Raw genomic sequence first — 55,859 nt, 5'->3', positions numbered from 1 at the left:
CAAGGCGCTGGTCGTGCACTCGCACGGCGGTCCCGACCTCGGCGACCCCACGCCCGAGCGCACCCGTGACGACCTGAACCGCTGGGCCGTCATGGTCGAGGAGGGCTATGCCTGGGCCGGCACGTCCTACCGGCGTGGCGGCTACGGCACGCGGATGGCGGCGGAGGACACGGACAACCTGCGCCGCATGGTCAGCGGGATGCTCAAGCCGCACAAGGTGTTCCTGCACGGGCAGTCGTGGGGCGGCAACGTCGCGGCCAAGACCGTCGAGCTCTACCGGGGCTACGACGCGGCGCTGCTCACCAACGGCGTGATGGCGGGCGGCTCGCGCGGCTACGACTACCGCGTCGACCTGCGCGTGGTCTACCAGTACTACTGCGGCAACCACCCGCGCCCGTCCGAGGCGCAGTACCCGCTGTGGCAGGGCCTGCGGCCCGGCTCGACGATGACGTCCGCCGGCCTGCGCGGCCGCATCGAGGAATGCCTCGGCGTGGCGGGCAGCCGCACCCCCGAGCAGCAGCAGAAGCTCACCGACGTCCTCGCCGTCACCAAGATCCCCGAGGAAACCCTGAACTCGCACCTGAACTTCGCGACGTTCACGTTCCGCGACATCGTCCACAACCGACTGGGCGACCGGAACCCGTGGAGCAACGCCGGCGTGGTCTACAAGGGTTCGCACGACGACCAAGCCCTGAACGCGGGCGTCGAACGCTTCGCCGCCGACCCCGCGGCCCGCGCCGAACTGGCGTACGACAGCGACCTCACGGGCAAGATCGACATCCCGGTCCTGTCCCTGCACGCGATCGGCGACCCGACGGCGTTCGTCGAGCACGAGTCGGCCTACCGCGACACCGTGCGGAAGGCAGGCCGCTGGTACAACCTCGTGCAGACCTTCACGACCGAGGCGACGCACAGCTCGTTGAGCGACTCCGAGTACGCCGCGGCCATGCAGTCCCTCTCCACCTGGGAGAAGCGCGGCCTGCGCTCCAACCCGTTCCTGATCGCCGCCTCCTGCGCCGGCCACGACCGGGAGTACGGCACGGGCTGCTTCTTCGACCCCCGGTACAAGCCCGCGCCGTACGAGTCGCGGGTCGCGCCCCGCTGACTCCCTCCGGCCCGGCCGCGGTGTCCGCGGCCGGGCTTGACCTCCAGCCAGGTCGAGACACCACCATCTCGACCATGACCGACATCTCCGGCATCGAGAAGCTCGTCGCCACCGTCGAGCACTCCCAGCGGAACGAGCTCGCGGAGGAGTTCATCGACCTCTTCCGCCCCGACGCGATCTGGACCACCGCCCACGGCAAGCGACTCACCGGCCGTGACGAGATCGCCTCCTTCACCCGCCGGGTCCTGCCCGGCGCGACGAAGGAGGCGACCGCCACCTACGAGGTGGCGCACGTGCTGTTCATCCGCCCGGACGTGGCGGCCGTGAAGATCCGCCAACGCCCGATCCGCCCCGACGGCACACCACTGCCCGACCAGAACGAGGGCTCGCCGCTCTACGTCCTGTCCAAAGAGGACGGGGAGTGGCGGATCGCCGCGGGCCAGAACACCATCGTGCTCTGAGAACCTGCTCGCGAACCGGAGTGGCGGACGCGCGGCTGACGGCCTCCCGGTACGTGCCGCGAGGGCAGCCGCCCGATGGCTCCTTCCGCGTTCCTACCGGCCCTGCAGCGACTTCACGTTGTCACCGAACGTCCAGCCCTTCGAACCGTCCCAGTTGATCGACCAGGTCATCAACCCCTTGAGCCGGCCACCGAAGCTGTTCCACGCCTGCCCCACCAGCGAAGGGCTCATGTACCCGCCACCGGCTCCCGGCTGCGCGGGCAACCCGGGAACCTGCTTGTCGTAGGGCACCTTGATCGTGGTGCCCTGCACGACCAGCCCCTTGTCGAGGCACTGCGTCTGCGCCACGAACCCCTGCACCGTGCCGGCCTGGTAGCTGTCACCGGAACACCCGTACATGGACCCGTTGTAGTACTGCATGTTCAGCCACCACAGACGCCCGTTGTCCGCGTACTTCTTGATGATCGGCAGGTAGGCGCCCCAGATCGAGCCGTACACGACGCTGCCGCCCGTCACGTACGCGGTCTCCGGTGCCATGGTGAGCCCGAACCCCGGCGGCATCGCCGCCAGCACCCCGTCGATGATGCGGACGAGGTTCGCCTGCGACGCCGACAGCTGGCTGATGTTGCCGCTGCCCACCAGCCCGGTCTCGATGTCGATGTCGATCCCGTCGAAGTTGTACTTCTTGAGGATCGGCACCACGGTCGCGATGAACCGGTTCGCCACGGCCGCCGAGCTCAGGTCGATGCCCGCGGTGGCGCCGCCGATCGACAGCAGGATCGTGGCCCCGGCGGCCTTCGCCGCGCACATCTCGGCCGGCGTGGCGACCTTGACGCCCGTGTCCATGCCGTCCTCCCACAGCACGGTGCCGTCGGAGCGGATGACCGGGAAGGCAGCGTTGATCACGTTGTAGCCGTGCTGCTTGATGCGGGCGTCGGTGATCGGGGTCCAGCCGAACGGCGGGTGCACGCCATTCGCCGCGCCGTCCCAGTTCTCCCAGTAGCCGTGGAGAACTTTGCCCGCGGGGCGCGGTTTGAGGGCGCAGGTGTCGGCAGCCCGAGGTTGCGGTTCAGTTTGGGCCTGTGCCTGGGTGGGGATGAGGGTGCTCAGGAGCAGCAGCAGGGCTGTCAGCGCCCTGGGGAACGTGCGGGCAGACATTCACTCACCTTTCGCTTACAGGCGGCGACCCTCTGTCATTGAAGCACGAAATGGTCCAGACCTCTAGCGCGTGGGCTGGGGAGGCTGGTGGTCGCTGAACGCCGACGGCGGGCCGTGACGGCATGGGGGCGATAGTGATGCTGCCTTGCCACCCGCGCGGAACTCCTCCGAGCCGTGGGACGGAACCGGCCGACGCGGCACAGGACCGCAAGGCCGCCACCCTTCAACCCCACCAGCCAGCTGCGGCACCGCTCCCGGCACAGAGTCGGATAGCGCACCTCCACGCCGGAGAGCGAAGCTGCGCTCCCGCACGGCCGGTCAGCGGTCGCCCCTTCCCGCGTCTTGGCGCGGCATCCGGCGACTACGCGGACCTCAGGCCGCCTTCAACGACCAGAGAGCTTCCTCGGACACCTCCCACAGCCGGGCAGCCGACTCCAGGTCCTGCGCGTAAGGAGCGACGCCTCGGAGGTGCGAGTCGCCCGCGACAGGCACCGCCTCTCCCCAGGCGCAGGCGCGGCGTCCGATGGCGTCGCGCCCCGCGGACCTCAGGCCGCCTTCAGCGACCACAGGGTTTCCTCGGACACCTCCCACAGCCGAGCAGCCCACTCCGGATCCCGCGCGTAGAGAGCCACACCGCAGAGGTCTGAGTCGCCCGCGACAGGCACCGCCCCTCCCCAGGCGCGGGCGCTGCGCCCGATGGCGTCGCTCCCCGCGGACCTCGGGCCGCCATCAACGACCACAGGGTTCCCTCGGACACCTCCCACAGCCGGGCAGCCGACTCCGCATCCTGCGCGTAGAGAGCCACACCGCAGAGGTATGTGAGTCGCCCGCGACAGCCACCGCCTCGCCCCCAAGCCTGGCGCGGCATCCGGCGGCTACGCGGACCTCAGGCCGCCTTCAGCGACCACAGGGTTTCCTCGGACACCTCCCACAACCGGGCAGCCGACTCCGGATCCTGCGCGTAAGGAGCCACACCGCGAAGATGCGAGCCACCCGCGACGGGCGCCGCATCGGCGCAGTCCTCGAAGTACCGGCCGGAGATGCCGTCCAGCAGGGGCGAGGTGGCGACGACGAGGGTGGTGGCGGCGCCCTGTTCCGGCGTCTTCACGCGGCGGGTGGCCGTGGCGCCGCTGCGGCGGATGCGGTCTTGGAGTTCCTCCGTGGTCAGGTGGCGCTGGAGGTTCGTGGCGATGCTGCCGGGCATCAGGGCGTTCATCGTGACGCCCTCGCCGGCCCAGCGGCGGCCTGCCTCCACGCCGAAGAGGATGTTCGCGGTCTTCGACTGGCCGTAGGCCTGCCAGCGGTCGTACTCGCGGCGGGTGTAGTGGAGGTCGTCGAAGACGACGTCGCTCATGAGGTGGGCCGAGGAGCTGACGTTCACGACCCGGGCGCCTTCGGCTCGCAGGGAGTTGAAGAGGCCGTGGGTGAGGGTGAAGTGGCCGAGGTGGTTCGTGGCGAACTGGAGCTCCCAGCCCTCCGGCGTGCGGGTCAGCGGCGTGGCCATCACACCCGCGTTGTTGATCAGCAGGTGCAGCGGGCCGTCCCAGTTGCGGGCGAAGGCCTTCACCGACGCCTGGGACGCCAGGTCGAGCTTGGCGACCGAGATGGCGCTGTTGCCGGTGGACCTCGCCAGGGACGCGGCCACCCGGTGGCCCGCGTCGGCGTCGCGGGCCGCGATCGTCACCTCGGCGCCGGCGGCGGCGAGGGCGCGGACGGTCTCCACGCCGATGCCCGACGCCCCGCCGGTGACGACGGCGCGGCGGCCGGAGAGGTCGACGCCCTCCACGACCTCTTCCGCCGTGGTCTCGAAACCGAATCCTGTGGTGATCATGCGTGCACCTTCAGCGTTTCCTCGGAGACCTCCCACAGCTGGGCGGCGGCCTCGGGATCGGCCGCGTGGGCGGCCAGGCCGTCCGTCATGCCCTCGGCGTGCGGGAGCGCCTCGTCGCAGTCTTCGAAGTAGAGGCCCGAGCGGCCCTCCACGAGGGGCGAGACGGCCAGCACCAGCGTGGTGGCCGCGCCCTGTTCCGGCGTCTTGAACCGCACCGGCTTGCCACCGCCGCGCAGCCTGCGCCTCTCCTCCAGCTCCTCCGGCGTGATGTGGCGCTGCAGGGCCGTCAGGATGCCGCCGGGCATCAGCGCGTTCATCGTGACGCCCTCGCCGGCCCAGCGGCGGCCCGCTTCGACGCCGAAGAGGACGTTCGCCGTCTTCGACTGGCCGTACGCCTGCCAGCGGTCGTACTCGCGGCGCTCGAAGTGGATGTCGTCGAACACCACCGGGCTCGCCAGGTGGCCGGTCGAGCTGACGTTCACGACGCGGGCGCCCTCGGCGCGCAAAGCGGCGAACAGGCCCAGCGTCAGGGTGAAGTGGCCGAAGTGGTTCGTGGCGAACTGGAGCTCCCAGCCCTCCGGCGTGCGGGTCAGCGGCGTCGCCATCACACCCGCGTTGTTGATCAGCAGGTGCAGCGGGCCGTCCCAGTTGCGCGCGAAGGCCTTCACCGACTCCTGCGAGGTCAGCTCCAGCGGGGCGACCAGAACCGCGCTGTTGCCCGTCGAGGCGGACACCTCGGCGGCCACCCCGCGCCCCGCCTCGACGTCGCGCGCTGCGATGGTGACCTCAGCGCCCGCGGCGGCCAGCGCCCGCACGGTCTCGACGCCGATGCCCGACGCCCCACCCGTGACCACGGCGCGACGGCCGGAGAGGTCGACCCCCTCGACGACCTCGAGAGCGGTGCTCTCGAAGCCGAACGGGGTGGTGATGCGCTCACTCATCCGATTCCCCTGCCTGTGTCGTACACTGAAACGGAGGTTCCTCCGGTTCGGGTTCCACCGTAAACGGAGGGCCCTCCGTTTGGCAAGTGACCCACAGGAGTGATGAAGTGCGCGCTGACGCCGTCCGCAACCGGGGACTGCTGCTCGAGGTGGCACTGGACGCCTTCACCCACGGCGGGGACACGACGCTGGGCGCCATCGCCAAGGAAGCCGGCGTCGGCATCGGCACGCTCTACCGGCACTTCCCCACCCGAGAAGCGCTGATCGAGGCCGTCTACCGCACGGAGCTGGAGAAGCTCTGCGACGCGGCCCCCGAACTGCTGGAGAGCAACGACCCCGAGTCGGCGCTGCGGGAGTGGATGAACCGCTTCATCGCCTACATCGCGACCAAGCGTGACCTCAAGGACGCGCTGCAGGCCGTGATCGCCCTGGGCGGCAACCCGTTCGAGCACAGCCGCGCCAAGCTGACCGAGGCGATCACGCGGCTGCTGGCCCCGCTGGGCGCCACCGCGCAGCCGCTGGACGTGATGACGCTGCTGGTCGCGGTCGCCCAGAACCAGGACGCCGATCAGGCGAAGCGGCTGCTCGACCTCGTCATGGCCGGGATCCTCCACGGCGCTGCTCGAACCGCTCGATGATCGAAGGCACCTCGCCGAGCAGGAACTCGTAGAAGTCCCGCATGTACTCCAGCCGTTCGCGGGCGGGCCCCGGCCCGACGGACCGCACCCCGGCCGAGACGGCGGCCAGGATGTCGTCGATCGGGGCGTGCTGCCTGCCGTACAACGTCGTCCACGCCCGGTCGCGCATGCGGTAGTGCTCACGCCGGCTGCCGGGCGCGGGCGCCCGCTCGACCAGCCCCATCTGCAGCACCATCTTGATCGCGCCGGACACCGATCCCGCGCTCGCCCCGAGCTCCTCGGCCAGGTCCCCCGCGGTCAGCGACGGCTCGTCGGTGAACAGGAACGCCGCCAGCACCCGCGCCGCCATCCGCTGCATCCCCGCACCGCTCAGCGTCAACGCCAGGTGCTCCGCCGCGTGCCTGCGCCCTGTCTCGCCCGTCACAGCCACCCTGTCTTCAGAAATTTCTGAACGTTCGCTAGCCTCGATCCTAGGGGGAAGGGGCGGGCATGGCCACAGATCTCACAGCTTTCGCGCGCACCGCGCTCGTCGTCGGCACCGGGATCGCCGGCCTCGCCGCCGCGCTCCGGCTCACGCACAACGCGTGGCAGGTGGTCGTGCTGGACCACGGCACCCACCACGACCCCGTGCCGATCACCGGCCCGGACCGCCACGCCGCGCGACGACTCGCCGCGCTTCCCCACGACCTGCGCTTCGAGACGCGGCACAGCACCGTCACCGCCCTGCGCCCCGACCGCTTCGGCGTCACGGTCGCGTTCAACGACCACGACGACGAGTGGTTCGACGTCGTGGTGTGCGCCCAGCCGTGCTGCCGGGCGGAACGATTACCCGGCCTGGGCGTCGACGCCTGGTCCCGCGACCACGTGGCCCTGCTGCACCGCGCCGTCCGCGACACGGGTCTCCCGCTGAGCGCGGCCGAGCTGCTCGCCGACGCGTTCGACGTGCACACCGACGAGCACGCGGCTTTCGCCTGGTGGGAAACCACCCTGCAGCCACACGCAATTAGGCGGGCCTTTACCCGCGTTCGGTAACTGTGCGGGTCATGACCACGTTACGGAGACGTACCTTCATCGTGGGCGGGCTCGCGGGAGCGAGCGCCGGAGTTCTACTTCCCGCACTGGCCAACGCGATCGGCTACCCGTTCACCCTGGGCGTCGCGTCCGGCGAACCGGCGGCCGACGGGTTCGTGATCTGGACCCGCCTCGCCCCGAACCCCCTGAACGCCGACGGTCTCGGCGGTATGCCCGGCACCAACACCGCCGTCGAGTGGCAGGTCGCCACCGACGAGCGCTTCACCGCCATCGCCCGCACCGGCACCTTCACCACCACCCAGGCGGGCGGGCACGCCGTCCACGTCACCCTCACCGGCCTGGAACCGGGCCGCGAGTACTGGTACCGCTTCCGCACCGGCGGCCACATCTCGCCCGTCGGCCGCACCCTCACCGCACCGGCCGTGGGGACCCAGCCCGAGCTGACGATGCTCTTCGCGTCGTGCTCGCACTACGAGGAGGGCTACTTCACGGCCTACCGCCGCATGGCCGAGGAGCACCCCGACCTGGTCCTGCACCTCGGCGACTACATCTACGAAGGCGGCGCCACCACCACGAAGGTCCGCCAGTTCGCGCCCTCCGCGGAGATCAGCACGCTGGCGAACTACCGCGTCCGCCACGCCCAGTACAAGACCGACCCGGACCTGCAGGCCGCGCACGCCGCAGCGCCCTGGCTGGTCGTCTGGGACGACCACGAGGTCGAGAACAACTACGCGAACCTGATCCGCAACGACACCAACCCCGCCGGTGACTTCAAGGCCCGCCGCGCGGCCGCCTACAAGGCGTACTACGAACACATGCCGCTGCGCAGCGCCCAAGCGCCCACGGCCGAGAACATGCTGCTGCACCGCAGGGTCCGCTGGGGCAGCCTCGCCACGTTCCACATGCTCGACACCCGCCAGTACCGCAACGACCAGGCCTGCGGTGACGGTACGAAGGTCTGCCCGGCCGCCGACGACCCCGCGCGCACGCTCACCGGCACGTCGCAGGAGACGTGGCTGATCGACGGCCTGCGGCAGAAGCTCGGCACGTGGGACTTCCTCGGCCAGCAGGTGTTCTTCGCGCAACGGCTCGCCGCGGCGGACGGCTCGAAGAGCATGGACGCCTGGGACGGCTACACCGCGAACCGCACCCGCATCCAGAACGCGTGGGACACCAACGGCAACAAGGGCACCGTCGTGCTCACGGGCGATGTGCACCGCAGCTGGGCCGCGAACCTCATGCAGAACTACGGCACCCAGAACCGGATCATCGGCACCGAGCTCGTCACCACGTCGGTCACATCCGGCGGTGACGGCAACGCGGCCGACAACAGCCTCAACCCGACGCTGAACCCGCACGTCAAGTACTTCAAGAACCTGCGCGGGTACGTGAAGACCCGCACGACCTCAGCGGAGATGCGGGTCGACTTCCGCGCCGTCGACAAGGTCACCGTCCGCGACTACCCGGTCAAGACCGTCGGCAGCTACGTCGTCGAGTCGAACAACCCCGGATTGCAGGCGCCGTGAAGACACTGCTGATCGCGAGCCTGCTGCTCGCCCCTGCCCCGATGACGTGGTCGACGGTCAACAGCGACTCGACCGGCGACCAGGACAACGCGTCCGTCTCCTCCTCCCGCAACGGCTACACGGCCGTCGTCTGGGAGGACGACCGCGACACCACCGCCCCCGAGGACCCCGTCCACTCCGACGTCTGGATCCGCCTCTACAAGGAGGGCGCGTCGGTCTACGAGAAGAAGCTCTCCACCGGCGGCACCGGCACGTGGCGGCACTGGCAGCCGGACGTGTCGGTGCGCGAGGACGGCAGCGCCGTCGTCGTCTGGTCCGAGGACCCGGACGGCAACGGCTACTACAACATCGCCGTCCGCTCCGTCAGCGCGAGCGGCACCGTGTCCGGTTCCGGCACGGCCAACGCGAGCGCCGACGGCCAGCAGTACTTCCCGAGCGTCGCGGCGGACCCGGACAGCACGGGTTTCGCGGTCACGTGGGAGGACAAGCAGGGCACGAACGCATCCACCACCCGCGTGAGCATGTTCGCGTCGATCAGCTCCAAGTCCTACGAGGCGCAGGTCAACAACGCCGGTGGCACCCACGCCAAGCCGCAGGTCGCGATGGGCGCGGCGGGCAACGCGGTGATCGTGTGGGAGGCGGACGCGAACGTCGCCCGCAAGATCGTCACCCCGGCCGGTGGCGTCAAGCAGGCGCAGACCACGACGGGGCAGGGCAAACGCCCCGCCGTGGCGGCCGGCTTCAACGGCGACTTCGCCGTCGCCTGGGAGCAGTCCGGCGTCCGCGTCCAGTCGTTCACGGCGGCCGGGACCTCACGCGGTGCCGTCGCCCAGACCACCGGCGCCGACCCGCAGATCGGCATCGACGACCAGCTCGGCGTCGCGGTGACCACGGCGGAGGCGCAGGACGTGCACATGAGCGTCTACAACCCCGACGGCACCACGACCGGACGGCCGGAGCGGCAGCTCACGGTCTCCAACGCCACCGGCAGGCAGGACGAGCCGGCCGTGGGCGTCGACCCGTGGGGCCGCATCACCGTCGTCTACACCGACGACAACGACGGCAACTCCTACGACCAGATCTACCTGGGCACCGGTCTGAGCACCCAGCGGTGGTGAGTCAGCGCTGATCGAGCGGCCTGCGTCGCTGGTGGGGATCCAGCAGCGACGCGGGCTTCCAGCCCCCGCTCACGTCGTAGGTGTCGACGCCGGGCGGCACGATCTCGTCGATGCGGTCCAGCACGTCGTCGGTCAGCACCAGCGAGGCGCCCTCCAGCAACGACTCCAGGTGCTCCATCGTGCGCGGACCGGTGATCGCCGAGGTCACGGCCGGGTGCGTCGTCACGAACGCGACGGCCAGCGCCGGCAGCGACACCCCCATCTCGTCGGCGAGCCCCGCGAACTGCTCCACCGCGTCGAACTTCGCCGTGTTGCCCGGCAAAGACTCGTCGAACCGCTCTGGGGTGAGCGTCGCCCGGAACGCCTCGGCAGCCCCGCCGCGCCGGTGCTTCCCGGACAGGAACCCGCTGGCCAGCGGGCTCCACACCAGCACACCCATTCCGAGCCGCCGCGCCGTCGGCAGCACGGACCGCTCCACCCCGCGCGCCAGCAGCGAGTAGGGCGGCTGCTCGGTCCGGAACCGCATCAGCCCGCGGTCGCGCGCCACCCGGTCGGCCTCGACGAGCTCCTCCGCCCCGAACGTGGACGAGCCGAACGCACGGATCTTGCCCTGCCGCACCAGGTCCGTGAGCGCGGACAGGGTTTCCTCGATGTCCGTCTTCGGATCGGGCCGGTGCACCTGGTAGACGTCGATCCAGTCGGTGCCGAGGCGGCGGAGGCTGTCCTCGACGGCGCGCACGACGTACCTGCGCGAGTTGCCGCCGCGGTTGCGGCCCTCCCCCAGCGGGAAGTGGAACTTGGTGGCGAGCACGACGTCGTCGCGCCGGCCTTGCAACGCCTTGCCGACGATCACCTCCGAGTCGCCCGCCGAGTACATGTCGGCGGTGTCGACGAAGTTGATGCCCGCGTCGAGGGCGCGGTGGATGATCCGCACGCCCTCCTCGTGGTCGTTGTTGGCGACCGAGCCGAACATCATGGCGCCGAGGCAGTGGTGGCTGACCTCGATGCCGGTTCCCCCGAGCACGCGATAACGCATAGTCATGCGGGGAAACCTAGGAACTAGAGTCGTCTCTAGGTCAAGAACCTATGCTCGGACGCATGGGCTTGAGCATCGGACAGGTCGCCGAACGCACCGGACTGAGCGTGCACGCGCTGCGGTTCTACGAGAAGGAAGGCATCCTCGCGCACCAGGTCCACAGAGGACCGGGTGGTCGCAGGGTCTACACGCAGCAGGACGTGGACTGGCTGCGCATGTGCATCATGCTGCGCATGTCCGGGATGCCGGTGCCGGAGATCCGCCGCTACACCGAGCTGGTCCGCCAGGGCGACGGCAACGAGCCGCAGCGGCTCGACATCCTCAAGGAGCACCAGGAGCGCGTGCGGCAGCAGATGGTGCAGCTGCAGGAGTGCATGGACCTGATCACCTACAAGGTCGGGAAGTACGAGGACTACGTCAATTCGATCGCCGCCCGCGCGGTCGGCCAATAGGGTGCGGACCATGCCTGTCGTGCTCTCGCTGAACATCGCCCGCAAGACGGTGCCCGTCGACTACGCCCGCACGGGCGCGACCGGGATCGGCAAGCACCCGGTCGACGGCCCGCTGGAGGTCACCGCACCCGGTCCCAAGGGGACGGCCGGCAGCGGTGTCGCGGGCGACTCGATCGGCGACCGGTCGGTGCACGGCGGCGACTACCAGGCCGTGTACGGCTACGCGCGCGAGGACCTCGACTGGTGGGCGTCCGAGCTCGGCGTCGAGCTCGGCAACGGCCAGTTCGGCGAGAACATCACCACGCAGGGCATCGACCACACGACGGCGCTGGTCGGCGAGCACTGGCGGATCGGCACGGCGCTGCTGGAGGTCACCGGGCCGCGCATCCCGTGCCGCACGTTCGCCGAGTTCCTCGGGCAGCGCGGCTGGGTGAAGCGGTTCACGCAGGTCGCGCGGCCCGGCGCCTACTTCCGCGTGCTGGAGCCGGGCCTCGTCGGACCGGGTGACGAGATCACCGTGGTGCACCGGCCCGGCCACGACGTGACGGTCGAGCTGTTCTTCCGCGCCGTGACGACCGAGGCCGACCTGCTGCCCCGGCTCCTGGAAGCCGGCGACTCGGTGCCGCCCGAGGTGGTCGAGCTGGTGCACAAGCGTTCGGTCGTCGAGCTCGACTCCTAGTGGTGCTTTGTCAGGTGCTGCTGACCTGGGCTTTTATATGTGTAGGTGTCAGGTCTGGACGGTCGTCGACAGGTCTGGCAGACGCCTGTCCAGACCGCGAGTAAAGATTTGAGTTCGCGCAGAACTACGTAGAGGGTCAGGCCTCGCAGAGCTTCTGGGTGCGGCAGAGCTGGGTGCAGATGTGACGAACGCTTGCATCCCTAATCGCTTGAGATCCTGTGACGTGAGTTCGACTATCTGTCTTCCTGCACGACAGAAACCCGCACTACGTCGTTCGTGAAAGCAATCCGTACAAACAGGTCACATCGACGAACATGGCATGTGTTGTCGCGTCATCACCGCGACGGGTGAAGCATCGGAGCAAAAGGCTATTCGTGAGCGCCGCAGCTAACTCGTACGCATCGAGGGCGCTGCTGAATAGGCCTTGCTTCTGGCCAGCGGCTACAGCTGGCGCGATGACACCGGGAAGGTCGAGTTCACGCTTGACCTCGACTGCGGTCTCAGGCGAGGTGGCTGTGTCGCGTCACCACCACATGAGGATTGATCCGGATGGCAATGTCGTCGTCCACCTGTGATTTCAGTTCGTCGAACTGGGCTCGAAGTCCTTTGACGACGATCATTGCCTTGCTGGGAACAGCTGTTTCAACGCGGCGAGTGGTACGCCGGATCGAATCGAAATATTCATCAGCGTCGTGGCGAAGTAGCCTCGAGCTGCGAACTCCGCTCGGGCCGCATCGATGACCGCGCTGCGGGGATCTGCTGGAAGGTTGTCGATCATGCTGACTTCATAAGTCAGCATAGCCCTGGACCAGTGGGGTAATCGGCGTGGCTGTGCCCTCCCGAGCGCACCGCAAACGGAACACGGCTCGTTCTCGGCTCCGGCCTGGCCCGGTCAGGTAGGTCGTGGAGCGCGCGATCAGCCTGGTACCACAGCATGAAACGGCTGCGCATCCGCCGGGAACGCCGCGACGACATCCACGAAGTCCTCTCGGCCTCGCCACCTGCATCATTTGCCACCGACACGTCCGACGATCGTGTTGGAGCCAGTTAGTTTCGACCGTCCCGATCGGTCTCGTTCAGTTCGTCGAGTTGCCGTTGGACGCGTTGGGCGTCGGTGTCGCGGTTTTGTTCCCGGTACAGCTCCAGCGCCTCTCGCCAGATCGCGCGGACCTGCTCGTGCCCCAGGGCGGCGTGGGGGTGGCCGAGGTTGTCGAGGGTGTTTGCGATCAAGTAGGTGTTGCCGAGAGTGCGGAACAGGGTGAGGGCGTGCTGGTAATGATCAAGGGCTTGGTGGTGGTCGCCGGTGCGGTGAGCGATGAAACCCAAGCTGTCCAGGACGGACGCCTCGACCTCGAGGTCATGCTGGTGTCGTAGCAGCGCAAGGGCGGCGCCGCAGTGGTCGCGTGCGGTGCCGAAGTCGCCCAGGCGCGCGGCGTACCAGCCCACCGCGTTGAGCGCGATGGCTTCCCGCACCGGATGGCCGAGGGTGCGATGGAGAGCGAGGGCATGTCGGGCGTGGTCGAGAGCCTGCCCGTCGTCCCCTCGTCGTTCCCAGGCGAGTGCGACCATCTGGTGGGTGTGTGCCTGTTCGGTGAGATCGCGGTGGCGCACGGCTTGGTCGAGGGCGCGGTTGAGGTGTTCGGATGCCTCCTCGTGCAGTCCCAACAGCGAGCAGACATTGCCGAGGAACCGGTGAGTGCGACTGCGGATGGCGGGATCGGACAGGTGTTCGGCGGCGTCCAGCGCCATCCGCCACGAGGCGAGCGCATCGCGCAGGTGCCCCCGCCGGCGGAAGAAAGTCTCCAGCGTCCAGGCGAGGTGCCAGACGATGTGGTGGCGTCCCAAGGCGATTGCGGTGTTTTGGGCGGCGAGGAGGGTGGCGTGTTCGGCCTCCAGCCAGGCCGTCGCGGCTGCGGCGTCGGGCAGCGGGTGCGGGTGGACGCCGGGCGCGGGTGGGTCGGGCCGTACGGGCTGCCGGTGGGGAGCGAGGAGGCGGTCGGCGGTGCGGGCAGTGTGCAGATAGAAGTCCACCACCCGCACCAGGGCTGTCTCTCGTACGTTGTCGGGCAGGTCGTGTGCAGTGGTGGCGGCGTAGTCACGGATCAGGTCGTGCATCGCGTACCGGCCGTGCAACTGTCGTTCAGTGAGAGATGCTTCTTCCAAAGCGGAGAGGGCCTTCCGTGCACGGGCCGGAGACAGGCCGGTGAGGGAGACCACGGCTGGCAGGGTGGTGTCGGTGCCGGGAGCGATGCCCAGCAGCCCGAACACGGCGCGCTGCGTGTCAGTGAGTTGGCGTAGGGACCAGGACAGCACCTTGGGCAGGCTCGCTGCGGGGTCGGTGTCGTGGTCGAGTGTCTCAAGTCCCAGTTGGCGCAGTTCGGCGGCGATCTCAGCAAGGGAAATGGCGGGGCGGGTAGCGGCGTTGCGGGCAGTGATCGACAGTGCCAGCGGGTAGCCGCCGCACAATTCGATCAGATCCTCGACGGCGTCGGCTTCGGCGACGATGCGGTCACTGCCGACGCGCGTGGCCAGCAAGGCGTGTGCCTCGTCCGGGGTGAGGACGCCCAGGGTGAGGTGGCGGGCGCCGTACCGGTCGATCAGGGAGGCGAGCCGGTGGCGGCCAGTGACCAGCACGGTGCAGGTGGGGCTGCCAGGCAGCAGCGGAACGACCTGATCGGCGGTCGCCGCGTTGTCCAGCACTATCAGCATTCGCCTGCCCGCGACCAGGGTCCGGAACAACGCCGCCTGCGTGTCCAGATCCGGTGGGATGCGTCCGGGATCTACACCGAGGGCGTCGAGAAACCCGCGCACCGCCGCCGCCGGGCCCACCGGGTCGCTAGCCGCGCTGAACCCCCGCAGGTCCACGAACAACTGCCCGTCGGGGAAGCGGTGCAGGTTGCGGTGCGCCCAGGCCAACGCCAACCAGGTCTTGCCGATTCCCCCCGCACCGCCGATCGCCGAGACCATCACCGTCGCACCTGCGACGGGTAGTTCGGTGCGGATCGGTCCAGGCAAGGCGGTGCCCGCTCCACTCGGGGCGGCGGTGATCAAAGCATGATCCAGCTCGATCAGGTCTGCTGCCCGCCCAGCGAACAGCCCGGGCGCGGCGGGCAGTTGCCGCGGTATCACCTGCGCCAGCGGAGAAGGTGCCGCGTGCAGGTGCACATCGCCGTGAATTGCGCCGGCTTGCACTACGCCGCCCGCATGACCTGATGTCGTGTTATGCACCTCAGGTCCGTGTCGAGCGCGGGACGCGTCAGACTCTTGGGACTGCTGCGGCTCGGGTGCCATCACCTCGAACACCTCCTCGGCCTGGTCGGCAAGTCGCAGCGTCGCACCGCGGTCACCGGATGCCGGCCAGCGCTGGCGAAGTTCACCCGACCGCTCGAACCTGCTCCACAGAGACGGACATCATCGGCGAGTCGTCACCGCGACGTGCTCTTCGTGGAGCGGAGTGCACTGTCTGGTTGCCTGTTACCGGTCGGGCTGGGGTTCGATCTCACGGCCGGGTTGTGGTTGTTCGGGGTCGTCGAGGTGAGGTTGATGATCGGCGGATGGTTCCAGTGCGCGGCCAGTGCGATCGTGTGCGGTGATCAATTCCGTGTGACGTTCTTGTCGTTCCCGATCGCGGGTGCCCTCGGGTTCATCCGCGCAGCTCGAACTCGTTGCGCAGGCCGTCGATCCGCCTGGTGAGGTGGTGGCGTTCGGCGCGGACCTGCGCGATGGGCGAGGGCGGGATGGCGCACCGAGCCCGCTTGCGTGCGATCTCCACCGTATGTTCCTCGGCGGCTTTGCGGTCGTCCCAGGACTCGAGCAGGAGCAACCGCCAGTCCACCGCGGCCGAGACCCAGTCGGTGACGGCGTGCACGCTGCCCCGGATCTGGCAGTTGCCGCGCTTGCCCAACGCTCCGCAACACATCCGCGCCACATCCGACACCGCACCTGACAAAGCCCTACTAGTGGTGCGACGCTCCACTAGACCGGGAAACGCCTGACCCAGCGCTTCTGCCACGGCGTCTCGACGGCGCGGCGGTGGTAGTTCGCGCGCGTCCACGCCACGGCCTCGTCGGCGGGCACCCCGGCGAGCACGGCGAGGCACGAGATCACCGTCCCGGTGCGTCCCACGCCCCCGCTGCACGCCACCTCGACCTCCTCGCCCGCCAGGGCACGGGCGTGCAGCGAGCGGATCAGCCTGATCGCGGACTCGTGGTCGCGCGGCAGCCGGAAGTCCGGCCAGTCGATCCAGTCGTGCTCCCACGGCACGTCGACGGGCTTGGGCTGCAGGTACACCCCGTACCGCGGGTGCGGTTCCACGATCTTGCCGTCGCGCAGGCCGCGGCCCGTGATCACCGCGCCGTCCGGCAGTCGGACCTTCTTCACGCCACTCCCCAGAGATCTCTCAAGCGAAGACCAGCACCACCAGCGGCGGAACCCCTTCCGCCGCAACGCCTCCCCACGCCTGGTTGCGGGGACGGCTCAGCTCCAGCCGGTCGGCCACGGCCAGCACCACGCTGCCCAGCAGCATGAACCACGACACGTAGAGGATCAGCGTACGACCGACGAGCTCCTGCCCGCCGTGCAACGCGAAAAGCCCCACGACCAGACCGCCGGCCAGGAACAGGTTGTAGAACCCCACCCCGAACGCCCACAGCCGGATAGCCGGCACGTCCGAGGCGGGCTGGCCGAACATCGACCGGTGCACCCGTCCGATCAGGAACGCCTCGCAGACCCACACGACCACGTGGACGAGGGCGGCGATCCCGGCGGCGACCTGGGCGACGACGCTCACCGCGACACCCCGTGCCGGGACAGCGCCTCCAGGCCGTTCGACGACAGGTCGCGGAAGAACGCGCCCATCCGCTCCCCCACGGCGAACGCCAGGAACTGCACGGACGGCGTGTGCACGGTGAAGGTGTGCAGGGCGTCGGGCGGGATGGCGATGGCGTCACCCGGTGACAGGTCGTGCAGCTCTCCCTCGAGGAACACGGCCATGCGCCCGTGCAGCACGTAGTACACCTTCGGCCACGGAGTCCGGTGCGGTGGCGCGGCCTCGTCGCGCGGTGCGTCCACCTCGAACAGTTCGCAGGCACCACCGGTGTCCTTGCCGGAGAGGCGGACGGTGATCTTCGCGTCGGGCACGGACAGCTCTTCGCCCTCGCCGGTTGTTGTCATCATGCCCGGAAGAGTCCACTCGCGGCGGGAGCGGCTGTATCCCGGAAAACTGGGATCCCCGCCGGGCCGGCCCCAGCGCATACTGCGAAGCATGTGGGAGGGTCGGGCGCAGGGCGTGCGACGCGACGTCACGGCACTGGCGAGCGCGGGGCTCGACGTCGCGGAACTGCACGCGGCGGCCATCGCGCTGGTGGACCGCGTCGTCCCGTGCGAGCTCACGTGCTGGGCGTCGATGGACCCGGACTCCGGAGCGTTCAGCACCATGACGAGCGGCGTCAACCGCATCCCGCAGCAGTACGAACCCGTGCTCGCGACGTGCGAGTACACGCCCGGCGAACCGCACACGTTCGCGGCGCTGGCCCAGCGCGGCGACACGGTGGCGAGGCTCGAGGACCAGCGGTCTACCCGGCTCAACGAGGTCTGGCGGCCGCTGGGCCTGCGGCACGAGCTGCGGGCGTTGTTCCGCGCCGACGAGACGTGCTGGGGCGGCGCGGGAATGGTGCGCACCGGCGACTTCAGCGAGCGCGAGCTGGAGTTCATGGCCTCCGTGGCTCCCGCTCTCGGCGCCGCCACCCGGGTCGCGGCACGGACGGCTGCCCGGCGGACGGGGACGCCCGCCATCGTCGTCGTCGCCGGCGACGGGACGATCCGCGCGTCGACCGCCTCCACGGCGCAGTGGCGCGACGAACTGGAGGAGGTCGCGCCGGGCCGGTTCGCGGTGATGCTGCGGGCGGCGGCCGCGGGAGCGCGCTCGGGCACGTTCAAGGCGCGGGTCCGCGACGCCCACGGCGGCTGGGTCCTGCTGGAGGCGAGCAGGCTCGTGGGCGGCGACGACTTCGACGCGGCCGTGACGGTCAGCCGGGCGTCCGGCGCGGACCTGCTGGGGCTGCTGCTCAAGGCGCACGGCGTGACCTGCCGCGAGCAGGACGTCTGCCACGAGGTGCTGGCCGGGCAGCCGACGTCGGAGATCGCGGCACGCCTCGCCATCTCGCCGTACACCGTGCAGGACCACCTCAAGTCCGTGTTCGCGAAGTTCGGCGTCCGCAGCCGCGCGGAGCTCGTCGCCAAGCTGTCCTGACCGGCCACCCCGCCGAGGGTGCTGCCGGGCCGCGGGTTCAGCGAACGGCGCCCTGCGGCCACAGAACCGTGACCGGCACACCGCGCGACCGCGCGTAGGCCACCACGTCGGCTGTGCCGCCGGGTCCGCGTCCCGGCCGGCCGTCCCACACCGCGAGCAGCGAGTCGGACTCGTCGACCATCCGCCGGCCCGCCTCCCGGTAGGCCTCCGGGTCCGGTGTGACGTGCGGGAGCTGGACGACGCGGCCCGCACGGGCGAGCAGGCCGTCGTAGACGGGCCGGTACCCCTCCGGCAGTGCCTCGCGGTAGCGCGTGGCCGGCAGCACGGCGACGAGCTCACCACCGGCGTCCAGCACGGCCTGCGCGAACACCGCGTCCGCGCCGTCGGCCAGGCACGACACGCCCACCACCGCGGTGTCCGGGCCGTCGCGTGCGACGACGGCGCGGATCATCCGGCCGACCTGCTCCTCCAGTTCGGAGGAGAGGCCGCGGTGTCCGGTGATGGCGAGCCGAGTCGTCACCCGTGAAGGATAGGCAAAGCGGTGTCAGCGGCGGTTCCGTTCCGCGATGGCCAGGTAGTGGACGTTGGTCATGACGCCGAGGACGTTGCCGAACGGGTCGACCACCGACGCCGTCACGAACCCCTCGCCCCGCACGCGCGGTTCGTCGTGCGGCTTCGCCCCGAGCTCGCGGAGCCGCTGCAGCGTCGCCTCCAGGTCGTCGACCGCCCAGTAGAGGACCTGCCCGCCGGGGGTGTCCGAGGGCGTCACCGCGAACTTCCGGTTCACGATGCCGAGCTCGGCCTGGTAGTCGCCGATCCGGAACTCGACGTAGCCCAGCACGCCGTCGGGGGTGCTCCGCTCGAAGTACGCGTCGACCCCGAGGAACTCCGCGTACCAGTCGCGGGCCGCGGCCAGGTCGTCGGCGAAGTAGGACACGGTCGACATTCCTCGCAACACAACTGCCTCCAGGGAGTTCGGTCTGTCAGGTGAGCTTCGGCCGTAAAGTGCTCATCCACTGAGCACTTTCCGCGGGAATCTGGAGACATGCGCGCAGACCGTCTCGTCGCCGCCCTTCTGCTGATGCAGGCCCGCGGCCGGGTGACCGCCGCCGAACTCGCCGAGGAGCTGGAGGTCTCCCGCGCCACCGCGCGCCGCGACCTGGAAGCGCTGTCCGCGGCGGGGGTACCCGTGTACCCCCAACCCGGCCGGGGCGGCGGCTGGTCGCTGGTCGGAGGTGCCCGCACGGACCTCAGCGGGCTCACCTCGGCGGAGGCGCGGGCGCTGTTCCTGGTCGCCGGGCCCGCGACGTCCGTCGCGCCGGAGATCAGGTCGGCTCTGCGCAAGCTCGTGCGGGCGTTGCCGCGGACCTTCCGCGCCGACGCCCAGGCCGCCGCCGGGGCGACGGTCGTGGACACGGCGGCGTGGGGCGAAGACGCGAAGGACCGGCCGGACCTGGTGGCGGTGCTGCAGGAGGCCGTGGTGCGGCAGGTGCGGGTCCGGCTGACCTACCGCAAGCGGGGTGAGGCACCGCGGGGTCGCGTGGTCGACCCGTGGGGGCTCGTCGACAAGGACGGCACCTGGTACTTCGTCGCCGGCACGGACGACGGGCAGCGCACGTTCCGGCTCGACCGGGTTCTCGGCGCCTCCCTCACCGGCACCCCCGCGTCCCGGCCCGCCGGCTTCGACCTGGCGGGCGCCTGGGACGAGGTGGTCACGACCGTGGAGCGCAAGCGGTCGGAGACGACGGCGGTCGTGCTGGTGCCCACGCGGTTCCTGGAGGTCTTCCGGCACCAGCACGGCCGCCACTGCACCGTCGTCGAAGAACGGGGCGAGCACACGAAGGTCGAGCTGACGGCGCCACGCCCGCTGGACATCGCGCGCAACGTCGCGGGCTGGGGCGGCCTGGTCGCGGTCGAGTCGCCCGAGGTCGAGGAGCACCTGGCGCGCATCGGCGCCGAGCTGGTCAGCCGATACCCGCGTGCCGCTCCAGGCGGGCCAGCCGAGTCATGATCATCTCCAGGACCTGAGCGGGGTCCGGTGCCGCCTTGCGCTGCTTTTGCAGGTGCGCGATGCCCGCGAGCGCCGTCTGCACCGCCCGGCGCGCGCTCTTGATGTCCACGCCCAGCCGTCGCAGCTCCTCGCCGCCCCCGCCGTCCGGTTCGGCGACGATGCCGAGCAGCAGGTGCTCGCAGCCCACGTAGTTGTGGCCCAGCGCGATCGACTCGACGACCGCGAGCTCCAGCGCGGACGCCCCGTCGTCGGCGAACCCCGGCCCGTCACCGGTGCCCGCGGGAACGGACGACAGCGAGCCGGGGTCGATGTCGAGCGCCCTGAGCACTTCCAGGGCGAGGTTCGCGCCTTCGGCAACCATGCCGGCCAGCAGGTGCGCCGTGCCGATCTTCGAGCCCCGCGCGCTCCCGGCGGCGTTCTCGAGCGCCTTCCACGCCCGCTCGGTGAACTGCTGGGGTCTGTCGCTTGCGAGGTCCTCGAACGTGAGTGCGCGGATCGCGGTGATCCGCTTGACCGAACCTTCGAGTGCCCGTTGGCAGATCGCCGACACGGGAATGTTCATGTCCTTCACCGATTCGGCCAGGTCATCGGGGAGGTACACGTTGATTTTTGGCATAACCCCATTAGTACCCCCATATGGGGTTATGGTCAACGGCGAACGCGGCAACCGTCACACTTGTGAGTGATCAGAGGGGACGGGAGCACCCGCGTGGAGGAGAGCAGCAGGCTCATCGGTAGCCGCTACCAGCTGAAGAAGAAGATCGGCCAGGGCGCGATGGGAGTCGTCTGGCAGGCCTATGACGAGCAACTCCAGCGCGTGGTCGCGGCGAAGGAACTGCTCGCGCTGGACGGCGTCGACGACGCCAGGGTCGAGCGCTCGAAGGTCAGGGCGATGCGCGAGGCCCGGCTGGCGGCACGACTGGAGCACCCGAACGCCATCCGCGTCTACGACGTCGTGGAGGACGACGGACGCCCCTGGCTGATCATGGAGTACCTGCCGTCGCGCAGCCTCGCCGCCGTCATCGCCGAGCAGGGCACCCTGCCGCCGCGCGAGGTGGCCCGCATCGGCTGCTACACCGCCGCCGCGCTGGCCGCCGCGCACCGCCACGGCATCCAGCACCGCGACGTGAAGCCCGGCAACGTCCTGATCGGCGACCAGGAGGTCAAGATCACGGACTTCGGCATCTCGCGCGCCACCGGCGAGGACGCCACGGCCACCGCGACCGGCACCGTCGGCACGCCCGCGTTCTTCTCCCCCGAGGTCGCCCGCGGCGAGGACGCCGGTCTGGCCTCCGACGTCTTCTCACTCGGCGCGACGCTCTACAACGCCGTCGAGGGCAACCCGCCCTTCGGCACCGCGGACAACCACCTCGCGATGCTGCACCGCGTCGCCGGCGGCGCGATCATGCCGCCCGCCAACGCCGGTCCGCTGCTCGCGCCCGTGTTGTTCCGGCTGATGGCCAACGAACCCGAGCGCCGGCCGACCATGCAGGAGGCCGTCCACCTGCTGGCCGCGGTCGTCAACGAGACGCCGCAGGCCTCCGAGGCGACGGTGGTCATCCCGTCGACCGTGCAGCTGCCGGTCGAGGCCCAGCCCCAGGAGAAGGCGAAGCAGGAGGCCGGTGCCGCGGCGGCCGGGCTGGTCGCGGGTGCGGCGGCGAGCGAGGCGGCCGGACTGACGGCCCCCAAGCCCGAGCCCGCCGAGGCGGCTCCCGAGGCGATTCCGGAGGCGATCCCCGAGCCGGAGCCCGAAGCGGTACCGGAACCCGAGCCCCGGCCGGCACCGGAGCCCGCGCCGCAGGCCGCACCGCAGCCCGCGCCCGAACCCGAGCCGAAGCCCACCGTCGTCCAGGCAGCAGTGCCGAGCGCCACGGCTGCCGAGACGCCTCCGCCCGCGCCTCCCGCCGAGGACGAGAACCGCCGCAGGTTCCCGCTCGTCCCCATCGCGATCGTCCTGCTCGTGATCGCGGTCGGCGTCGGCTCGTTCCTGTTGTGGCCCAAGGGCGACGGCGGCCAGAACGCCCAGGCGCCGACGAGCGGCCCGCAGTCGACGGGAACGCAGGCCCAGCCGACGACCGGCGAGACCCAGCCGCAGTCGCAGTCGCCCACGGAGTCCAGCCAGACGCCACCGGCCGGCTCGCAGACGCCCCCGCCGCAGAACACCCCGAGCCAGCCCCCGCAGCCGCCCGCCGGACCGGCCAACGCCCAGGAGGCGCTCACCTCCTACTACGCGTTGCTGCCCGGCGACCTGACGACGGGCTGGACGTTGCTCACCGACTCGTTCAAGGCGGGACGCGGGCTGACCTGGGAGGGCTACCAGTCGTTCTGGCGCAATTACACCTCGGTGCAGCTCTCGAACTTCGTGCCGCAGGGTCCCAACGCCGTCACGGCGACGCTGCAGTACCTGCAGGGCCAGAACGTCGTCCTGACCGAGACGCACACGTTCACGTTCGTGCAGCAGAACGGCAAGTGGCTGATCAACAGTCAGGCATGATCTCCCCATGACCCGACGCGCACTCGTCACCGGAGCCTCTCGCGGCATCGGCGCCGCCATCGCCACCGCCCTCGCGAGCGGTGGCCACCGCGTCGCCGTCCACTACCGCTCCGGCGCGGACGAGGCGCGGGCGGTGGCGGAAGCGCTGGACGGAGACGGCCACGTCACCGTCCAAGGCGACCTGGGCGCCGACCAGGCGGGGCAGGTCGTGGCCGAGACCGTCGAGAAGCTCGGCGGTCTCGACGTCCTGGTCAACAACGCGGGCATCTACTTCCACCACCCCATCGGCACCACGAGCTTCGAGGAGTGGCAGCAGGCCTGGCGCCGCACGGTCGAGCTCAACCTGTACGGACCGGCCGACCTCGCCTGGCACGCCGTGCGGCACATGCAGCCCGGTGGCCGCATCATCAACGTCGGCTCCCGGGGCGCCTTCCGCGGCGAACCGGACGCCCCGGCGTACGGCGCGGCGAAGGCCGGTCTGCACGCGATGACCCAGTCGCTGGCCCAGTCCCTCGCCCCGAAGGGCATCGCGGTGGCGGGCGTCGCGCCGGGGTTCGTGCGCACCGAGATGGTCACCGACCTGCTCGACAGCCCGGCGGGCGACGAGATCCGCGCGCAGAGCCCGTTCGGGCGGGTCGCCGAGCCCGAGGAGGTCGCCGCGGCAGTCGCGTGGCTCGCCACCGAGCACGCGGTCTGGGCCAGCGGCACGATCATGGATGTGAACGGGGCCTCCTACCTGCGGTGACGTCTCGCAGGTCCGACCGGAACGAGTTCCGGTCCCGAGTCGATCTTCCGGCAACCGGTCTAGACCACTAACGTCCGCGGTGGGCGCTCGACGAAGTGGAAGGCCACCCCTGCAATGCGTTCACTCCGCTCCCGCCTCGGTGCCGCCGGCCTCGCGCTGGCCGCCGCCGCGGCGACCCTGACCGTCATGGCGCCTGCCGCGCAGGCCGCCTACCCCGCCGGGTTCAAAAGCGTCGGCTACATGCCGTCGTGGTCCGGCAACGTCAGCACGCTCCCCTACAACAAGCTGACGCACATCAACTACTCGTTCGTGCTGCCGAACGCCAACGGCACGCTCCAGGGCGTGCCGGACCCCGCCAAGCTGCAGCAGCTGGTGAGCCTCGGCCACCAGAACGGCGTCAAGGTCTCGATCGCCGTCGGCGGCTGGAACGACGGCAACGACGACAACTTCGAGATCCTCGCCGCCAGCGCCAACGGCCGCACGACGTTCGTCAACGCGTTGATCAACCTCGTCAACCAGTACGACCTCGACGGTGTCGACATGGACTGGGAGTACCCGGATCCGGGCGTCGAGGGCGACAACTACACGCTGCTGATGCGCCAGCTCGGCGACCAGCTGCACAGCCGGGGCAAGCTGCTGACCGCGGCCGTCATCTCCGAGGGCGGCACGGCGAACGGCGTGCAGCCCGCGGTGTTCGGCATCGTCGACTGGCTGAACATCATGGCCTACGACGGCGGTAGCCCGCACGCGAACTACGACTGGTCGATCGCGTCGGTCAACTTCTGGAAGAACCGGGGGCTGCCCGCGAGCAAGGCCGTCCTCGGCGTGCCGTTCTACAGCCGGCCGACCTACATCTCCTACCGCGACCTCGTCGCGCAGGACCCGGCCAACGCCCACCGCGACTCCTACAACGGCAACTCCTACAACGGCCTGCCGACGATCCGGCGCAAGACCCAGTGGGCGCTGGCCAACGCGGGCGGCATCATGAACTGGGAGCTCTCCCAGGACACCACCGGCAGCACCAGCCTGCTCAACGCCATCTGGGAGACCGCCGGCGGCGGCACCCAGCAGCCCACCGGCGGCACCATCACCGGTTTCGGCGGCAAGTGCGTGGACGTGGCCGCGGCGAACTCCGCCAACGGCAGCGCGGTGCAGCTCTACACCTGCAACGGCACCAACGCGCAGCAGTGGACGCGCAACGGCAACACTCTGCGCGCCCTGGGCAAGTGCCTCGACGCGTCCGGTACCGCCAACGGCTCCGTGACGCAGCTGTGGGACTGCACGGGTGCGGGCAACCAGCAATGGACCCTCGAGTCGAACGGCCAGCTGCGCAACGCGGCGTCAGGAAGGTGTCTCGACGCCACCGGGAACAGCTCCGCCGACGGCACCAGGCTCCAGCTCTGGGACTGCGCCGGCACCGCCAACCAGCGGTGGACGATCAACGCCTGACCCCAGGAACTTCAGGCCGATGACGCAGGCGATGATCCCGGCGAGGAACACGATCTTCCACGCGGAGACCGGTTCCCCACCGGTGATCATCGCCCACGTCACCGTCAGGGCCGCACCGACGCCGACCCACACGGCGTACGCGGTGCCGACCGGAATTCGTCTCATGCCAACGGAAAGCCCGACCATGCTCAGCGTGGCGGCCACCACGAAGAGCACGTAGGCCCCCTGGGACAGCGCCGTCGCCCACACGGCTTCGAGCACGGCGCTCGCCAGCAACACGGCCCAGTGCATCAGCTCACCACCTTCAGGCCCGCGACGCAGCCGATCAACGCGACCAGCAGCAGCGCCCGCGCCACCCCGAGCTTCTCCTCACCGCGCAGCACCGCGACGAGCACCGTGAGCACGGCCCCCACGCCGACCCACACCGCGTACGCCGTGCCGACCGGGATCCCCCGCATCGCCCACGCGAGACCGACGACGCTCAGCGTCATCGACACGGCGAACACCACCACCGGCCAAGGCCTGCGGAATCCGCGCGACGCCGCGAGCGCCGTCGCCCACACCGCCTCCAGCACGCCGGAGGCCACCAGCACCACCCAGTACATTGGTACGACCGTACCAGAAACGCCCTGGCGTGGCCGCCACGATCCCGTGATGTGGCTCCCAGCCTGGGGAACCTGCTGGTCGTAGGCATCGCGTCGAGCGCCCTGTCCGACCTGTCCTGCTCCGACGCCGTCTTCCACGCCGAGGGCGCGAGCAGGCCTACCGCGCCTACCAGGAGGCGCACCTGGACGACCCGTTCGCGCCGGGCGTCGCGTTCCCGTTCCTGCGCAGACTGCTGCGGCTCAACGCGGTGGGACCGCTCGTCGAGGTCATCGTGCTGTCGCGCAACTCCCCCGGCACGGGCCTGCGCATCCCGAGGTCGGCGGCCCACCACGGCCTCACGATCACCCACGCGATCTTCACCGAGGGCCGCGCCCCGCACGAGTTCATGCCGACGCCGAACATGTCGCTGTTCCTGTCCGCCAACGAGAACGACGTCCGGAAAGCGACGCCGGCCGACATGCCCGCGGCCAGGTCCTCAAGTCCTCGTTCCAGGACGACGACGATCCCGCGCTGCGCATCGCGTTCGACTTCGACGGCGTCCTGGCCGACGACGCCTCCGAGCGCATCCACCACAGCGGCGGCCCCGACCACTTCCCCCGGCGAAAGAGCCCGGTCGTCCACAGCGGACGACCGGGCTCGATCCTGAAGGGGACTACTTCGCGAGACCGGCCTCGACCGCCTTGATGATCGCCGGCCGCAGCTCCGCGGCCGTGATGATCGCGTCGACCGCGCCGACCTCCACCGCGCGCTGCACGCTGTGCACGCGGTCGAACTCGGCGGCCATCTCGTTGAGCTTCTCCGTCCGCACCGACTGCCGCGTGGACGACAGCTCGGCGGTCAGCGCGGCGCGCTCGGCACCGGAGGCCTCGGCCACGGCGGACTCCAGCTTCTTCACGCGCGGGTCGTTGGCCGTGCGGCCGTCGACCTCGCGGGCGAACACCACGGCCGCGGCGGGCGCGCCGCCGATGACCGAGGCGAAGGAGCCCTCGACCGCGAGCACGGTCATGGACGGGTTCAGGGCCTTCGAGAAGACCACGAACGCGCCGCCGTGGTAGCGCGAGATCACGGTGAAGACGATCGGGCCGCGGAAGTTGACGATCGCGCGGCCGATCTCGGCGCCGTACTCGAGCTGCAGCTCCCGCATCGACTCCGGTGAGCCGTCGAAGCCGGACAGGTTCGCCAGCACCACCAGCGGACGGTTGCCCGAGGCCGCGTTGATCGCGCGGGCCGCCTTCTTCGACGACTTCGGGAACAACGTGCCGGCGGTGTAGGTGTCCGGGCCGTCGGTGGGCGGGAAGCCGGTGCGGGCCACGCCGCGCGACTCGATGCCCAGCAGCGTCACCGGGATGCCGCCGAGGTGCACGTCCTGCACGACGGCGGTGTCGGCGTCGGCCATGCCCGCCCAGCGCTCCAGCACCTCGTGGTCCTGGTCGGACAGGGCGCGCATCACGGTGCGGATGTCGAACGGCTTCTTGCGGTCCGGGTTCGCCTCGGTCGAGAAGATCTCACCGACCGTGGTGAACGGGCTGTCGCCGACGACGTGCGGGTACGACGAGACGTCCCGGGACGCGGGGTCCGACGTGGCGACGCGGCGCGGGCCGGCCTCACCGGGGGCGATGTAGCTGTGCTCGTAGTGCGCCAGCAGCACGTCGAACGCCGACCGCAGGTCCGGGGCCCAGTACTGCGCCTGGCCGTTCGGGCCCATGACGCGGTCGTAGCCGCCGATGCCGTAGTTGTCCTCGGCCGAGACGCCGCCGGAGAAGTCGAGCGCCTGCTTGCCGGTCAGCACCATCGCCGAGTCCGGCGTCATGACCAGGATGCCCTTGGTGTGCATGAGCATCGTGGCCTCGGCGTTCCAGTACGGCTGGGCGCCGACGTTGATGCCGTTGACGACGACGTTGATCTCGCCGCCGTCCTGCGTGAACTCGACGATCCGCTTGAGCGCCGCGGCCACCCAGTCCATGTTCTCGACACCGGAGCTCATCGAGATCTTCGCGCCGGACGACAGCGAGAACCACTCCAGCGGAACGGAGAGCTCCGACGCCAGGTCCAGGGCGTGGATCACCCGCGAGCACTCGGGCTCGGCCAGCGCGCCCAGCGACTTGGTCGGGTCGCCCAGCAGCACCACGCGCTTCATGCCCTCGGGGTACGCGGGCGTCGGCGTGGTCACCACACCGACGACGATGCCTGCCTTGTTGCCACCGCGCGGGCGGTCGACCGGCACCAGCGCGCCGTCGACGAGGTCGTGCTCGACGAACGAGCCGCCGTCGCCGACGAGCATGTCGACCAGCTCGTACGGGTAGATCGTGCCGCGCGACTGGGCGCGCAGGACGTTCTGCCGGTAGTCGTCGAGCGGCTGGATCGGGGCGGTCGGCGGCTGCACGAACGAGAACCGCACGCCCGAGCCGGCGTCCTGGGCGATCCGCACGCCGACGTCGCTGAGCTCGCCGGACACGGGGTCCTTGCGGCGCGCCAGGAACAGCACCTCCTCGAGGTCGAGGCCCGTGGTCGTCGGCAGCACGCGCTGGCCGATCGCGTCCAGGTCCTTCGACGACAGGTCGGTGGGCGGCCACGCGTAGAGCACCACGCGGTTCGTCGCGAGACGGGTGCGGCCACCGGACTGCGCACGGGCACGGCGGATGCCGTCGAGGCACGTGGCCAGCACGTCCTCCGCGGCGGGCAGGGCGACGATCCGGCCCTCGTCGTCGCGCAGCGGCGTCAGGTCGCGGACCTGGCCGAGCGCGACGAGGCGCTCGTCGGACTTGTTCGCCTTGGCCACCGCGCGGAACAGGTACACGTCCTCGTCCACCGAGGACAGGCGGGTGAGGTCGAACTCGCGCAGGCGCTCGAGCTGCATGCGTTCGGCGATGCGCGGGTGCAACCCGCGCACCAGCCTCTCCTCCGCGAACCCGCCGGACGACGGGCGGAACGTGAAGTGGTGGTGCATCGACTCGCCGCGGCGGCCCGCGACCGTGGTGGTGATGCGGGTGATCGTCGGCGGCAGCTGGTGCGCGGCCAGGGCCGCACCGAGCCCGGCGGCCATCTCGTCCTGGTCGGACGGACCGCCGGCCCAGTTCACGTAGAGGTCGGCGACGACGGCGCTGCCCTCACCGTGCTTGACGACGTCACCGATGGCGTCGGTCAGCGAAGGGAACTCGACCGCGGTCGAGATGAGCCGGGTCTGCTCCGGCTCGTTCTCCGCGATGAAGAACGACCCGCTGACGCGCGGGTTCTCCAGCGCCTTCTTGGTGTAGTAGCGGCGGGCCAGCACCTCCAGCAGCGGGGTGTTGTCGGCGCCGGGCTTGCCGATGCGCTGGCCGAGCAGGCGCACCAGCGGTTCGGCCGACGCGACCATGGCGACGATCCGGTCCTCGCGGTCGGCGGCCCGCGGGTGCGCGTCGAGGTGGATCAGGTGCTTGCGGACCTCGCTGTGCACGCGGGCGCGGTTGCGGCGCACCAGCGGCTGCGCGAACCACGTGAACACCACGCTGCGCGCGAGGTCGGCGACCGCCGGGTAGCGGACCTGCATCGCGGCGACGATGCGCTCCAGCACCAGGCCGACGCGGACCCGCTCGGACTCGACCGGCGGCGCCTCCTCGACCCACAGGCGCAGCAGCGCCGTCGCGACGGCCGCGTCGAACACACCGCGGCGCTGCGCCACGAAGATGCGGAAGACCGCCTGCTCCAGCTGCGGCGTGCGGTCCAGCTCGGTGATGCCGTAGTGGCCCATCACGTTCACCAGCTTGGCGCGGAAGCTCTCCGGCAGCGCCGCGCGGTCCGCGTCGAGCGTCTTCAGGTAGGTGTGGAAGTGCTCGCGCGGGGAGTGGATGTGGTTCTCGGGCTTGCTCTCCTCCCCCGCGGGGCGGTTGCGCGAGAGGTCGCACAGATCGGCGAAGATGCCGAGCAGCTGCGCCTCCGCGACGAGCGGCCGCTCCTTCAGGTCCTGCCGCGCGCGCAGGTAGTCGGTCAGCACGCGGTCGGTGTCCGCGGCCGTGGTGTCGAAGCCCAGCAGCAACGCCCGCAGGTCGTCCTGACCGCGTGCGGCGAGCTCCTCGGGGCGGACGTCCGTGCGCGGGGCCGGCAGCTCCAGCTCGACCGACGACTCGGACTTCGCCACGTCGGCGGCGCCGGAGGAGTCCTCGACCTCCTCGAGCTTCAGCAACGCGCCACCGGCGGGCACCTGCGTGCCGACGACGACGTTGAGCTCCTTCAGGCGGGCGCGGAACGGCGCGCGCAGCACCGTCTCCATCTTCATCGCCTCGAGCACCAGGACCGGGGCACCGGCCTCGACCTCGGCACCGACCGCGAGCGGCGTGGCGACGACCAGCGCGGGCATGGGCGAGCGCAGGACGCCGCCCTCGTCGCGGGTGACGCGGTGCGTGACGCCGTCGACCTCGACCTGGTGGACCGGGCCGTGGGTACCGGTGACGACGCGGAACCGCGTGCCGTTGACGGTGATCTGGCCGACGTGGTGGTCGAAGCGCTCGACGTCGACGTCACCGGTCAGCACGGCGTCGGAGTCCGCCGCGCACACGCCGACGCGGTACTTCGCGGGACCGACGCGGGCGACGTTCACGACGTAGGGCTGGCCGCGCAGCACGAACTCCAGTTTGCGCGCGCCCTCGTGGTTCGTGCGCGGCTGGCCACCGCGGGCGGACGCCAGCAGCTCGGAGCGGTTGATCTGCTCCTCGTCCTCGTAGACCTCGATGCCGGCCGCGGCCAGCGCGATCGCGGAGTGGCGGTGCGAGACCAGGCCGCCGTCGGCGCGGACGCGGTCGATCCACGAGGTGTCGGCGGAGCCGTCGATCACGGCGGGCTCGTCGAGCAGGTCGAGCACGAAGCTCTTGTTGGTCGTGCCGCCCTCGATGATGACCGTGGTCTCGGCCATCGCGCGGCGCAGCTTGCCGAGCGCCTCGTCGCGGTCGCGGCCGTACGCGATGATCTTGGCGATCATCGAGTCGAAGTCGGCGGGGATCTGCGAGCCCTCGGCGACACCGGTGTCGACGCGGATGCCGGGGCCCGCGGGCAGCTCCAGACGAACGATCGTGCCGGGGCACGGCGCGAAGTCGCGGTCCGGGTCCTCGGCGTTCAGACGTGCCTCGACGGCGTGGCCCTGCTCGACGGGCTTGGCGCCTTCGAGCTTGCCGCCACCGGCGACGTGCAGCTGCGCCTTGACGAGGTCGAAGCCCGTGGTGATCTCGGTGATCGGGTGCTCGACCTGCAGGCGGGTGTTGACCTCGAGGAACGCGAAGAGCTTCTCACCGGGGTGGTAGAGGAACTCGACGGTGCACGCGCCGCGGTAGCCCACCGCGTTCGCGAGCCGCTCGGCCGAGGCCTTCAGCTCGTCGACCTGGTGCTGCTCCAGCACGCAGGAGGCCGACTCCTCGATGATCTTCTGGTTGCGCCGCTGCACCGAGCAGTCGCGGACGCCGAGCGCCCACGCCGTGCCCTGGCCGTCGGCGATGACCTGCACCTCGACGTGCCGGGCGCCGGTGACGAGGCGCTCCAGGAACATCACGCCGGAGCCGAACGCGCGTTCGGCCTCCAGGCTGGTGCGCTCGAAGTTCTCCTCCATCTCCTCGGGGGAGGTGATCTTGCGGATGCCGCGGCCACCACCGCCGGCGGTCGCCTTCAGCATCAGCGGGTAGGTGACCTCCTCGGCAACCTTGAGCGCGTGCTCGAGGTTCTCGACGGCGCCACGGCTCCACGGCGCGACGGGAACGCCGACCTCCTCGGCGATCAGCTTCGAGCCGATCTTGTCACCGAGCTTGCGCATGGCCTCGGCGGACGGCCCGACGAAGGTGACCCCGACCTTCTCGCACAGCTCGGCGAACTCGGGGATCTCGGCGACGAAGCCCCAGCCGACCCACGCGGCGTCGGCCTTCGTCTCGACGAGGGCCTTCTCCAGCACCTGGAGGTTCAGGTACGGGCGGTCGGCCGCCAAGCCGAGGTTGTAGGCGAGGTCGGCTTCCCTCACGAAGGGCGCCGACTTGTCGACATCGGTGTACAGGGCGACGGTCTCGATCCGTTCCCCTGACTCGGCGGCGAGTTCACGGACGGCGTGGATCAGCCGCATTGCGGCTTCCCCGCGGTTGACGATCGCTACACGACTGAACAACGACTTCTCTCCTCGCGGACAGACAACCTCAGCGGCAGTCGCCGCCCAATCGATGTACACACTCTCGTCTACTACCCGGTAACAAAACCGCTGGAGCGGAACGAGTTGAGCAGCGTGCTTTGTATGAAATCAACAAGGCGCCAGGTCCTCGGCACAGCTTCACTTGAGCCCGTGTCCCAACTCACCGCCGCTTCGGGGCGTCCCCGGCCGCGGGCCGCCCCGCCACGGTGTCAGGACCGCGGGACGCGGATCACACTCCCCGGGGTGATGGTGTCGGGATCCGTGATGACGTGCGGGTTGGCCCGCACCAGCCGCGTGTGGAGGTTGCCGGCACCGTAGAAGCGGGTGGCGATCCCCCACAGCGTGTCGCCCGGTTTCACCTCGTACTCCTGGTAGACGCGGTAGCCGGGCACGATCCGCGGCCCGTACACGACCGGCACGATGACCTTGTCGAGCTCCGCGCCGTCCTTCGGCGACTGCCAGAACACCTCGACGAAGAGCCGGTCGAGCGCGAACGACGCACCCGAGACGTCGACCTCGATCTGGAACTGGCCGTGGCCGCCGCCCCCGTCGCCTGCCGTGAAGCCGCCCACGACCTCGTCGTGGCCTTCGTGGATGCGGTAGCCGAACTGCGCCTCGAACGCCCCGCCCGCGGTACCCGCGACCTGGATGCTGCTCCCGACCAGGCCGAGCGGCCGGGGCTGCTGGATGTCGATGGACATGGTTCCCCTTCCTCCTGCCGATGAGGTCGCGGGGAGCGAGGGGGTCGTTGCCGGGGTTCACCCCGGTGGCGCAACGGCTGGTGGTGGAGGTCGGAGTCGAACCGACTCTGCGCGAGGGCTCCCGTTTTACAGACGGGCGGGGCTCCACAGCCCCTTCTCCACCTTTGTTCGTTCATTCTTCGAGCGCACGAAAAAGCCGCCCGACCCGCTGTGCGCGGGTGGGCGGCTCTCCACGTCGGCGAGGCCTTACGGCGTCACGACGGAGAGCCTGAGCTGGGCGGACAGCTGCGATAACGGCGCATGCGGATCACCTTGCCCGATCACTCGCAGTGGCGCCAGCCATTTCTCGCGGACGTCCACGGAAACGCCATCCGGGCCTCGTGCGGTGTCCCCGGAGGCAATTCGCGGCGTGGACGAGCGCCTCACCGGCTCCGCGGGGCCGTTCGGCGCGTCCGCGATCACCGGGACGGAGGTGGTGCGGGAGTTCATTCCGGCCGCCGCCGGGTAGCCACCTCGCATGCGACCAGTTCAAAAGGCCTCCGCAGCGGTCGGCGCGGCGTTCCTGCTCGTCGGGGTGCTCGGGTTCATCCCCGGGATCACCTCGCGTTACGACGAGCTGGCGTTCGCCGGCCACTCCGGTGCCCTCCTGCTCGGCATCTTCGCCGTGTCCGTGCTGCACAACCTCGTGCACCTGCTGTTCGGCGTGCTCGGCCTGCTCGCCGCGAAGAGGGCCCAGGCCGCCCGCGCGTTCCTGATGGTCGGTGGCGGCCTCTACGTGTTCCTGTGGGTCTACGGCTCGGCCATCGGCGAGCACACCGACTCGAACTTCCTGCCGGTCAACACCGCCGACAACTGGCTGCACCTGGGCCTCGGCGCCGGGATGCTCCTGCTGGGCGTGGTGACCACCGCGGTCGAACGCGCCCGCAGCAAGTCCCCCGTCAACTGAACGGGGTCAGTTGAGCAGGGCGATCGCCAGGTTCAGCGCCGCCGCGAAGCTCACCCAGCCCAGGTAGGGCACGAGGAGCAGAGCGGCGGCCCTGTTCCGCCGCCGGAACGCCACGACCAGCGCGGCGATCGCGAGCCACAGGACGACGATCTCGGCGAACGCCACCCAGAACCAGCCGAGACCGAAGAACAACGGCGTCCACGCCGCGTTGAGCACGAGCTGCCCGCCGAACAACGCCAGCTCGCCGCGGGTGGCACCGGACCGCCAGGCGAGCCAGCCCGAGATGGCGATCATCACGTAGAGCGTCGTCCACACCGGTCCGAACAGCCACGCGGGCGGCGCCCAGGACGGCTGTTCCAGCGCCGTGTAGGTCGAGCCGGCGGAGACGGAGAACAGCGAGCCCACCACGGCGGTGACCAGCACCGCCCCTGCGACCAGGGCGAATGCGCGGACCGGGTGCCGTTCGGATACGAGCGTCATGCGAGGCAGGTACCCGTTCACCGGCGCGGCGAAGCTCGCACGATCCCCGGCCCGGCCTGGCGCGCCCGGCGGCGGCCTCCCGCCGCCGGACGCCCGCGCCGCGCTACTTCCTCTTGCCGGTGAACAGGTCCTTGACCTGGTTGCCGCGCCGCCGCAGACCCCACTTCGTCACGCGGATCAGCGCCTCGCGCACGATGTTGCCGCTCATCTTCGACTCGCCGAACTCGCGCTCCTGGAACGTGATCGGCACCTCGCGGACCCGGAAGCCCAGCTCGAGCGTCCGCCACAGCAGGTCGATCTGGAAGCAGTAGCCCGCGGAGGCGACCGAGGCGAGGTTGAGCTTGCGCAGGGTGTCCGCGCGGAACGCCCGGTAGCCGCCCGTCATGTCGCGGACGTTCGCGCCCAGGGCGAGCCGCGAGTACAGCGAGCCGCCCAGCGAGAGCAGCTTGCGCTGCGCCGGCCAGTTCACGACCTCGCCGCCCGGCACCCAGCGCGAGCCGAGCACCAGGTCGGCCTGGGGCAGGGCGTCGAGCAGCCGGTGCAGCTGTTCGGGGGCGTGCGACCCGTCGGCGTCCATCTCGCACACGACGCCGTAGTCCCGCTCCAGCGCCCACTGGAAGCCCGCGACGTACGCGGCGCCCAGACCGGCCTTCTCGGTGCGGTGCATCACGTGGACCCGGTCGTCCGCGGCCGCCATCTCGTCGGCGAGCTGCCCGGTGCCATCGGGGCTGCCGTCGTCGACCACCAGCACGTGCACGTCGGGCAGTGCCGTGTGCAGCCTCTTGACGATCTTTCCGATGTTGTCCCGCTCGTTGTAGGTCGGGATCACCACCAGCACCTGCCCGAGTTCCTGGTCAGGCTGCTGCGCCATTCGAGTCCTTCCGTCGTCGTGTGAAGCCCAGCGCCAACGCCACAAGGCCCGCAGCGGTGATCACCCACTCGGGCCAGGCTCCTAGCCGAGTCGCCAGCGTAGTCTGTGACCTCAGCGGCAGTGTCGCGACCAAGGCGTCCGGCTCGAACAGCCCCGTCTTCCGAGTGACGGAACCGTCGGGTTCGACGATCGCGCTGACGCCCGAGGTGGCGGCCACCACGACCGCCCTGCCGTGCTCGACGGCGCGGACCCTGGACATGGAAAGCTGCTGGTAGGTCATCTCCGTGTACCCGAACGTGGCGTTGTTCGTCGGGATCGCGATGATCGTCGCTCCGGCCGTCACGGAGTCGCGGACCACTGAGTCGAACGCCACTTCGTAACACGTGTCGATCGCGACCTTCGCGGGTCCCATGACGAAACCCTCCGGGTCCGTGCCGGGCTGGAAGACGCCCGCCCGGTCGACCTCGGACGCGAACAGCCGGAAGAACGACCGCATGGGCATCGTCTCGCCGAAGGGCTGCAGCTTGCGCTTGGTGTAGGTGTCCGTCGGCCCCTTCTCGGGGTCCCAGAGCACGACCTGGTTGCGCGGCAGCCCGTCGGTGCGGTCGAGCACCACGGCACCGACCGCGACCGGCGCCTTGATCGCCTTCGCGGCCGCGTCGATCACCGCGGCGGCGTCGGCGTTGCGGAACGGGTCGATGTCGGAGGAGTTCTCCGGCCAGATCACGACGTCGGGCTGCTCGGCCCTGCCCGCGGCGACGTCGGCCGCGAGCTGCGTCGTCCGCTTGGCGTGGTTGTCGAGCACCGCGCGGCGCTGGGCGTTGAAGTCGAGCCCGGCGCGCGGCACGTTGCCCTGGATCGCGGCGACCGTGACGGTTCCGGCGGACGGGTCCACGCCGACGGGCACCACCAGCCCCGCCACCACCGGCACCGCGACCAGCGGCAGGCCGAGCTCCCAGTTCCTCACGAGCCAGAACAGCCCGAACCCGGACAGCACCACCGCGAACGTCACGAGCGGCGCCCCGCCCAGCGACGCGAGGGGCAGGAACCAGCCCTCGGGCTGCCCGAACGCGATCTTGCCCCAGGTGAAGCCGCCGAACGGGAACACCCCGCGCAACGCCTCGTCCGCCACCCACAGGCACGCCGCCCACAGCGGCCAGCCGGGCACCCGTGAGACGAGTGCCATCGCCGTCGTGCCGAGCGAGATCATCAGCGCGCACGCCAGCGACAGCGGCAGCGAGGCGACCAGCCCGACGAACTCGCCGGTCCACTGCAGCAACGGCACCATGAACCCGAGCCCGAACAGCAGCCCGTATCCGAAGCCGGCGCGCGCACGCTTGCCGTAGATCACGTGCGCGAGCACCGCGAAACCGACCGGCGCCAGGAACCACAGGGGGCGCGGCGGGAAGCTGAGGTAGACGAGCACTCCGCCCGCGACGGCGAGAGCCATGCGTGTGAGCAGCGGAAAGCTCACCTTCCGCCGGCGGGCGGGCGAGTGCGGCGAGTCCGGCGCGACGGGGGGTGCGACCACCCGGCCAGCCTACGAGGCCGGAAGTGGCCGGGACGTGTGGCCTCCGTCGATCCCGAGCCGGAACGACCGTCCACGGAGCGCGGTCGGCACGCCAGCCCGTTGGTCGAGGTGGAGATCCGGGAGGGCGACATTCGGGTGCGTCGCCCATTGACCGTGGACGACTATTGGGGTGAACCGCCGTTGAGCGAAATGGCGGATGGCCGGTTCCACACCGGCCGTGCGGACTATTTCGACAACGATGGCCACCAGCACTTGAACGATCGCGGCAAACACGTCATCGTGACCGGCAGGACTTCTGACAACGTTTGCTCGCGACTTCCCGACGGCTTCGTCGTCGCGCTTCCCGGCGTCCGGCCCACGCCGGCCTTCGGGGGCCTGACGTGGCACTCGGCGAGGTCGTGCACCTGTTCCGGACCACCGGCGGACCGGATGTCGACGCCGACGGCATTGAGGACGGCGGCCGCCGAATTGCGGCGAGTTCCACCGGCCCGCGGGCGCCGCGGTCGTCCCGGAACTGCCGCCGGCGAAAGCCGGAAAGGCGGACAAGCGCAAACTCCGCCGGAAGTTTCGGTAAGGTTCCGCGTAAATCAGGAGGTGACGGATGCCCCGTCCAAGCGTGGAAGCCGAACGCAAGGCGCAGATCCTCGCGTCCACCTGCAAGGTGATCGCGGCCGAGGGCTTCCGCCACCTCCGGGTGTCCGACGTCGCCAGGGACGCGGGCGTCTCCGGCGGCACGGTCCACTACTACTTCGAGACCAAGCGCGAGCTCACCGACGCCGCGTTCGAGCACTGCTTCGAGCTCTCGGTCAAGCGCCGCCGCTGGATCCTCGAGTCCGACGAGCCCCCGCTGTCCCGCCTGCGCATGGTGGTCGAGTCGTACCTCCCCGAGGGCGCCGAGACCGTCGAGGCGTGGAAGGTCTGGGCCGAACTGTGGGTCGAGGCCATCCGCAGCCCCGAGCTGCAGGAGCTCAACGAGCGCTTCTACGGCGAGTGGCGCGACATCGTGGCGGGCATCTTCCGCGACGGCCAGGCCTCCGGCGAGATCGCGGCGCCCGGTGACCCGGTCGAGCTGGCGAACATGATGGTGAGCATGCTCGACGGCCTCGCCCTGCAGGTGCTGGCCGGGTCGAAGGCCATGACGGTCGACACCATGCGCACCACGTGCCTGAGGTTCGTCGACCAGCTCACCACCGTGTCCGTCGGCTGACGCTTCGCGGGCCCCTGCTGTTGCGGTCCGGAGCCCCGGTATCGGGTGACGTGGCTCATCCGGGTCAAATCAGGGTTGGTCCCGATGCAACGAACCGCTGATCCTGGGCATCCTGGGTACATGACCACGACAGTTGCTTTGAGCAGGCCCAGGACCAACCGGATGATCGCGGGTGTCTGCGCGGGGCTCGCCCAGCGCTGGGGGATGAAGGCGGGCACCGTGCGCCTTCTGTTCCTGCTGTCCTGCCTTCTGCCCGGACCGCAGTTCGTCGTCTACATCGTGCTCTGGGTGATCATGCCCAGCCGCAACTACTGACCAGCCGCCGCCCCGTGCCGTTCACCGGCACGGGGGCCGGCATCGTCTTCACGGCTACCGGCTCTGCTCGGAAGGTATGCCCGCCAGCTCCTCCATCAGGCTCGTGAACGCCTCCGGTTGCACCCGGAACCATCCGTCGAACGGCTGTGTCATCCCCACGCACAACACGCACACGGTCGCCAGCACGGCCGAGGCGAGGCTCATCTGCAGGAAGTGCCGCTTGCGCGCGGTGAAGCCGATCAAAATCGGGTAGATGACCATCGCGACGGCTCCGACGATCGTCCCGACCAGCATGATGTTGCCGGTGTTGTCGAGGCCGCTCGCCGAGTCGAGCCGGTCGCGGCGCAGGTCGGTGATCTCCCGCATCCGTTCGAGGGAGCGTTCCCGCGCGCTCTTCACCTCCTCCGGGGTGGAGGGCAGGCCGAGGATCTCGGCGTGCAGCGCGTGGAGCGTCTCGGTGGTCTTGCCGTCCGACTCGCCCATCTGGAGCTTCGGCCACTCCCGGTAGGCCACCAGCCTCGGGTACTCGGTCAGCAGCGAGCGGATGTGGTCGCGCTGGGGTTGCGGCATGGCGGCCGTCTGCCAGTAGACGTCGGCGACGGCGGCGGCCTCCCTGGACGCGTTGCCCTCGGCGGTACCGCCCGCCTCCCAGACGATCACCATGTAGAAGGCCAGCGCGACGATGAACAGGCCGCTGATCACCGCGCCGAGGAAGCCGCGCGAGTCCGCGTCCCGGTCGTCGGCCTGCTCGTGGGCCCGTGACCGCCCGAAGAGCAGGAGGGCTGCCGCCGTGACGGCCACCGACGCGAGAACGACTACCAGCCCGGTCCACATGGCATCAATCACCCCACAGCGGACGCCGTTTGACCACCAACACCACGCTTCCCGGCACTGTTCTGCGCCCGACGGGAGCAACGGGCGTTGATCATGAGCACCGTCCGTCCACATCGGAACCTCAACGCCGAAGCCGTTGACACGAACAGGAGAACCGAGTCCGTCCGTCCTCGACGGAGAGTGAGGACATCATGATCAACGCTCGGTGACAACCGGGGCGGAGCGTGCCAACCTGTGGCCGATCCCGACCCGGAAGGCGTGGCATGCGTGCACCGATCCTCATCGCCGTCGTGCTGCTGGTCCCCCTGCTGGCCCCCGGCCCGCCGGTGGCCGCGGACGAGGTGTGGCGCACGCAGTTCGACGGGGCGGTGTACGGGGACGTCACGGTCATCGGCAACTCCGTCCTGAGCTGTCCGACGCCCGAGCAGGCCGGGCCCAACCCGAAGTACCCGCCGAAGTCCTGTGCGGACGCGCTGGACCGCAAGGGCCGCGGCCCGTCGGCGCTGAACAACGGCCACCGCATGTCCTGGACCGACGTCGACGACGACCCGGCGACGTTCACCTCCTCCCGGGCCCAGCTGGCGATCCCGGCCGGCGCCACCGTCGCCCACGCGAAGCTCGGCTGGGCGGGCAGCGCCACCTGCCGCGACGCGGTCGCACCTCCCGGCTCGCCGCGCGACCCGGTCGTCCTCAACGGCACGCCGGTCAGCCCCGGCCGGTTCGTCCAGGACGCCCCCGAGGACCTCTCGCACACCGACAACGTCTTCTACAGCGCCGAAGCCGACGTCACCCGCGCGCTGACCAGCGGCACCGTGACCGTGGGCAACGTCTGGGCGCCGCAGGGGTTCGACTGCTTCGGCGGCTGGTCGCTGACGGTCGTGTGGAAGTTCGAAGGCCCCACCGCGGCGGCACCGGCCCGGCGCCACGTCGCGGTGCACGGCGGCCACGTCCGGCTCCCCACGAAGAAGCCGGTGCTGACCACCCCGATCGCACCCACGCACCCCGCCGGAGGGGCGGTCCGGGTGGGGGTGACCGCCTACGAGGGCGACTGGGCCACGGACGGCGACCAGCTGCTGGTCAACGGCACCTCCATCGGCGGGAGCAACGCGTTCATGTCGTCCGCGCAGGGCGCACCGCACCTCAACAACATGAGCGTCGACGCGCGCACGTTCACCCTTGGCGAGAACGTCCTCAAACCCGGCGGCAAGAGCGCCGAACTGGAGTTCAGGAGAGCCGACGACGCGTTCCTGGTGCAGAACGTCGCCTGGTCGTTCCCGCTGCCCGAGCTCACGCTGGAGGTGACGCCCGAGCAGCCCGCGGCGCACCCCGGGACCACCGTCACGCAGACCGCGACGATCACCAACACCGGTGACGCGCCCGCGGCCGGGGTGTCGGTGTGCGGCCACCAGGTCGGCACGGTCGACTCGCACGCCACGGTGACCCGCACCTGCTCGTCCACGGCGGCGGACGACGACTACCAGGCCACCGTCGCGGTGACCGGGAGCAGCCTCGCGGGTGACCCGCTCGCGGTGCAGAAGGCGTCGGCGGTCGACGTGCTGCACCCGGCGTTGCGCGCGATCGCCGCGACCGAGTCGATGACCGCGCTGCCGGGCCAGGCCGTGAAGTTCACGACGACCGTCACGAACACCGGCGACACCCCGCTCTACGACCTCAGCGCCCGCGCGGCGTCGGGGTGCGAGCCCATGCAGGGCCAGCTCGACCCCGGCGCGATCTCCGCCGTCGACTGCACGGCGCCCGCGGGCGACGAGAGCGGCGTGCTGACCGCCACCGTCACGGCGTCGGACAAGATCGGCGGCAAGGTCGAGGCGACGGCGTCGACGCAGGTCGAGGTCATCTACCCGCGGCTGACGATCAGCGCGCTGTGGTCGAAGGACCGCGCTCGCGACGGCGAGGTCGTCACGGTCACCATCACCATCACGAACCTGTCGGACCTGCCGATCACCGACGTCCGCGTCGAGGGCGAGCCCGCCGCGTGCCGCCGGGTGTTCCCGGTGCTGCAACCGCGTCAGCGCATCACCTACACGTGCCAGGTCACCGCGCCGGTGAACTCCCGGCTGACGGTGTCCGGCGCGGGAGCGGGTACCGCGATCAGCGAGAGCACCGTCGTGCGGATCGCCTCGGTGGCCGCGCCGCCGTCCTCCGAGCCGGCACGGCCCACGCCGCCCGCCGAGCCGGCGCCCCACCGTCCGGTCGCGCACGTGCAGCCGGTGTCGAAACCGGTGGCCGGCGGTCTGGCCGCGCTGCTCGGCGTGCTCGGCATGGTGGTCGTCGCCGCCGGGCTCTCCGGGCTGGGCCGCCGCTGACAAATGAGGTAGAAGGACCTCATGGAGATCACCGCCTTCCTGGAGCGCAAGCTGGCCCGCCGGTTCCGCACGTACGACACCGACGGCGACGGTTTCATCGAGCGCGAGGACTTCACACAGGCGGGCGAGCGCACCACGGAGGCGTTCGGGCTGGCGGCCGGCGACCCGAAAGCCGTCCGGTTCCACGCGCAGCTGGCCGGGTTGTGGGAGCTGCTCTCGTCGGTCGCCGACACCGACGGCGACGGGCGGATCAGCGTCGAGGAGTACAAGACGGCGTTCGCGAACGGGCTGCTGGAGACGCCCACGTCGTTCGACGATCACTACGTGCCGTTCCTCGACGCGGTGATGGCGATCGCGGACTCCGACGGCGACGGCAGGCTGACCCTCGAGGAGCACGTCCGGTGGACGGGCGCGCTCATGAACCTCTCCGAGCACGACGCCCGCGGGATCCACGACCTGCTGTCCGACGAGGACGGGTTGCTGGCCACCAAGGCGCTGCTGGAGGCGATCCGGGAGTTCTACTTCTCGGAGGACCCGGCCGAGGCCGGCAACTGGCTGCTGGGGTCGTTGGACTGACGTGCTGCTCAAAACGCTGCAGGAGCACGCGGCACGGGCCCAGCCGGCCGCGCACGTCGAGGAGGCGGGCGGCTGGTGGCTGCGGCACTCCCCCGGCGACGCCTGGTGGGTGAGCGCCGCGCTGCCCCACGACCGGGAGGACCGGGTGGCGCTCGCGGAGGAGTTCTGCGCCGAACGCGAGGCGCCGGTGCGGATCCAGATCACTCCGGGCGTGTGTGCGGCCGACCTGGACGCGAGGCTGGGCGACCGGGGCTACGAGCGGGGCCGGGACATGTCCCTGCAGATCGCCTCGACCGCCGAGGTGCTGCGCCAGGCCCACTCCGACGCCGGTGAGGTCGTCACCCGGCCGACCGACGCGTGGCTGGCGGCGTGGCACTCGGTGACCACGCGGGACGTCGGCGCCGAACGCGACCTGCTCAGCCGGGTCGAACACCCGAGCGCGTACGCGTACGCGCAGGTCGACGGTCAGGTGGTGGCCGTGGGCCGTGCGGTGGCCGAAGAGGGGTGGGCAGGCGTGTTCGGCATGGCGACGCTGCGGCACGCACGGGGCCGAGGCGCCGCGCGGTCCGTGCTCGCCGCCCTGGCCACGTGGGCGGCCACGCAGGAGGCGAACCACATGTACCTGCAGATGCAGCGGGAGAACGCCACGGCGTTCCGGCTCTACGAACGGACGGGGTTCCGCGAGGTGTCCGCCTACCACTACCGCGTCCGTCCACATCCGATCAGGAATCGAGAAGGCAGGAGCGGGGTGCGCGGGCTAGGTTCTGCGCCATGACCAGGACAGCACCGGCGCCGCACGATGCCGACACCCACGACCTGATCCGCGTGCAGGGCGCACGCGTGAACAACCTGCGCGACGTCGACGTCGAGATCCCGAAGCGCCGGCTGACCGTCTTCACCGGTGTCTCCGGGTCCGGCAAGAGCTCGCTGGTGTTCGGCACGATCGCCGCGGAGTCGCAGCGGCTGATCAACGAGACCTACAGCGCGTTCGTCCAGGGCTTCATGCCGACGCTGCCGCGTCCCGAGGTGTACCTGCTGGAGGGCATCACCACGGCGATCCTGGTCGACCAGCAGCGGATGGGCGCGGACCCGCGCTCGACCGTCGGCACCGCGACCGACGTCAACGCGATGCTGCGCATCCTGTTCAGCCGCCTCGGCACCCCGCACGTCGGCGGTCCGCAGGCGTTCTCGTTCAACGTCGCCTCGATCTCCGGCGCGGGTGCCGTGACGATCGAGAAGGGCGGCCAGAAGGTCAAGGAGCGCCGCGAGTTCTCCATCACCGGCGGCATGTGCCCGCGTTGCGAGGGCCGCGGCCAGGTCTCCGACATCGACCTGACCGAGGTCTACGACGAGTCGAAGTCGATCCTCGAGGGCGCGATCAAGGTGCCGGGCTACAACGTCGACAACCAGTGGACGGTGCAGACGTTCACGCAGTCCGGGTTCATCGACCCGGCCAAGCCGATCCGCAAGTACACGAAGAAGGAGCTGCACGACTTCCTGTACCGGGACCCGGTCAAGATCAAGGTCAACGGCATCAACCTGACCTACGAGGGCCTGATCCCGAAGCTGCAGAAGTCGATGTTGTCGAAGGACCGCGAGGCGCTGCAACCGCACATCCGCGCGTTCGTGGACCGCGCGGCGACGTTCGGGACGTGCCCGGAGTGCGCCGGCACCCGCCTGACCGAGGCGGCGCGGTCGTCGAAGGTCAGGGGCCAGTCCATCGCGGACCTGTGCGACATGCAGATCACCGACCTGGCGGAGTGGATCCGCGGGGTGGAGGACTCCTCCGTCGCGCCGTTGATCGACAAGCTCACGCACACGCTCGACTCGTTCGTCGAGATCGGTCTCGGCTACCTGTCGCTGAACCGGCCCGCGGGCACGCTGTCCGGCGGCGAGGCGCAGCGCGTCAAGATGATCCGGCACCTCGGCTCGGCGCTGACCGACGTGACGTACGTGTTCGACGAGCCGACGATCGGTCTGCACCCGCACGACGTCCAGCGCATGAACAACCTCCTGCTCCGGTTGCGGGACAAGGGGAACACCGTGCTCGTCGTCGAGCACAAGCCGGAGACGATCGCGATCGCGGACCACATCGTCGACCTCGGTCCGGGTGCGGGCCGGGGCGGCGGCACGATCTGCTTCGAGGGGACGCTGGAGGGGCTGCGGTCCAGCGGCACGGTGACCGGGCGCCACCTGGACGACCGGGCGTCGCTGAAGCCGTCGGTGCGGGAGCGGACCGGTGTCCTGCAGATCCGCGGGGCGTCGGCGAACAACCTGCGTGACGTGGACGTCGACATCCCGCTCGGTGTGCTGACCGTGGTCACCGGCGTCGCGGGCTCGGGCAAGTCGTCGCTGATCCACCGGTCGATGCCGCGCGACTCGGGCGCGATCGTGGTCGACCAGACGCCGATCAAGGGGTCGCGGCGCTCGAACCCGGCCACCTACACCGGCCTGCTGGAGCCGATCCGCAAGGCGTTCGCCAAGGCCAACGGTGTGAAGCCCGCGCTGTTCAGCGCGAACTCCGAGGGTGCCTGCCCGAACTGCAACGGCGCCGGCGTGGTGTTCACCGACCTCGGCATCATGGCGACGATCGAGTCCCCGTGCGACGTCTGCGAGGGCAAGCGGTTCGACCAGGCCGTGCTGGAGTTCAAGTTCGGCGGCCGCGACATCTCCGAGGTGCTCGCGATGCCCGTCGCCGAGGCCGTCGACTTCTTCGGCTCGGGCGACGCCCGCACGCCCGCGGCCCACGCGATCCTGCAACGGCTCGACGACGTCGGCCTCGGCTACCTGTCGCTCGGCCAGCCCCTGACCACGCTGTCCGGCGGTGAGCGGCAGCGCCTGAAGCTGGCCACGCACATGGCGGACAAGGGCGGCGTCTACGTCCTGGACGAGCCGACGACGGGTCTGCACCTCGCCGACGTCCAGCAGCTGCTCGGGCTGCTCGACCGCCTGGTCGAGGCGGGCAAGTCGGTGATCGTGATCGAGCACCACCAAGCCGTGATGGCCCACGCCGACTGGATCATCGACCTCGGTCCCGGCGCAGGTCACGACGGTGGCAAGGTGGTGTTCGAGGGCACGCCCGCCGACCTCGTCGCCGACCGCTCCACGCTGACCGGCGAGCACCTCGCCGACTACGTGGGTGCCCCTGCGCGTCGCAAGAAGCGGTGAAGGGTAAACAGGAGACATGAAGATCACGCCGTTCCTGGACCGCAGGCTGAGCCACAGGTTCTCCACCTACGACACGGACCAGGACGGCCACGTGCAGCGCGCGGACTTCGAACTGGCGTGCACGAGGCTGACGTCGGCGTTCGGCCTGGACGCCGGCGACGAGCGCGCCCAGCGGCTGCACGAGCAGCTGCTGGGGGTGTGGGAGCACCTGGCCGCCATGACCGACGTGAACGACGACGGGCAGATCAGCCTGGCCGAGTACAAGTCGGCGTTCGTCCGCGGCCTGCTGGGCCGCCCCGAGGCGTTCGACGACGTCTACGTGCCCTACCTCGACGCGCTGCTGGCCGTCGCCGACCACGACGGCGACGGGCGGCTCGGCCTGGAGGAGCACGTGCGCTGGTCGCAGGCGATGATGGACGTCTCCGAGGCCGACGCACGCGCCGTGCACGCCCGGCTGGACCACGACGGCGACGGTCTCATCGGGACCGAAGACCTGCTGGCGGCGTGGCGGGGGTACTACTTCTCGGAGGACCCGGACGGGCCGGGCGCGTGGCTGCTCGGGCCGCTGCCCTAGGCGGTCTCCGCGACCTGCTTGATCGAGGCGGCCTCGGTCTCGACGTACCGCGTGATCGTCGACCTCGTCATCAGCCAGCCGAGCCAGGACATCGGCCCGCCGAGGGTCAGGGCGAGGGTGAGGCGGCTGCCGCCGGCATGCGGTTCGACGACGTGCCCCGCCGTGACCGTGACGCCGCTCGACCTCGACTCCCAGGTGAAGGACCGGCCGCCGGTCAGCTCGGTGACCGTCAGCACCGCCTCGGCGAGCTTCGGCTGCTTGATCCTGGCCCGTGATCCGACGGCCAGCGGTCCGTCGTCGAGCTTCCGCAACGACTCGACCGTGGGGATGCGCTCGGGCCAGCGCTCGACGTCGGTGAGCACCGCCCAGACCCGCTCGGGAGTGGCCGCGACCGTGACTGTGCGCTGCAGGCCAGGCATGGCGCGAGTGTACTCAGAACCGCCGTTCGACCTCCTCGATCGCCTCTGCCGCGATCCGCCTCGCCGCCTCACGCGGTGACGCTTCGTCGTCGAGGACCCGGGCGACGAGCCGGCGCATGGTCGTGCCGATCTTCGCGAACGCCGACTCCGCGGTGGGCTCGACGTCGCCGAAGAGCGTCCACCACCACCAGGAGTTCGTGGCGGAGTTGGCGACGACGTCCGGGATGACCAGCGCGCTGATCCTGGCCTCCGCCTCGGCCGTGACCGGCATGTTGGCGGCCTCGACGACGAGCTTCGCCCGGACGGCGTGGGCGTTGTCCCCGTGGATCGCGTAGCTGGTGGCGGCGGGGACGAGGACGTCCGCCTCGACGCTCAGCCACCGGTCGCCGTCGAGTTCCCGGTCCTGCGGCCCCAGCCGCGCGCGGTCGATGCCGCCGTGCGCGTCCCGGGACAGCAGGAGGGTTTCCACGTCAAGACCGTCCGGATTGGACACCACGCCGTGGACGTCGGCGAGCCCGACGACCCTGACGCCCGCGCGGGCGAGGTAGCGGGCCGTGGCACCGCCCATCGAGCCGAAGCCCTGCACGAACGCCGTGGGGTTCTCGATCCGGAGGTGTTGGACGCCCTGGAGAGCCGCTTCGGCCACTCCGTAGCCACCGACGAGCTCGTCCAGGCCGACGCCGTCGACGGTGACGTCGAAGGCGTCCGCAAGTCGCCGGCGTGCTTCGTCTTCGTCGTCGAGCAGCGGGTAGACCGCCTGGATGGACGACCGCAGCCCGATCTTCCCGATGGCTTCGTCGATCGTCGACTGCCTGAGCCCGAGGTCCTCCCCCATGGTCCAGAACCGTTCGATGTACGGCGACATGGCGAACAGGTACGCCGTGAGGACTTCGGTCGCCCTGGCGTCGTAGGGGTCGAAGTCGATGCCGCCCTTGGCGCCGCCGAGCGGCACGTAGCGCGCCTCGGGGTCGTAGTTGAGGGCTTCCTTGGCGGTCATCCCCTCAGCCAGACCGCGCACCTCGTCGAGCGTGCACCCGGCGCGCATCCGCAGACCGCCGCTGCTGACCCCGCGCACGAGCCGGTCGATGACGAGGTAGCCACGTGCCCCGGTGGCCGGGTCGTTCCACGTGACCTCGAGGTAAGTCATGCGGCACAGCGTATGCCGTGCTCACCTCCCCATCTGGAGGAGGAACTCCGCGTTGCTCCGCGTCTTGCGCAGCCCGTCGAGGAGCACGTCGACGTCGCGTTCGGCCATGGCACGGCGGATCGCGTCCGTGATGGCGAGCTCGTGGCGCGACACCAGCAGTTCCGCCTTGCGCGTGCTGGACTGGTGCAGGTCCACCGCGGGGTAGACCCGGCGCTGCGCGGCCTTGCGGTCGAGCTTCAGCTCGGCGTTGCCGGTGCTCTTGAGCTCCTCGAAGATCGCGGTGTCGGCCAGCGACCCCGTCTCGACGAGCGCGGTGGCGAAGATCGTGAGGCTGCCGCCGTTCTCGATGTTGCGCGCGGCGCCGAGGAACTGCTTGGGCGGCGTCAGCGCCCTGGCGTCGATACCACCGCTGAGGATGCGTCCGCCGTTCGGTTGCGCGAGGTTGTAGGCCCGCCCCAGCCTCGTCAGCGAGTCGAGCAGGACGACGACGTCCTGCCCGTCCTCGACGAGCCTCTTCGCGCGCTCCACCGCGAGCTCGGCGACCCGGATGTGCTCGTCGGGGTGCTCGTCGAAGGTGGAGGTGAACAGCTCGCCCGGGATCGTCGTGCGCATGTCGGTGACCTCTTCCGGCCGTTCGCCGACGAGCGCGACGATGAGGTGGACGTCCGGGTGGTTCTTCGCGATCGCCTGCGCGATGTGTTGTAGCACAACGGTCTTGCCTGCTTTGGGCGGTGCGACGATCAACGCCCTCTGCCCCTTGCCGACCGGCATGACCAGGTCGACCGTCCGGCTGGTCAGCTCGTCCGCGTCGTGCTCGAGCCGCAGCCTTTCGTTGGGGTAGAGCGGAGTCAGGTCCTCGAACCTCGGGCGGCGGTGCGGCTTGAGCCCGTTGACCGTGTCGACGCTGACGAGCCTGTCGTTCTCGGCCTCACCGCTGATCCGGTCGCCGCGGCGCAGGTCGTGCTGCCGGACGAGGCTTTGCGGGACCTGAGGCCCGTCAACGAGAAATGCCTTGGTGTTGCGAATGTCGAGTACACCGAGGTGCATCGTGTCTGTCCTTTCAGGAGGGTGAAGTCGCGCTTCATCGACTCCGCACGTCCTGACGCGGGAGGAGAGCGCTCGCAGATGCAGCCGCATCTGAGGTGTGGGTCCGCCGGCTTTGCCGAAACCGGGGGACTGTCCGCTGCGAACCGGAGAAGGTCCAGCAGCTGGTCGGAACTCACGTGCGACTGGTCGCGCACTGCCGTTACAAGCGGACTGTAGCAGACAACGCCCGCAGCGCGCTCGCTATTCCGCGCACTTCTTCCACGAGAGCCGGAACGTGCTGCTCACGCTGGAGTCCGTCGAGTCCATCGTCAGGAAGCTGCCCGGACCCCTGCCGGTGACCTTCAGCTCGGTCTCGACGGTCAGCGGCTTGCGGTCCTTGCACGGCCCGTGCGCGATCCCGCTCGGCGTGTCCGTGACGTGCCAGTTGTCGCTCATCGCCTGGAGCTCGCGACTGCTGTGCCGCGTCGGGAACCCCGCGAACCGGTAGCTGTTCCGCACCACGCCGCGCGCTTTGTCCGTGAGGTGCGCGAACCCCCGGTAGTCGGTCGCCCCGATGCCGTACGCGTAGCCCGCCGCGTGGTGGAGCCTCAGCTCGATCGTGCAGCTCTTCTTGGCCTCACTGCCGTTGCCCTGCACCAGGAAGTCGCTGTAGGTGATCGTGAACGCCTGGTTGTCCCCGGACATCGCCACCGTCGTCGTGCCGGCCGGGCACCCCGTGCCCGCGACGCTCGTCACCTCGACCGCCACCGGCCCGGGAGGAGGCACCAGCGACGCCAGCAGTGCCACCACAGCCAACATCCGGGCCTCCTCACGTCACTGCAGGAGAACCTATCGAGCCGCGCAATCACGCGATCGGAGCAGCACGTCCTGCTGCGGTTCGGGGACACGGGCGGGGATGACCAGCGCGTCGACCGCGATCACCCCGTCCGGGCCTACCCGCACGGGGTTCAGTTCGATCTCCTGCAGGTCCGGTCTCGCCGCGAGCGTCTCCGACATTTCGGCGATCACGTCGGCCAACTGGGCCACATCCGCTTCCGGCTCACCGCGCCTGCCTGACAGCAGCGGCGCCGAGGTGAGGCGTTCGACCATCTCCCGTGCCGTGGCGGGAGTGACGGGTGCGAGCTCGACGGTGGTGTCCCTGACCAGTTCGGCGTGGATGCCGCCCACGCCCACCAGCACGACCGGGCCGAACGAGTGGTCCCTTCGTGCGCCGATGATGAGTTCGACGGTGTTCCTCCTGCTGTCCATCTCTTCCAGCACGTACGTGCCCGGTCCCAGCCGTGCCCGCATCTTCTCGAAGGCCGGGACGGGATCGGTGAGGTCGAGCTCCACTCCGCCGTGCTCGCTCTTGTGGGCGAGCCAGTCGGCTTTGAGCGCGAACGGCGGCCGGAGCTCGGTCGCCTCGATGTCGGCCGCCGTCGTGACGGCGTGGGCCCTGGGGAAGTCGACGAAGCTCAGGAGGTCGCGGGCCGCGAGGTAGCCCGGTCGGCAGGGTACGGCTTGGTCGGCTCTTCGAGCGGCTCGCCCGGCTTGATGTCCGGCATGGTCGGCTTTTCGAACGGACCGTTGCTCGAGCACGCCGAACCGTGCGGCGTCACCGAGCGCAGCCACCACCCGCTCGATCGTGTGCTGCACCGGCACCCCGCCTGCCCTGAGCACCCGCACCGCCGCGGACCCCTCCCGCATGCTGTGCACCACGACCGGCACGCCGGTTTCCCCTGCCAGCGCACAAATCCGTTCAGCGACCCCCACCTCGGCCGAGGCCAGCGAGGGCGTGTCCTCCCCGTAGCTGCCGAAGTACCCGGACAACACGACCGAGTCGACTTCTCCCCCGCGCACCAACACTTCCACGGCACGGGCGTAGTTCACCAGATCCCGTTCCCCCGCCCCCGCGAGGTCGACCGGGTTGCGCCGCGACGCTCCCTCCGGCAGCCCGTCCACCGCGGTCAGCGTCGGCACCACCAGTCCGGCCGTCACCGCGAGGTCCGCCGCGATCGCCCCCTGCCCGCCCGAGTCCGAGATGACCCCGACCCTCACCCCGCGCGGCGCCCCGGACGTGAGCACCGCCGCGAGGTCGACCAGGGCGGCCGGCGTGGAAACCCTGCGAGCACAGGCACGCCGGCAGGCCGCGTCGACAACGTCCAAAGAGGACGTCAACGCACCTGTGTGCGTCAAAGCCGCTTCCCGAGCCGCGACCGACGACCCGACCGTCAGCAGCACCACCGGTTTGCCCGCCGCCCGCAGCGCCGACATCGCCGCCACGATCCCGGGACCGAAACTCTCCAGGTACACGCCCACGACAGTGGTCAGGTCGTGGGACACCAGGTCCAGCAACGCCTCCGTCGCCGTCACGTCGGCCTGGTTGCCGACCGACACGAACCGCGAGATCCCGATCCCCGACGCCGCCGCGAACCCCGCGATCTCCAGACCCACCTGCCCGCTCTGCGACACCACGCCCAGCGAACCGGCCTGGAACTCACCCCACGCGAGGTGCAGCGACGTCGCCGCGTCGAACACCCCCAGGCAGTTCGGCCCGAGCAGCCGCGCCCCGGACTCGCGGATCCGGCCGATCACCCGGTCGTCGATTCCCGACGGGATGCCGACGAACCCACGCACCCCCACGGCCAACGCCTCGTCCACCACCGCCGGCACGTGAGCCGCGGGCACGGCGAGCACGACGAGTTCGGGCGCCTCGTCCAGTTCGGAGAGCGACCGCACCGTGGGCCGGCCGAGCACGGCGCCCCCGCCCCGGTTCACGAGGTGCACAGCGCGGCGGTCGTGACCGACGAGAGCGCCGCGAGCGAGCCAGTGACCCCACTTGGCGGGGTCGTCGCTGGCACCGACCACAGCGACGGACGCGGGATCGGAGAAGATCATCCGGCACCGAGGCCGCGGGAGATGATGAGCCGCTGGATGTCCGAGGTGCCTTCCTCGATCTCCTCGAGCTTGGCGTCGCGCATCCACCGCTCGACGGGGTAGTCACGGCTGTACCCGTTGCCGCCCAACGTCTGCACGGCCGCATGCGTGCACCACATGGCGTTCTCGGAACCGACGAGCTTCGCCATCGCCGACTCCTGCGCCACGTCGTGCCCCTCGTCGTACAGCGCCGCCGCCCGCACGGCCAGCAGGTGCGAGGTGTCGACGCGCGTCGCCATGTCCGCGAGCCGGAACGCCACCGCCTGGTGCCGGATGATCGGCACCCCGAACTGCTCGCGTTCCCGCGCATAGCCGCTCGCGAAGTCGAGCGCCGCGCGGGCGAGGCCGGTCGTGGCGGCGCCGATGAGGATGCGCGAGGCGTCGAACGTCCGCATCAGCCCGGCGAACCCCTGCCCCTCCTCGCCCAGCCGGTTCTCCACGGGCACGCGCACGTCGTCGAGGAACACCTCCGCGTTCACGATCGCCCGCTGCCCCATCTTCCTGAACGGCGGTCCGACCGAGAGCCCGGGCGCGTCCCGCGGCACCACGAACGCGGTCACCCCACGCGCACGCTTCGCCGGGTCGACCGTGGCGAAGATGACGAACATCTCGGCGTACGGGGCGTTGGAGATCCAGGTCTTCTGTCCGTTGAGGACGTACTCGTCGCCCTGCCTCCGCGCGGACGTCCGGATGCTCGCGGCATCCGAACCGCTGCCGGGCTCGGTGACCGCGACGGCCGTGAGCGGTGGTTGCTCCGTCCCCAGCGGGGTGAGGAACCGCTCCTGCTGCTCGGGCGTGCCGAGGTTCTCGACCGGCGCGCTGAAGAAACCGTTGGACGTGATCAGGTTGCCGATGCCGATGTCGCCGTGGCAGAGCTCCTGCTGGACCAGCACCTGGGTGAGCAGGTCGGTGACGCCGCCCCCGCCGAACCTCTCACCGATCATGAAACTCGTCAGCCCGAGCTTCGACGCCCTGTCCCAGACGTCGAGCGGCGACTCGGTGTCCGCCTCGTCGACGGCGCGGGCGCGCGGGCGGATCTCCTCGGCCGCGAACTCCCTCGCGAGCGCGACGAACTGTTCCTGTTCGGTGGTGAGCCGCAGGCCGTCTCGGACGGTCCGCCCCATCTCGCACTCCTAGATTGACTGACGAGTCAGTTACTCGCGGTCCACGGGGCAGCCTAGCTCCGGATCCGAGCCTGAGAAGAGCGCGAACGGGTGATGAACGCGCTGGTCGCCGGGGGTGTGACGGTGGGGGTGGGGAGACCTACGCGGAGTTGTCCACAGATCGCCCAACGGTGGGTTGACACGCGCGTTCGGGCGCTATTTCGGGGTGGAGGTTGGTGGTCAGCCCCCTGGGTGGGCGGGGCCTCTCCCGCGGCCGTCGCCCGGCTGCTTCGGGGATGGTCTCCGGCCGGCACCGGGAGCTCGGTCGTGTCGGAGCGAGGCGGTGGACCAGCCGCTCAGCCGCCGCAGAGTTCGGCGACGTTTGCACAGCCACCTGCGAGGCGGTGGGCCAGCCGCCCAGCCGCCGCAGAACTCGGCGACGTTCCCACAATCACCTGGGAGGCGGGCGCGCTGCCGCCCGACAGACGGCACCCGGCCGGTCCGCACGTCACGACCAGGCACCCGCACCGCTGGAGATGCCGCGCTTTCGGCACACCCCAGCACCGCACTGTTGGCGTGCCGACCGTAGAGATCATCGACGGCCCGAAGGTCGTGTCCCAGCCCGAGATCCACTACGTCGGCCTGCTGGTCATCACCCCGTTCCGGGGCATGCTCGCCGTGCGCGACAAGCTCATTGCCGAGCTCCACGAGCGGAATCTCCCCGAAGCGGGCCCCACCTTCCACCGCCTGAACGCCATCGACATGAACGGCGACATGGACATGGAGGCCGGAGGCGTCGAGCCGCACCAAGGCGAGGCCGCGCTTCCGGCGGGGAGCTACGCCACCCTCACCCACGTCGACCACGCCCGCCAGGCGAACAAGCTCCTCCTCGGCTGGACCGGCGCCAACGGCCGCGGGCTGGGCAGGGGGAACGACCCGGCCGGCGACCGCTTCGGCTGCCGCTACGAAGCGTTCCTGACCGACCCGAGAACTGAGCGCGGGAAGACGACCTGGCGGGTACAGCTCACCATCCGCCTGGCTGACGCTCAGTGAGCATCCCGCCGACGATGATCACCCGCCCGGAGCAACCCGGCTGACCGCGCACCACGCTCGACCCGGGCCCGGCGCCGCACACGGGTGAGGTACGCGGCCGGGTCGGAGCCCGGTGCAGGCTGGTGGCGCATTGCACTCGGATGGGTGACGCCTCAGACGTGCAGGGCGGCGCGGACGATCTCCAGCGCCTCCTGGCGGGTGAGACCCACCTCGACGGACATCGCCGCGTACTGGGCCGCCGCCGCGCGGACCCGTTCCCGGTTGCTGTCGCCGTTCGCGCTGACCACGGTGCCGGCGCGGCCCCGTGTCTCCACGAGGCCCGCTTCCTCCAGCTCGCGGTAGGCGCGCGCCACCGTGTTGACCGCCAGGCCCAGGTCCTTGGCCAGGGCGCGCACCGTGGGCAGCTTCGCCCCCACCGGCAGCTCCCGGTTCGAGATCGCGTGTGCGTAGTGCACCCGGACCTGCTCGTACGGAGGTGTCTCCCCCTGGTGATCGATCTTCACCACGCCGCTTCCTCCCCGCATGTAGCTACTTCTGTATTGACCAACGGAAGAAGGCGGCGAAGGTTGCGGTCGATTCACCTCGTAGTGGTCTGGTCCGCTCCCACCGGCTCGGGGCGCGCCGATGTCGTCATTCCGCGGCCTTCGGCGCCACGACGGTGCCACGCGCGCGCGTCACGACGATCGGTTCGGCCAGCACGCCGGCCGCCGAAGGTCCGCGCTCGGGTGCCGAGCGGCACACCACGCGGGCCTCGAACTCGATCTCGCGCGACCGCTTCCCGATGCGCACCAGCGTCGCCGTCGCCTCGACGACGTCGCCCGCCTGGATCGGCGCCGCGAACTCGACGGAGCTGTAGCCCGCGAACAGCCCCTCGTCCGAGTCGGTGTGGATGAGCATCTCCGTGGCGACGTCGCCGAACATGCCGAGCCCGTAGGCGCCGTCGACGAGGTTGCCCCCGTAGTGGGCGTGGGAGTGCGGCACGTACCGGCGGTGAGTCACCGAGAAACCTTCGACCAAAGCCCCGCTCACGCGGCGACCCCCTTCTTAGCCTGCATCGCGTGCACCAGGTAGCTCGCGACCTCACCCGGCGTGGTACCCCGGGAGAAAACTCGATCAACCCCGAGCTCGCCCGCCATCAGCGGGTCGAACCGGGGACCGCCGGCGACGAGCAGCGGCCGCCTGTCCCCCATCGCCTCGCGGAACGCCGCGGACATCTCCTGCGTGTTCAGGATGTGCGCGTCCCGCTGGGTCACGACCTGGGAGATCAGCACGGCGTCGGCCTTCTCCGCGCGGGCGCTGCGCACCAGCTCCGGAACGCTCACCTGCGCGCCGAGGTTCACGACCTTCAGCTCGCGGTAGTACTCCAGGCCCTTCTCGCCCGCGAAGCCCTTGATGTTGAGGATCGCGTCGATGCCGACGGTGTGCGCGTCCGTGCCGATGCAGCCGCCGACGACGACGAGCTTGCGCCGCAACACCTTCTTGAGCGTCGAGTTGACCTCGGCCGGGCTGAGCAACGGGTACTCGCGCTCGACGACCTTCACCTCGTCCAGGTCCACGAGGTGCTTCACCGAGCCGTAGACGACGAAGAACGTGAAGTCGTCGCCGATGGGGCTGGAGTGGACCACCATCGCGGGGTCCATGCCCATCTTGTTCGCGAGCTGCTGCGCCGCGCCGTCCGCCTTCGGGCCGAAGGGGACCGGCAGCGTGAACGACGTCTGGACCATGCCGTCGCCGGTGGTGTCGCCGTACGGCCGCACGTACCTCTTGGGATCGGTCACTGCGCCGCCTCCAGCATCTCGCTCGCGGGGTTGAAGTACGCGCCGGCCTTCTCGACGACGCCGTCCGCGCCCTTGCCCTTGTCCGCGGGCCGCTTCATCAGGCCGAACGTGCCGTCCGCGATCGCGTTGAGCAGCCCGTCGCCGACGATCCGCTCGAGCAGGTCGACGGCCTCGCCGAGGACCTGGTGCGCGCGCTTGACGATGAGCCCGTCCGGCGCGGGCCGGAAGTCCTCGGCCAGGCTGCCGGCCGCGTTCAGCACGTACCGCACGTTCTGCAGCGCGAGGTCGCGGTCGGAGAGGAACGGCGTCACGACCGCCTCGGTCATCATGCCGACGAGCAGGATGGACTGTCCGGTGAGGACGCCCGCGAGGTTGAAGAACCCGTCCAGCAGGTAGCCGTTGAACACGTCGCCGGTCATGTGCTTGGTCGGCGGCATCCACTTGAGCGGCGCGTCCGGGAAGAGCTCGCGCGCCAGCAGGGCGTGGGCGAGCTCCAGCCGGAACGAGTCGGGCACCTTCGGGTTGATCTCGAACGCGTGCCCGAGGCCCAGCAGGTGGTCGGGCAGTCCCGCCTCGTGGGCGAAGTGCTCGTTGAGGAGCTGGCTCACGGTGACGGTGTGGGCGGCGTCGACGGCGTCCGCGGTGGTGAGGTAGTTGTCCTCGCCGGTGTTGATGATGATGCCCGCGCGGGCGTGGACCTGGCGGGAGAAGCGCTGGTCGACGAACGTGCGGATCGGGTTGATGTCGCGGAACAGGATGCCGTACATCGAGTCGTTCAACATCATGTCGAGCCGCTGGAGCCCGGCCAGGACGGCGATCTCGGGCATGCAGAGCCCGGACGCGTAGTTGGTCAGCCGCACGTACCGGCCGACCTCCTTCGACACATCGTCGAGCGCCGCTCGCATGATCCGGAAGTTCTCCTGCGTGGCGTACGTGCCGGCGAACCCGTGGTGCGTGGCGCCTTCCGGCACGTAGTCGAGCAGCGACTGCCCCGTCGAGCGGATCACCGCGATGACGTCGGCGCCCGCGCGGGCCGCGTTCTGCGCCTGGACGACGTCCTCGTCGATGTCGCCGGTCGCGACGATGAGGTAGATCCACGGGCGCTGCGCGGGGTCGCCGAGCTTCGCCACGAGCTTGTCGCGCTGGACCTTGTTGCGGTCCACCGTCTTGAGCCCCTTGGCGACAGCGGACGTCGACG

Annotated in this window: 55 protein-coding genes, 1 tRNA gene and 1 pseudogene (2 of these 57 running past the window's edge); 23 read left to right on the top strand and 34 right to left on the bottom strand. The window is 70.3% G+C overall.

All coding sequences use genetic code 11. From position 1 onward, the window contains the following. Both L6E10_RS36490 and L6E10_RS36485 read left to right on the top strand, forming a co-directional pair. Positions 1-1,105, top strand: partial view of a S9 family peptidase gene (locus tag L6E10_RS36490; RefSeq protein ID WP_236224724.1) — the 3' portion only. Its footprint begins 206 nt before the window's first position; the window shows 1,105 of its 1,311 coding nt (coding positions 207-1,311); its start codon lies beyond the left edge, outside the window; its stop codon occupies positions 1,103-1,105. A gap of 74 nt (positions 1,106-1,179) precedes the next feature. Then, the gene (locus L6E10_RS36485) at positions 1,180-1,566 is read left to right on the top strand and encodes an SgcJ/EcaC family oxidoreductase (protein WP_236224723.1); all 387 of its coding nucleotides are present in this window, start codon (positions 1,180-1,182) and stop codon (positions 1,564-1,566) included. A 93-nt stretch (positions 1,567-1,659) separates the two neighbouring features. Here the strand turns inward: L6E10_RS36485 and L6E10_RS36480 are convergent, their stop codons facing one another. The 4 genes from L6E10_RS36480 to L6E10_RS36465 form a co-directional block, all read right to left on the bottom strand. Then, positions 1,660-2,724, bottom strand: coding sequence for a chitinase (locus L6E10_RS36480; protein WP_236224722.1), 1,065 nt, complete (start codon positions 2,722-2,724; stop codon positions 1,660-1,662). 372 nt (positions 2,725-3,096) lie between these two features. Further along, entirely contained in the window at positions 3,097-3,291 is a 195-nt protein-coding gene (locus L6E10_RS36475) for a hypothetical protein (RefSeq protein ID WP_236224721.1), read from the bottom strand. A 319-nt stretch (positions 3,292-3,610) separates the two neighbouring features. Beyond that, positions 3,611-4,555, bottom strand: a complete 945-nt coding sequence (locus L6E10_RS36470; protein ID WP_236224720.1) for an SDR family NAD(P)-dependent oxidoreductase — start codon at positions 4,553-4,555, stop codon at positions 3,611-3,613. Next, on the bottom strand, positions 4,552-5,496 hold the full coding sequence (locus L6E10_RS36465; protein ID WP_236224719.1) for an SDR family NAD(P)-dependent oxidoreductase: 945 nt from the start codon (positions 5,494-5,496) through the stop codon (positions 4,552-4,554). The genes L6E10_RS36470 and L6E10_RS36465 overlap by 4 nt, the downstream gene beginning before the upstream one ends. A gap of 107 nt (positions 5,497-5,603) precedes the next feature. On the opposite strand from L6E10_RS36465, the gene L6E10_RS36460 reads away from it, so the two are divergent. Then, positions 5,604-6,134 (top strand): TetR/AcrR family transcriptional regulator, encoded by a 531-nt coding sequence (locus tag L6E10_RS36460; RefSeq protein WP_236224718.1) that lies wholly within the window; start codon positions 5,604-5,606, stop codon positions 6,132-6,134. Here the strand turns inward: L6E10_RS36460 and L6E10_RS36455 are convergent. Then, positions 6,091-6,558: a GbsR/MarR family transcriptional regulator gene (locus L6E10_RS36455; protein ID WP_236224717.1), complete on the bottom strand. Its 468-nt coding sequence runs from the start codon at positions 6,556-6,558 to the stop codon at positions 6,091-6,093. The genes L6E10_RS36460 and L6E10_RS36455 overlap by 44 nt on opposite strands. 65 nt (positions 6,559-6,623) lie before the next feature. Here L6E10_RS36455 and L6E10_RS36450 point away from each other — a divergent pair, with 65 nt between their 5' ends. From L6E10_RS36450 to L6E10_RS36440, 3 genes are read left to right on the top strand one after another with little or no spacing between them, the layout of a single operon-like run. Then, positions 6,624-7,166: an FAD-binding protein gene (locus tag L6E10_RS36450; protein ID WP_236224716.1), complete on the top strand. Its 543-nt coding sequence runs from the start codon at positions 6,624-6,626 to the stop codon at positions 7,164-7,166. Positions 7,167-7,177: 11 nt separating this feature from the next. Next, complete coding sequence (locus L6E10_RS36445; RefSeq protein WP_236224715.1) at positions 7,178-8,692, top strand: alkaline phosphatase; 1,515 nt, start codon at positions 7,178-7,180, stop codon at positions 8,690-8,692. Further along, positions 8,689-9,810, top strand: coding sequence for a hypothetical protein (locus L6E10_RS36440; RefSeq protein WP_236224714.1), 1,122 nt, complete (start codon positions 8,689-8,691; stop codon positions 9,808-9,810). The genes L6E10_RS36445 and L6E10_RS36440 overlap by 4 nt, the downstream gene beginning before the upstream one ends. A 1-nt stretch (position 9,811) precedes the next feature. Here L6E10_RS36440 and L6E10_RS36435 read toward each other — a convergent pair whose 3' ends face one another. Beyond that, positions 9,812-10,846, bottom strand: coding sequence for an aldo/keto reductase (locus L6E10_RS36435; RefSeq protein WP_236225073.1), 1,035 nt, complete (start codon positions 10,844-10,846; stop codon positions 9,812-9,814). A 62-nt stretch (positions 10,847-10,908) separates the two neighbouring features. Here L6E10_RS36435 and L6E10_RS36430 point away from each other — a divergent pair, with 62 nt between their 5' ends. Both L6E10_RS36430 and L6E10_RS36425 read left to right on the top strand, forming a co-directional pair. Then, positions 10,909-11,298: a MerR family transcriptional regulator gene (locus L6E10_RS36430; RefSeq protein ID WP_236224713.1), complete on the top strand. Its 390-nt coding sequence runs from the start codon at positions 10,909-10,911 to the stop codon at positions 11,296-11,298. A gap of 10 nt (positions 11,299-11,308) precedes the next feature. Next, on the top strand, positions 11,309-11,977 hold the full coding sequence (locus L6E10_RS36425) for an MOSC domain-containing protein (protein ID WP_236224712.1): 669 nt from the start codon (positions 11,309-11,311) through the stop codon (positions 11,975-11,977). A 616-nt stretch (positions 11,978-12,593) separates the two neighbouring features. On the opposite strand, the gene L6E10_RS36420 is transcribed toward L6E10_RS36425, so the two are convergent. From L6E10_RS36420 to L6E10_RS36395, 6 genes are all read right to left on the bottom strand, one after another. Next, entirely contained in the window at positions 12,594-12,755 is a 162-nt protein-coding gene (locus L6E10_RS36420) for a TetR family transcriptional regulator (RefSeq protein WP_236224711.1), read from the bottom strand. Positions 12,756-13,024: 269 nt separating this feature from the next. Then, entirely contained in the window at positions 13,025-15,280 is a 2,256-nt protein-coding gene (locus L6E10_RS36415) for a tetratricopeptide repeat protein (protein WP_308102953.1), read from the bottom strand. A 340-nt stretch (positions 15,281-15,620) separates the two neighbouring features. Next, positions 15,621-15,905, bottom strand: coding sequence for a transposase (locus tag L6E10_RS36410; RefSeq protein WP_308102972.1), 285 nt, complete (start codon positions 15,903-15,905; stop codon positions 15,621-15,623). A 47-nt stretch (positions 15,906-15,952) separates the two neighbouring features. Next, positions 15,953-16,357, bottom strand: coding sequence for a protein-tyrosine phosphatase family protein (locus L6E10_RS36405; protein WP_236224709.1), 405 nt, complete (start codon positions 16,355-16,357; stop codon positions 15,953-15,955). A 19-nt stretch (positions 16,358-16,376) separates the two neighbouring features. Further along, on the bottom strand, positions 16,377-16,766 hold the full coding sequence (locus tag L6E10_RS36400) for a DUF1304 family protein (protein ID WP_236224708.1): 390 nt from the start codon (positions 16,764-16,766) through the stop codon (positions 16,377-16,379). Next, the gene (locus L6E10_RS36395) at positions 16,763-17,152 is read right to left on the bottom strand and encodes a cupin domain-containing protein (RefSeq protein ID WP_236224707.1); all 390 of its coding nucleotides are present in this window, start codon (positions 17,150-17,152) and stop codon (positions 16,763-16,765) included. Before L6E10_RS36395 ends, L6E10_RS36400 begins: the two co-directional genes overlap by 4 nt. A gap of 88 nt (positions 17,153-17,240) precedes the next feature. Between L6E10_RS36395 and L6E10_RS36390 the strand changes: the two genes are divergently transcribed. After that, positions 17,241-18,227: a helix-turn-helix transcriptional regulator gene (locus tag L6E10_RS36390; protein ID WP_236224706.1), complete on the top strand. Its 987-nt coding sequence runs from the start codon at positions 17,241-17,243 to the stop codon at positions 18,225-18,227. Between the two features lie 37 nt (positions 18,228-18,264). On the opposite strand, the gene L6E10_RS36385 is transcribed toward L6E10_RS36390, so the two are convergent. Together L6E10_RS36385 and L6E10_RS36380 are read right to left on the bottom strand one after the other, a co-directional pair. Next, complete coding sequence (locus L6E10_RS36385; protein WP_236224705.1) at positions 18,265-18,747, bottom strand: hypothetical protein; 483 nt, start codon at positions 18,745-18,747, stop codon at positions 18,265-18,267. Between the two features lie 24 nt (positions 18,748-18,771). Beyond that, positions 18,772-19,173, bottom strand: a complete 402-nt coding sequence (locus L6E10_RS36380; RefSeq protein ID WP_236224704.1) for a VOC family protein — start codon at positions 19,171-19,173, stop codon at positions 18,772-18,774. A gap of 99 nt (positions 19,174-19,272) precedes the next feature. Between L6E10_RS36380 and L6E10_RS36375 the strand changes: the two genes are divergently transcribed. Continuing rightward, positions 19,273-20,238, top strand: coding sequence for a YafY family protein (locus tag L6E10_RS36375; protein WP_236224703.1), 966 nt, complete (start codon positions 19,273-19,275; stop codon positions 20,236-20,238). Here the strand turns inward: L6E10_RS36375 and L6E10_RS36370 are convergent. Then, complete coding sequence (locus L6E10_RS36370; protein WP_236224702.1) at positions 20,192-20,854, bottom strand: Clp protease N-terminal domain-containing protein; 663 nt, start codon at positions 20,852-20,854, stop codon at positions 20,192-20,194. The two genes, L6E10_RS36375 and L6E10_RS36370, sit on opposite strands and share 47 nt — an antisense overlap. Positions 20,855-20,947: 93 nt before the next feature. Between L6E10_RS36370 and L6E10_RS36365 the strand changes: the two genes are divergently transcribed. The 3 genes from L6E10_RS36365 (at position 20,948) to L6E10_RS36355 (ending at position 24,926) form a co-directional block, all read left to right on the top strand. Further along, the gene (locus L6E10_RS36365) at positions 20,948-22,732 is read left to right on the top strand and encodes a serine/threonine-protein kinase (protein WP_236224701.1); all 1,785 of its coding nucleotides are present in this window, start codon (positions 20,948-20,950) and stop codon (positions 22,730-22,732) included. Positions 22,733-22,739: 7 nt separating this feature from the next. Beyond that, positions 22,740-23,477, top strand: a complete 738-nt coding sequence (locus L6E10_RS36360) for an SDR family NAD(P)-dependent oxidoreductase (RefSeq protein ID WP_236224700.1) — start codon at positions 22,740-22,742, stop codon at positions 23,475-23,477. 114 nt (positions 23,478-23,591) lie between these two features. Then, entirely contained in the window at positions 23,592-24,926 is a 1,335-nt protein-coding gene (locus tag L6E10_RS36355) for a glycosyl hydrolase family 18 protein (RefSeq protein ID WP_236224699.1), read from the top strand. Here L6E10_RS36355 and L6E10_RS36350 read toward each other — a convergent pair. Further along, positions 24,819-25,217, bottom strand: a complete 399-nt coding sequence (locus L6E10_RS36350) for an SMR family transporter (protein ID WP_308102952.1) — start codon at positions 25,215-25,217, stop codon at positions 24,819-24,821. The genes L6E10_RS36355 and L6E10_RS36350 overlap by 108 nt on opposite strands. Continuing rightward, positions 25,217-25,531: a multidrug efflux SMR transporter gene (locus tag L6E10_RS36345; protein WP_236224698.1), complete on the bottom strand. Its 315-nt coding sequence runs from the start codon at positions 25,529-25,531 to the stop codon at positions 25,217-25,219. The genes L6E10_RS36350 and L6E10_RS36345 overlap by 1 nt, the downstream gene beginning before the upstream one ends. A 116-nt stretch (positions 25,532-25,647) precedes the next feature. On the opposite strand from L6E10_RS36345, the pseudogene L6E10_RS41330 reads away from it, so the two are divergent. Then, a pseudogene (locus L6E10_RS41330) lies at positions 25,648-26,216 on the top strand (5'-nucleotidase). Here the strand turns inward: L6E10_RS41330 and L6E10_RS36335 are convergent. The 3 genes from L6E10_RS36335 to L6E10_RS36325 form a co-directional block, all read right to left on the bottom strand. Next, positions 26,185-31,650: a carboxyl transferase domain-containing protein gene (locus L6E10_RS36335; RefSeq protein WP_236224696.1), complete on the bottom strand. Its 5,466-nt coding sequence runs from the start codon at positions 31,648-31,650 to the stop codon at positions 26,185-26,187. The pseudogene L6E10_RS41330 and the gene L6E10_RS36335 sit on opposite strands and share 32 nt — an antisense overlap. A gap of 230 nt (positions 31,651-31,880) precedes the next feature. Next, entirely contained in the window at positions 31,881-32,372 is a 492-nt protein-coding gene (locus tag L6E10_RS36330) for a Gmad2 immunoglobulin-like domain-containing protein (protein WP_236224695.1), read from the bottom strand. A gap of 78 nt (positions 32,373-32,450) precedes the next feature. After that, positions 32,451-32,535 (bottom strand) — tRNA-Tyr (locus L6E10_RS36325). A 354-nt stretch (positions 32,536-32,889) separates the two neighbouring features. Here L6E10_RS36325 and L6E10_RS36320 point away from each other — a divergent pair. After that, positions 32,890-33,318 (top strand): DUF4383 domain-containing protein, encoded by a 429-nt coding sequence (locus tag L6E10_RS36320; protein WP_236224694.1) that lies wholly within the window; start codon positions 32,890-32,892, stop codon positions 33,316-33,318. Positions 33,319-33,324: 6 nt separating this feature from the next. On the opposite strand, the gene L6E10_RS36315 is transcribed toward L6E10_RS36320, so the two are convergent. From L6E10_RS36315 to lnt, 3 genes are all read right to left on the bottom strand, one after another. Then, on the bottom strand, positions 33,325-33,798 hold the full coding sequence (locus tag L6E10_RS36315) for a TspO/MBR family protein (RefSeq protein WP_236224693.1): 474 nt from the start codon (positions 33,796-33,798) through the stop codon (positions 33,325-33,327). Between the two features lie 103 nt (positions 33,799-33,901). After that, a complete protein-coding gene (locus L6E10_RS36310; RefSeq protein ID WP_236224692.1) occupies positions 33,902-34,669 on the bottom strand; it encodes a polyprenol monophosphomannose synthase in 768 nt (255 codons plus the stop codon). Continuing rightward, positions 34,653-36,200, bottom strand: coding sequence for an apolipoprotein N-acyltransferase (lnt, locus tag L6E10_RS36305; RefSeq protein WP_236224691.1), 1,548 nt, complete (start codon positions 36,198-36,200; stop codon positions 34,653-34,655). The genes L6E10_RS36310 and lnt overlap by 17 nt, the downstream gene beginning before the upstream one ends. Positions 36,201-36,801: 601 nt before the next feature. Between lnt and L6E10_RS36300 the strand changes: the two genes are divergently transcribed. Together L6E10_RS36300 and L6E10_RS36295 are read left to right on the top strand one after the other, a co-directional pair. Next, complete coding sequence (locus tag L6E10_RS36300; RefSeq protein ID WP_236224690.1) at positions 36,802-37,407, top strand: TetR/AcrR family transcriptional regulator; 606 nt, start codon at positions 36,802-36,804, stop codon at positions 37,405-37,407. A 120-nt stretch (positions 37,408-37,527) separates the two neighbouring features. After that, positions 37,528-37,722, top strand: coding sequence for a PspC domain-containing protein (locus tag L6E10_RS36295; protein ID WP_236224689.1), 195 nt, complete (start codon positions 37,528-37,530; stop codon positions 37,720-37,722). 54 nt (positions 37,723-37,776) lie between these two features. Here the strand turns inward: L6E10_RS36295 and L6E10_RS36290 are convergent, their stop codons facing one another. Further along, positions 37,777-38,556, bottom strand: coding sequence for a DUF4239 domain-containing protein (locus tag L6E10_RS36290; RefSeq protein ID WP_236224688.1), 780 nt, complete (start codon positions 38,554-38,556; stop codon positions 37,777-37,779). Between the two features lie 263 nt (positions 38,557-38,819). Here L6E10_RS36290 and L6E10_RS36285 point away from each other — a divergent pair, with 263 nt between their 5' ends. From L6E10_RS36285 to L6E10_RS36265, 5 genes are read left to right on the top strand one after another with little or no spacing between them, the layout of a single operon-like run. Continuing rightward, positions 38,820-40,880 (top strand): hypothetical protein, encoded by a 2,061-nt coding sequence (locus tag L6E10_RS36285; protein ID WP_236224687.1) that lies wholly within the window; start codon positions 38,820-38,822, stop codon positions 40,878-40,880. A 21-nt stretch (positions 40,881-40,901) separates the two neighbouring features. Further along, entirely contained in the window at positions 40,902-41,456 is a 555-nt protein-coding gene (locus L6E10_RS36280) for an EF-hand domain-containing protein (RefSeq protein ID WP_236224686.1), read from the top strand. A gap of 1 nt (position 41,457) precedes the next feature. Beyond that, positions 41,458-42,231, top strand: a complete 774-nt coding sequence (locus L6E10_RS36275; RefSeq protein WP_236224685.1) for a GNAT family N-acetyltransferase — start codon at positions 41,458-41,460, stop codon at positions 42,229-42,231. Beyond that, complete coding sequence (locus L6E10_RS36270) at positions 42,228-44,624, top strand: excinuclease ABC subunit UvrA (protein WP_236224684.1); 2,397 nt, start codon at positions 42,228-42,230, stop codon at positions 44,622-44,624. Before L6E10_RS36275 ends, L6E10_RS36270 begins: the two co-directional genes overlap by 4 nt. Before the next feature lie 16 nt (positions 44,625-44,640). Then, the gene (locus tag L6E10_RS36265; protein WP_236224683.1) at positions 44,641-45,198 is read left to right on the top strand and encodes an EF-hand domain-containing protein; all 558 of its coding nucleotides are present in this window, start codon (positions 44,641-44,643) and stop codon (positions 45,196-45,198) included. On the opposite strand, the gene L6E10_RS36260 is transcribed toward L6E10_RS36265, so the two are convergent. The 6 genes from L6E10_RS36260 to L6E10_RS36235 all read right to left on the bottom strand — a co-directional run bounded on the left by L6E10_RS36260 (position 45,195) and on the right by L6E10_RS36235 (position 51,851). Beyond that, positions 45,195-45,617 (bottom strand): SRPBCC family protein, encoded by a 423-nt coding sequence (locus L6E10_RS36260; RefSeq protein WP_236224682.1) that lies wholly within the window; start codon positions 45,615-45,617, stop codon positions 45,195-45,197. The genes L6E10_RS36265 and L6E10_RS36260 overlap by 4 nt on opposite strands. 13 nt (positions 45,618-45,630) lie before the next feature. Continuing rightward, complete coding sequence (locus L6E10_RS36255) at positions 45,631-46,764, bottom strand: Glu/Leu/Phe/Val dehydrogenase dimerization domain-containing protein (protein WP_236224681.1); 1,134 nt, start codon at positions 46,762-46,764, stop codon at positions 45,631-45,633. 21 nt (positions 46,765-46,785) lie between these two features. Continuing rightward, a complete protein-coding gene (rho, locus tag L6E10_RS36250) occupies positions 46,786-47,811 on the bottom strand; it encodes a transcription termination factor Rho (protein ID WP_308102951.1) in 1,026 nt (341 codons plus the stop codon). A gap of 240 nt (positions 47,812-48,051) precedes the next feature. Further along, the gene (locus L6E10_RS36245; RefSeq protein ID WP_236224680.1) at positions 48,052-48,609 is read right to left on the bottom strand and encodes a DUF4360 domain-containing protein; all 558 of its coding nucleotides are present in this window, start codon (positions 48,607-48,609) and stop codon (positions 48,052-48,054) included. Between the two features lie 30 nt (positions 48,610-48,639). Continuing rightward, positions 48,640-50,688 (bottom strand): acetate--CoA ligase family protein, encoded by a 2,049-nt coding sequence (locus L6E10_RS36240; RefSeq protein WP_236224679.1) that lies wholly within the window; start codon positions 50,686-50,688, stop codon positions 48,640-48,642. Then, positions 50,685-51,851, bottom strand: a complete 1,167-nt coding sequence (locus L6E10_RS36235) for an acyl-CoA dehydrogenase family protein (protein WP_236224678.1) — start codon at positions 51,849-51,851, stop codon at positions 50,685-50,687. The genes L6E10_RS36240 and L6E10_RS36235 overlap by 4 nt, the downstream gene beginning before the upstream one ends. Before the next feature lie 555 nt (positions 51,852-52,406). Here L6E10_RS36235 and L6E10_RS36230 point away from each other — a divergent pair. Continuing rightward, a complete protein-coding gene (locus L6E10_RS36230) occupies positions 52,407-52,883 on the top strand; it encodes a GyrI-like domain-containing protein (RefSeq protein ID WP_236224677.1) in 477 nt (158 codons plus the stop codon). Between the two features lie 152 nt (positions 52,884-53,035). Here the strand turns inward: L6E10_RS36230 and L6E10_RS36225 are convergent, their stop codons facing one another. The 4 genes from L6E10_RS36225 to L6E10_RS36210 all read right to left on the bottom strand — a co-directional run. Further along, on the bottom strand, positions 53,036-53,389 hold the full coding sequence (locus L6E10_RS36225) for a GntR family transcriptional regulator (protein ID WP_236224676.1): 354 nt from the start codon (positions 53,387-53,389) through the stop codon (positions 53,036-53,038). Between the two features lie 124 nt (positions 53,390-53,513). Further along, positions 53,514-53,882: a hotdog fold domain-containing protein gene (locus L6E10_RS36220; protein WP_236224675.1), complete on the bottom strand. Its 369-nt coding sequence runs from the start codon at positions 53,880-53,882 to the stop codon at positions 53,514-53,516. Between the two features lie 26 nt (positions 53,883-53,908). Beyond that, the gene (locus tag L6E10_RS41070) at positions 53,909-54,661 is read right to left on the bottom strand and encodes an OAM dimerization domain-containing protein (protein ID WP_236224674.1); all 753 of its coding nucleotides are present in this window, start codon (positions 54,659-54,661) and stop codon (positions 53,909-53,911) included. Beyond that, positions 54,658-55,859, bottom strand: the 3' portion of a protein-coding gene (locus L6E10_RS36210; RefSeq protein WP_236224673.1) for a lysine 5,6-aminomutase subunit alpha. It continues 367 nt past the right edge of the window; 1,202 of the gene's 1,569 nt are visible here — the last part of the coding sequence; its start codon lies beyond the right edge, outside the window — the gene reads right to left on this strand; the stop codon is at positions 54,658-54,660. The genes L6E10_RS41070 and L6E10_RS36210 overlap by 4 nt, the downstream gene beginning before the upstream one ends.

The organism is Lentzea sp. CC55 (assembly GCF_021056325.1).
In the GTDB taxonomy this organism is placed as follows: Bacteria; Actinomycetota; Actinomycetes; order Mycobacteriales; family Pseudonocardiaceae; genus Lentzea; species Lentzea jiangxiensis.
The sequence above is the reverse complement of the archived record's forward strand: the minus strand, read 5'-3'. Positions and strand labels throughout refer to the sequence as shown.

Bases quoted from the DNA above. Each gene is read 5' to 3' on its own strand.
- L6E10_RS36485 (WP_236224723.1), top strand. From the start codon at position 1,180: ATGACCGACATCTCCGGCATCGAGAAGCTCGTCGCCACCGTCGAGCAC.
- L6E10_RS36480 (WP_236224722.1), bottom strand. From the start codon at position 2,724: ATGTCTGCCCGCACGTTCCCCAGGGCGCTGACAGCCCTGCTGCTGCTC.
- L6E10_RS36470 (WP_236224720.1), bottom strand. From the start codon at position 4,555: ATGATCACCACAGGATTCGGTTTCGAGACCACGGCGGAAGAGGTCGTG.
- L6E10_RS36465 (WP_236224719.1), bottom strand. From the start codon at position 5,496: ATGAGTGAGCGCATCACCACCCCGTTCGGCTTCGAGAGCACCGCTCTC.
- L6E10_RS36450 (WP_236224716.1), top strand. From the start codon at position 6,624: ATGGCCACAGATCTCACAGCTTTCGCGCGCACCGCGCTCGTCGTCGGC.
- L6E10_RS36445 (WP_236224715.1), top strand. From the start codon at position 7,178: ATGACCACGTTACGGAGACGTACCTTCATCGTGGGCGGGCTCGCGGGA.
- L6E10_RS36435 (WP_236225073.1), bottom strand. From the start codon at position 10,846: ATGCGTTATCGCGTGCTCGGGGGAACCGGCATCGAGGTCAGCCACCAC.
- L6E10_RS36430 (WP_236224713.1), top strand. From the start codon at position 10,909: ATGGGCTTGAGCATCGGACAGGTCGCCGAACGCACCGGACTGAGCGTG.
- L6E10_RS36425 (WP_236224712.1), top strand. From the start codon at position 11,309: ATGCCTGTCGTGCTCTCGCTGAACATCGCCCGCAAGACGGTGCCCGTC.
- L6E10_RS36420 (WP_236224711.1), bottom strand. From the start codon at position 12,755: ATGATCGACAACCTTCCAGCAGATCCCCGCAGCGCGGTCATCGATGCG.
- L6E10_RS36395 (WP_236224707.1), bottom strand. From the start codon at position 17,152: ATGATGACAACAACCGGCGAGGGCGAAGAGCTGTCCGTGCCCGACGCG.
- L6E10_RS36390 (WP_236224706.1), top strand. From the start codon at position 17,241: ATGTGGGAGGGTCGGGCGCAGGGCGTGCGACGCGACGTCACGGCACTG.
- L6E10_RS36380 (WP_236224704.1), bottom strand. From the start codon at position 19,173: ATGTCGACCGTGTCCTACTTCGCCGACGACCTGGCCGCGGCCCGCGAC.
- L6E10_RS36375 (WP_236224703.1), top strand. From the start codon at position 19,273: ATGCGCGCAGACCGTCTCGTCGCCGCCCTTCTGCTGATGCAGGCCCGC.
- L6E10_RS36370 (WP_236224702.1), bottom strand. From the start codon at position 20,854: ATGCCAAAAATCAACGTGTACCTCCCCGATGACCTGGCCGAATCGGTG.
- L6E10_RS36360 (WP_236224700.1), top strand. From the start codon at position 22,740: ATGACCCGACGCGCACTCGTCACCGGAGCCTCTCGCGGCATCGGCGCC.
- L6E10_RS36355 (WP_236224699.1), top strand. From the start codon at position 23,592: ATGCGTTCACTCCGCTCCCGCCTCGGTGCCGCCGGCCTCGCGCTGGCC.
- L6E10_RS36350 (WP_308102952.1), bottom strand. From the start codon at position 25,217: ATGCACTGGGCCGTGTTGCTGGCGAGCGCCGTGCTCGAAGCCGTGTGG.
- L6E10_RS36345 (WP_236224698.1), bottom strand. From the start codon at position 25,531: ATGTACTGGGTGGTGCTGGTGGCCTCCGGCGTGCTGGAGGCGGTGTGG.
- L6E10_RS36330 (WP_236224695.1), bottom strand. From the start codon at position 32,372: ATGTCCATCGACATCCAGCAGCCCCGGCCGCTCGGCCTGGTCGGGAGC.
- L6E10_RS36320 (WP_236224694.1), top strand. From the start codon at position 32,890: ATGCGACCAGTTCAAAAGGCCTCCGCAGCGGTCGGCGCGGCGTTCCTG.
- L6E10_RS36315 (WP_236224693.1), bottom strand. From the start codon at position 33,798: ATGACGCTCGTATCCGAACGGCACCCGGTCCGCGCATTCGCCCTGGTC.
- L6E10_RS36310 (WP_236224692.1), bottom strand. From the start codon at position 34,669: ATGGCGCAGCAGCCTGACCAGGAACTCGGGCAGGTGCTGGTGGTGATC.
- L6E10_RS36300 (WP_236224690.1), top strand. From the start codon at position 36,802: ATGCCCCGTCCAAGCGTGGAAGCCGAACGCAAGGCGCAGATCCTCGCG.
- L6E10_RS36295 (WP_236224689.1), top strand. From the start codon at position 37,528: ATGACCACGACAGTTGCTTTGAGCAGGCCCAGGACCAACCGGATGATC.
- L6E10_RS36290 (WP_236224688.1), bottom strand. From the start codon at position 38,556: ATGTGGACCGGGCTGGTAGTCGTTCTCGCGTCGGTGGCCGTCACGGCG.
- L6E10_RS36285 (WP_236224687.1), top strand. From the start codon at position 38,820: ATGCGTGCACCGATCCTCATCGCCGTCGTGCTGCTGGTCCCCCTGCTG.
- L6E10_RS36280 (WP_236224686.1), top strand. From the start codon at position 40,902: ATGGAGATCACCGCCTTCCTGGAGCGCAAGCTGGCCCGCCGGTTCCGC.
- L6E10_RS36270 (WP_236224684.1), top strand. From the start codon at position 42,228: ATGACCAGGACAGCACCGGCGCCGCACGATGCCGACACCCACGACCTG.
- L6E10_RS36265 (WP_236224683.1), top strand. From the start codon at position 44,641: ATGAAGATCACGCCGTTCCTGGACCGCAGGCTGAGCCACAGGTTCTCC.
- L6E10_RS36260 (WP_236224682.1), bottom strand. From the start codon at position 45,617: ATGCCTGGCCTGCAGCGCACAGTCACGGTCGCGGCCACTCCCGAGCGG.
- L6E10_RS36255 (WP_236224681.1), bottom strand. From the start codon at position 46,764: ATGACTTACCTCGAGGTCACGTGGAACGACCCGGCCACCGGGGCACGT.
- rho (WP_308102951.1), bottom strand. From the start codon at position 47,811: ATGCACCTCGGTGTACTCGACATTCGCAACACCAAGGCATTTCTCGTT.
- L6E10_RS36245 (WP_236224680.1), bottom strand. From the start codon at position 48,609: ATGTTGGCTGTGGTGGCACTGCTGGCGTCGCTGGTGCCTCCTCCCGGG.
- L6E10_RS36240 (WP_236224679.1), bottom strand. From the start codon at position 50,688: ATGATCTTCTCCGATCCCGCGTCCGTCGCTGTGGTCGGTGCCAGCGAC.
- L6E10_RS36235 (WP_236224678.1), bottom strand. From the start codon at position 51,851: ATGGGGCGGACCGTCCGAGACGGCCTGCGGCTCACCACCGAACAGGAA.